General features: G+C 66.5%; 44 protein-coding genes. 29 read left to right on the plus strand and 15 right to left on the minus strand.

Annotation, left to right across the window (positions count from 1 at the left end; all coding sequences use genetic code 11):
• Together JO236_RS13525 and JO236_RS13535 are read right to left on the minus strand one after the other, a co-directional pair.
• Positions 1 to 179, minus strand: a 179-nt coding sequence (locus tag JO236_RS13525) for a PPE domain-containing protein (RefSeq protein ID WP_293330901.1), incomplete at its 3' end; no start/stop codon positions are given.
• Between the two features lie 219 nt (positions 180 to 398).
• A complete protein-coding gene (locus JO236_RS13535) occupies positions 399 to 1,307 on the minus strand; it encodes an oxygenase MpaB family protein (protein ID WP_293330904.1) in 909 nt (302 codons plus the stop codon).
• 95 nt (positions 1,308 to 1,402) lie between these two features.
• Between JO236_RS13535 and JO236_RS13540 the strand changes: the two genes are divergently transcribed.
• A complete protein-coding gene (locus JO236_RS13540; RefSeq protein ID WP_293330781.1) occupies positions 1,403 to 2,077 on the plus strand; it encodes a TetR/AcrR family transcriptional regulator in 675 nt (224 codons plus the stop codon).
• Here JO236_RS13540 and JO236_RS13545 read toward each other — a convergent pair.
• Positions 2,074 to 2,655 (minus strand): VOC family protein, encoded by a 582-nt coding sequence (locus tag JO236_RS13545; RefSeq protein WP_293330784.1) that lies wholly within the window; start codon positions 2,653 to 2,655, stop codon positions 2,074 to 2,076. The genes JO236_RS13540 and JO236_RS13545 overlap by 4 nt on opposite strands.
• A gap of 106 nt (positions 2,656 to 2,761) precedes the next feature.
• Between JO236_RS13545 and JO236_RS13550 the strand changes: the two genes are divergently transcribed.
• The 4 genes from JO236_RS13550 (at position 2,762) to JO236_RS13565 (ending at position 6,996) form a co-directional block, all read left to right on the plus strand.
• Positions 2,762 to 3,382, plus strand: a complete 621-nt coding sequence (locus tag JO236_RS13550; protein WP_293330786.1) for a TetR/AcrR family transcriptional regulator — start codon at positions 2,762 to 2,764, stop codon at positions 3,380 to 3,382.
• Position 3,383: 1 nt separating this feature from the next.
• On the plus strand, positions 3,384 to 4,517 hold the full coding sequence (locus JO236_RS13555) for an alpha/beta hydrolase (RefSeq protein WP_293330789.1): 1,134 nt from the start codon (positions 3,384 to 3,386) through the stop codon (positions 4,515 to 4,517).
• Between the two features lie 59 nt (positions 4,518 to 4,576).
• Positions 4,577 to 4,714 carry a hypothetical protein gene (locus JO236_RS13560; RefSeq protein WP_293330792.1) on the plus strand — a complete coding sequence of 46 codons (138 nt, stop codon included), beginning with the start codon at positions 4,577 to 4,579 and terminating at the stop codon, positions 4,712 to 4,714.
• Positions 4,715 to 4,812: 98 nt separating this feature from the next.
• Positions 4,813 to 6,996: an acyl-CoA dehydrogenase gene (locus tag JO236_RS13565; RefSeq protein ID WP_293330795.1), complete on the plus strand. Its 2,184-nt coding sequence runs from the start codon at positions 4,813 to 4,815 to the stop codon at positions 6,994 to 6,996.
• Between the two features lie 194 nt (positions 6,997 to 7,190).
• Here JO236_RS13565 and JO236_RS13570 read toward each other — a convergent pair whose 3' ends face one another.
• A complete protein-coding gene (locus JO236_RS13570) occupies positions 7,191 to 7,706 on the minus strand; it encodes a hypothetical protein (protein WP_293330798.1) in 516 nt (171 codons plus the stop codon).
• Between the two features lie 495 nt (positions 7,707 to 8,201).
• Here JO236_RS13570 and JO236_RS13575 point away from each other — a divergent pair, with 495 nt between their 5' ends.
• A complete protein-coding gene (locus JO236_RS13575; RefSeq protein WP_293330801.1) occupies positions 8,202 to 8,552 on the plus strand; it encodes an ATPase in 351 nt (116 codons plus the stop codon).
• Positions 8,553 to 8,559: 7 nt separating this feature from the next.
• On the opposite strand, the gene fadD2 is transcribed toward JO236_RS13575, so the two are convergent.
• Positions 8,560 to 10,236, minus strand: a complete 1,677-nt coding sequence (gene fadD2, locus JO236_RS13580) for a long-chain-fatty-acid--CoA ligase FadD2 (protein ID WP_293330804.1) — start codon at positions 10,234 to 10,236, stop codon at positions 8,560 to 8,562.
• Between the two features lie 67 nt (positions 10,237 to 10,303).
• Here fadD2 and ligD point away from each other — a divergent pair, with 67 nt between their 5' ends.
• The 9 genes from ligD to JO236_RS13625 all read left to right on the plus strand — a co-directional run bounded on the left by ligD (position 10,304) and on the right by JO236_RS13625 (position 17,880).
• Positions 10,304 to 11,545, plus strand: a complete 1,242-nt coding sequence (gene ligD, locus JO236_RS13585; RefSeq protein WP_293330807.1) for a non-homologous end-joining DNA ligase — start codon at positions 10,304 to 10,306, stop codon at positions 11,543 to 11,545.
• Between the two features lie 95 nt (positions 11,546 to 11,640).
• Complete coding sequence (locus JO236_RS13590) at positions 11,641 to 12,633, plus strand: ABC transporter substrate-binding protein (protein WP_293330810.1); 993 nt, start codon at positions 11,641 to 11,643, stop codon at positions 12,631 to 12,633.
• A 112-nt stretch (positions 12,634 to 12,745) separates the two neighbouring features.
• The gene (locus JO236_RS13595; protein ID WP_293330813.1) at positions 12,746 to 13,408 is read left to right on the plus strand and encodes a 5-oxoprolinase subunit B family protein; all 663 of its coding nucleotides are present in this window, start codon (positions 12,746 to 12,748) and stop codon (positions 13,406 to 13,408) included.
• 11 nt (positions 13,409 to 13,419) lie between these two features.
• On the plus strand, positions 13,420 to 14,340 hold the full coding sequence (locus JO236_RS13600) for a 5-oxoprolinase/urea amidolyase family protein (protein WP_293330816.1): 921 nt from the start codon (positions 13,420 to 13,422) through the stop codon (positions 14,338 to 14,340).
• Between the two features lie 28 nt (positions 14,341 to 14,368).
• Positions 14,369 to 14,917, plus strand: a complete 549-nt coding sequence (locus JO236_RS13605; protein WP_416362237.1) for a GNAT family N-acetyltransferase — start codon at positions 14,369 to 14,371, stop codon at positions 14,915 to 14,917.
• Between the two features lie 344 nt (positions 14,918 to 15,261).
• Positions 15,262 to 15,468: a hypothetical protein gene (locus JO236_RS13610; protein WP_293330822.1), complete on the plus strand. Its 207-nt coding sequence runs from the start codon at positions 15,262 to 15,264 to the stop codon at positions 15,466 to 15,468.
• 71 nt (positions 15,469 to 15,539) lie between these two features.
• Positions 15,540 to 16,682, plus strand: a complete 1,143-nt coding sequence (locus JO236_RS13615) for a uroporphyrinogen-III synthase (RefSeq protein WP_293330825.1) — start codon at positions 15,540 to 15,542, stop codon at positions 16,680 to 16,682.
• A complete protein-coding gene (locus tag JO236_RS13620; protein WP_293330828.1) occupies positions 16,679 to 17,434 on the plus strand; it encodes a sirohydrochlorin chelatase in 756 nt (251 codons plus the stop codon). Before JO236_RS13615 ends, JO236_RS13620 begins: the two co-directional genes overlap by 4 nt.
• The gene (locus JO236_RS13625) at positions 17,431 to 17,880 is read left to right on the plus strand and encodes a hypothetical protein (protein ID WP_293330831.1); all 450 of its coding nucleotides are present in this window, start codon (positions 17,431 to 17,433) and stop codon (positions 17,878 to 17,880) included. The genes JO236_RS13620 and JO236_RS13625 overlap by 4 nt, the downstream gene beginning before the upstream one ends.
• A 95-nt stretch (positions 17,881 to 17,975) precedes the next feature.
• On the opposite strand, the gene nirD is transcribed toward JO236_RS13625, so the two are convergent.
• The 3 genes from nirD to JO236_RS13640 form a co-directional block, all read right to left on the minus strand.
• Positions 17,976 to 18,323 carry a nitrite reductase small subunit NirD gene (gene nirD / locus JO236_RS13630; RefSeq protein WP_293330834.1) on the minus strand — a complete coding sequence of 116 codons (348 nt, stop codon included), beginning with the start codon at positions 18,321 to 18,323 and terminating at the stop codon, positions 17,976 to 17,978.
• Positions 18,320 to 20,878 (minus strand): nitrite reductase large subunit NirB, encoded by a 2,559-nt coding sequence (gene nirB / locus JO236_RS13635; protein ID WP_293330907.1) that lies wholly within the window; start codon positions 20,876 to 20,878, stop codon positions 18,320 to 18,322. Before nirB ends, nirD begins: the two co-directional genes overlap by 4 nt.
• Before the next feature lie 285 nt (positions 20,879 to 21,163).
• Complete coding sequence (locus JO236_RS13640) at positions 21,164 to 21,682, minus strand: DUF302 domain-containing protein (RefSeq protein ID WP_293330837.1); 519 nt, start codon at positions 21,680 to 21,682, stop codon at positions 21,164 to 21,166.
• 184 nt (positions 21,683 to 21,866) lie between these two features.
• Here JO236_RS13640 and JO236_RS13645 point away from each other — a divergent pair, with 184 nt between their 5' ends.
• From JO236_RS13645 to JO236_RS13670, 6 genes are all read left to right on the plus strand, one after another.
• Positions 21,867 to 22,364 (plus strand): winged helix-turn-helix transcriptional regulator, encoded by a 498-nt coding sequence (locus tag JO236_RS13645; RefSeq protein WP_293330840.1) that lies wholly within the window; start codon positions 21,867 to 21,869, stop codon positions 22,362 to 22,364.
• A 101-nt stretch (positions 22,365 to 22,465) separates the two neighbouring features.
• The gene (locus JO236_RS13650) at positions 22,466 to 22,762 is read left to right on the plus strand and encodes a hypothetical protein (protein WP_293330843.1); all 297 of its coding nucleotides are present in this window, start codon (positions 22,466 to 22,468) and stop codon (positions 22,760 to 22,762) included.
• Positions 22,763 to 22,839: 77 nt separating this feature from the next.
• Entirely contained in the window at positions 22,840 to 23,670 is an 831-nt protein-coding gene (locus tag JO236_RS13655; protein ID WP_293330846.1) for a hypothetical protein, read from the plus strand.
• Positions 23,671 to 23,709: 39 nt separating this feature from the next.
• Positions 23,710 to 25,638 (plus strand): fumarate reductase/succinate dehydrogenase flavoprotein subunit, encoded by a 1,929-nt coding sequence (locus JO236_RS13660; RefSeq protein ID WP_293330849.1) that lies wholly within the window; start codon positions 23,710 to 23,712, stop codon positions 25,636 to 25,638.
• Entirely contained in the window at positions 25,638 to 26,384 is a 747-nt protein-coding gene (locus JO236_RS13665) for a succinate dehydrogenase/fumarate reductase iron-sulfur subunit (protein ID WP_293330852.1), read from the plus strand. The genes JO236_RS13660 and JO236_RS13665 overlap by 1 nt, the downstream gene beginning before the upstream one ends.
• Before the next feature lie 41 nt (positions 26,385 to 26,425).
• Complete coding sequence (locus JO236_RS13670; RefSeq protein ID WP_293330855.1) at positions 26,426 to 26,581, plus strand: hypothetical protein; 156 nt, start codon at positions 26,426 to 26,428, stop codon at positions 26,579 to 26,581.
• Between the two features lie 26 nt (positions 26,582 to 26,607).
• Here the strand turns inward: JO236_RS13670 and JO236_RS13675 are convergent, their stop codons facing one another.
• Both JO236_RS13675 and JO236_RS13680 read right to left on the minus strand, forming a co-directional pair.
• On the minus strand, positions 26,608 to 27,096 hold the full coding sequence (locus JO236_RS13675) for a flavin reductase family protein (protein WP_293330858.1): 489 nt from the start codon (positions 27,094 to 27,096) through the stop codon (positions 26,608 to 26,610).
• A 6-nt stretch (positions 27,097 to 27,102) separates the two neighbouring features.
• Positions 27,103 to 28,152, minus strand: coding sequence for an isopenicillin N synthase family dioxygenase (locus JO236_RS13680; RefSeq protein WP_293330861.1), 1,050 nt, complete (start codon positions 28,150 to 28,152; stop codon positions 27,103 to 27,105).
• A gap of 189 nt (positions 28,153 to 28,341) precedes the next feature.
• On the opposite strand from JO236_RS13680, the gene JO236_RS13685 reads away from it, so the two are divergent.
• Positions 28,342 to 30,177 (plus strand): acyl-CoA dehydrogenase, encoded by a 1,836-nt coding sequence (locus tag JO236_RS13685; RefSeq protein WP_293330865.1) that lies wholly within the window; start codon positions 28,342 to 28,344, stop codon positions 30,175 to 30,177.
• A 282-nt stretch (positions 30,178 to 30,459) separates the two neighbouring features.
• On the opposite strand, the gene JO236_RS13690 is transcribed toward JO236_RS13685, so the two are convergent.
• On the minus strand, positions 30,460 to 31,785 hold the full coding sequence (locus tag JO236_RS13690; RefSeq protein ID WP_416362238.1) for an acetyl-CoA C-acetyltransferase: 1,326 nt from the start codon (positions 31,783 to 31,785) through the stop codon (positions 30,460 to 30,462).
• A gap of 139 nt (positions 31,786 to 31,924) precedes the next feature.
• Here JO236_RS13690 and JO236_RS13695 point away from each other — a divergent pair, with 139 nt between their 5' ends.
• Both JO236_RS13695 and JO236_RS13700 read left to right on the plus strand, forming a co-directional pair.
• Positions 31,925 to 33,289 (plus strand): 3-oxoacyl-ACP reductase, encoded by a 1,365-nt coding sequence (locus JO236_RS13695; RefSeq protein ID WP_293330871.1) that lies wholly within the window; start codon positions 31,925 to 31,927, stop codon positions 33,287 to 33,289.
• Between the two features lie 5 nt (positions 33,290 to 33,294).
• Positions 33,295 to 34,146, plus strand: coding sequence for a MaoC/PaaZ C-terminal domain-containing protein (locus JO236_RS13700; protein ID WP_293330874.1), 852 nt, complete (start codon positions 33,295 to 33,297; stop codon positions 34,144 to 34,146).
• On the opposite strand, the gene JO236_RS13705 is transcribed toward JO236_RS13700, so the two are convergent.
• The 3 genes from JO236_RS13705 to JO236_RS13715 are packed head-to-tail and all read right to left on the minus strand — an operon-like array spanning position 34,141 to position 37,215.
• The gene (locus tag JO236_RS13705) at positions 34,141 to 35,436 is read right to left on the minus strand and encodes a chloride channel protein (protein ID WP_293330877.1); all 1,296 of its coding nucleotides are present in this window, start codon (positions 35,434 to 35,436) and stop codon (positions 34,141 to 34,143) included. The genes JO236_RS13700 and JO236_RS13705 overlap by 6 nt on opposite strands.
• Positions 35,408 to 36,043, minus strand: coding sequence for a TetR/AcrR family transcriptional regulator (locus tag JO236_RS13710; protein ID WP_293330880.1), 636 nt, complete (start codon positions 36,041 to 36,043; stop codon positions 35,408 to 35,410). Before JO236_RS13710 ends, JO236_RS13705 begins: the two co-directional genes overlap by 29 nt.
• 29 nt (positions 36,044 to 36,072) lie before the next feature.
• A complete protein-coding gene (locus JO236_RS13715) occupies positions 36,073 to 37,215 on the minus strand; it encodes a glycoside hydrolase family 3 N-terminal domain-containing protein (protein WP_293330883.1) in 1,143 nt (380 codons plus the stop codon).
• A gap of 80 nt (positions 37,216 to 37,295) precedes the next feature.
• Here JO236_RS13715 and JO236_RS13720 point away from each other — a divergent pair, with 80 nt between their 5' ends.
• The 4 genes from JO236_RS13720 to JO236_RS13735 all read left to right on the plus strand — a co-directional run bounded on the left by JO236_RS13720 (position 37,296) and on the right by JO236_RS13735 (position 43,942).
• Positions 37,296 to 37,469 (plus strand): DUF2613 domain-containing protein, encoded by a 174-nt coding sequence (locus tag JO236_RS13720; protein ID WP_293330886.1) that lies wholly within the window; start codon positions 37,296 to 37,298, stop codon positions 37,467 to 37,469.
• Positions 37,470 to 37,488: 19 nt separating this feature from the next.
• Positions 37,489 to 41,667 (plus strand): alpha-(1->3)-arabinofuranosyltransferase, encoded by a 4,179-nt coding sequence (locus JO236_RS13725; RefSeq protein WP_293330910.1) that lies wholly within the window; start codon positions 37,489 to 37,491, stop codon positions 41,665 to 41,667.
• 33 nt (positions 41,668 to 41,700) lie between these two features.
• A complete protein-coding gene (locus JO236_RS13730) occupies positions 41,701 to 43,113 on the plus strand; it encodes a lipase maturation factor family protein (RefSeq protein WP_293330889.1) in 1,413 nt (470 codons plus the stop codon).
• A gap of 157 nt (positions 43,114 to 43,270) precedes the next feature.
• On the plus strand, positions 43,271 to 43,942 hold the full coding sequence (locus tag JO236_RS13735; RefSeq protein WP_293330892.1) for a phosphodiesterase: 672 nt from the start codon (positions 43,271 to 43,273) through the stop codon (positions 43,940 to 43,942).
• Positions 43,943 to 43,948: 6 nt separating this feature from the next.
• Here the strand turns inward: JO236_RS13735 and JO236_RS13740 are convergent, their stop codons facing one another.
• Positions 43,949 to 45,595, minus strand: a complete 1,647-nt coding sequence (locus JO236_RS13740; protein WP_293330895.1) for an acetolactate synthase large subunit — start codon at positions 45,593 to 45,595, stop codon at positions 43,949 to 43,951.
• A gap of 73 nt (positions 45,596 to 45,668) precedes the next feature.
• On the opposite strand from JO236_RS13740, the gene JO236_RS13745 reads away from it, so the two are divergent.
• Positions 45,669 to 46,945: NADP-dependent succinic semialdehyde dehydrogenase (locus JO236_RS13745; protein WP_293330898.1), on the plus strand; the 1,277-nt coding region annotated here is incomplete at its 3' end.

Genomic DNA, 46,945 nt, shown 5'->3' on the forward strand with positions numbered 1-46,945 from the left:
CACGCGCCGGCCTGCACCTGGCCCACCACGGCGGTGAGTTCGTTTGCGACGGAGGCATATTCGGCGCTCAGCGAGTCCCACGCCCCCGCCGCCGCCAGCAATGACCCCGGCCCCGGGCCGGCGCTGAGCAGGGCGGAGTGGACCTCGGGAGGCGAAGCCATCCAGATCGGTGCCGTCACAGCACTCCTACCCCGACGGTTTCACTGGGCTCAGAGCTTACTGGTGTTGATAATCATTTTCAATTCGAACCGCGAGTTTTGTCGTCATTCGCACCACCGTGTCCATTTCCGATGAGCTGCCCGCAGCCGCGAAGCGGCGCGCACGCGAACGAGGTCAAATCGCTGGGCTCGGTAATCGATGACGCGCTCGCCGCGAACTTGCGCCACCTGCGACCGTCGTCAGACCAAGGGCCGACCGGTCCTGATCCGCCGATCGAGATCCCACAGCATCAGGTTGAACGGGAACTGGCGCACGACGCGGGGCAGCATCCGGTTGGCCGTCCTCACTACGGCCATCAGTCGGTCGAAGCGGCGCTGCCGGACGGCGTCCCACGGCAGCCGCATCTCGTCGCGAAACCGTTGCGGCAGAAAGCCGGTAGTGATCATCAGCGCGATCCCCTCGGGCACCTTGCGCAGTGGCCGCGGCACGCGGATGCCCCGGATTCGGGACACGGCAATCGGATACAGGAATTCGCGGACGGCATCGTCGATGTGCACCCTGGCCAGCGATTCCTGCCAGTACCGGTCGAAAGCGGCCCGGTCGGCCGGCCACATTTCCGGCGGCACCTGCAACGTGGTAGCCAGCGTCATGCCTTCGCGGTAATGACGTTCGGCCTCCTCGCCGTCCAGATCGCCCACGAAGGTGCGGTAAATATCCAGCCCGCCCTTGTACAGGCAGGCCCCCACCCACAGCTGCAGGTCAACATCAAAAGCGTTATAAGGCACCGCACTTTCGGGCATCGAATAGACCTGCGCGTGCGCCCCGTTCACCGCGCGGCGGAAAGCCGCCTTCTGCTCATCGCTGCCGGCGGCGGCAACCGCGAGATAGGTGAACGTGGTGCGCGCCCTTTTGATCGGATGACGGTCGATGCGGCCGCTTTCGACCCGACTCTCCATCACGCCGTAGCCCACGCCGGGCCGCGCCAGTTGCATGATCACGTTGGCCGGACCGGCAAGCAGCGCCACGCCCATCAGGCCGTCTGCAAACTTGGCCGGCGGGCGCCGCCCAGAGCGCCGCGGTCTCGGCGGGTCCGCCGTCGGGCGCTCGACGTGCGGGACGGGCTTGTTAAGGGCGTTTCGAATCGCCATCACACGTCCTCTCGCCTGCCGGCCGCAAATTGTGCGAACGCCTGTTTCCTGATATTGTCGTCGAGTTGCTCTGCTGTCAAGGTGGATCAAAGGTGGTGAGTTCGAGCGTGCGGCCATACCGAGGGGTTGAGGCCGCCGATCGACTCGCCGAGCGCCGCCGAAGGTTATTGGCCGCCGGATTGGATCTGCTGGGAGCCGAGCGACAAGATCTTTCCGTGCTGACCGTCCGCGGCGTATGTCAACGCGCCGGGCTGGCCGCCCGCTACTTCTACGAAAGCTTCTCCGACAGAGACGAATTCGTCGGCAACGTATTCGATTGGGTGGTCGCCGAGTTGGCCACCACCACCCAGGCCGCGGTAGCGGCCGCGCCCGCCCGTGAACGGCCCCGAGCCGGGCTGGCCAATATCGTGCGGACAATCTCCAACGACACCCGCATCGGGCGCCTGTTGTTCAGTACGCAACTCGCCGACGCCATCATCATGCGTAAGCGCGCGGAGTCCAGCGCGCTGTTCGCCATCCTGTCCGGCCACTACGCGGTGGGCGCGCTGCGGAGGCCGGCAAACGACCGCCTCAAGGCGGGGACGCACTTCGCTGTGGGTGGTGTCGGACAGGCCATCAGCGCCTGGTTGGCGGGTGATGTGCGGCTCGAGCCGGATCAACTTGTCGATCAGTTGGCGTCGTTGCTCAACAAACTCGCGGACCCGAACCTGTACGGCCTCACGGGAAAAGCGGCAGCCGCCACAGCCATACCCCGGGATCCAGGCGTCTAGCGATCCGCAGTCACCGGCGGTCGCCGCTGCGCCGCGGTCTTGGGTATCGCCGGTGTGTCCGTTGTGTCGAATTCCCTTACCCAACAGGCGAATTCCAGCATGATCCCGTCGGGATCGTAGAAATAAAACGAGCGGACGTACACCCCGGGATGCACGGTCGCGGACACCTGCATCGGACTCTCGTCGTGGTTGAGCACCGGCCCCACCCGCACACCCTTGTCCTTCAACCGCTGCCGGTAGGCGTCGAACTTCTCGGCCGGCACGTGAAACGCCAGATGATTCATACTGCTCACCGCGCTGGTGATGTCCCCGATGCCCGGGAGCGCGCCCGGCGACGAGATGCCCGGCACCGGGTCGGCCGCCCCGGCGAACCAGAAGAACGCCACGCAGTCACCGTTGCCCGCGTCGAAAAAGAAGTGCTGCCCGTGGCCGCCCGGCAGATCGAGCGACTTGACCAGCGGCATGCCAAGCACGTTGCTGTAGAAGTCCACGGTGCGCGCCATGTCCGAACACACCAGCGCGACATGGTTGATACCGCCGAGTTCGAATTCGGTGTTGGTGTTGTGCGGCTTGATCATCTTGCGGCTCCCGTCGGGCCCGGTGGGTCTCGCGGGGCCCAGAGCTGGCCAAGGCTCGAATCTGAATCTAACATCAGGTTCAGTTTCGATCCAGAGGGAGAGCATGGTGTCGACTGGTCAAGCCCCGACCTTCCCGACGCACCGCGGTCGGCAGACCCAGGCCGCTATCGATGCCGCCGCACGAAAGGTCGTCGCACGCAAGGGAATTCTTGCGACCACCATCGCCGACATCGCCGCCGAGGCCGGCCGCTCGGCGGCATCGTTCTACAACTACTACGACTCCAAAGAAGCGATGATCCGGCAGTGGGCCCTGCGGTTCCGCGACGAGGCCAACGAACGGGCGCTTTCGGTGACCCGACACGGTCTGTCCAATCGCGAACGGGCGCAGGAGGCCGCCGCCGCCCATTGGCATACGTACCGCCACCGCCTCGCCGAGGTGATCAGCGTCTCGCAACTGGCGATGATCAACGACGACTTCGCACAGTACTGGGCCGAGATGTGCGCGGGGCCGATCTCGTTTATCGCCGAATCGGTCAGGCGTGCTCAGGCCGACGGCTATTGCGCCGGAGACGACCCGCAACTGATCGCCGAGGCGATCGTGGCCATGCTTAACCAGTTCTGCTACATCCAGCTCGGCCAAGGGGCCGAAGCACCCGACGACGAGGCGTGCATCCGAACACTGGCCAACATCTACTACCGGGCCATCTACAGCAAGGGGGATCGCTGAATTGGCCGGACACAGCGGGACTCCCGGCGTCGTCCGCGAGTTCGTGGGACTGCCGTCGCGCACCGCGGGACGCGCAGGGGCCGGCGGCCACCCGTGCCAGGGGCTGTACCACCGCGGCATAGGCCGCAAGCCGAAGGTCGCGATGATCGCCACCCACTACCAGATCGATTTCGCCGAGCACTACATCGCCGAATACCTTGCCAAAAGGGGTATCGGGTTTTTGGGCTGGAACACCAGGTTTCGCGGCTTTGAGACCAGCTTTGTCCTGGATCATGCGCTGGTCGACATCGGCGTGGGGGTGCGCTGGCTGCGTGAGGTGCAGGGCGTGGAAACTGTCGTCCTGCTGGGGAATTCGGGAGGCGGTTCGCTGATGGCCGCCTATCAATCGCAGGCGGTCGAGCCGAATGTGACCCCACTGGACGGGATGCGCCCGGCGGCCGGGCTGACCGACTTGTTGCCCGCCGACGGCTACGTCGCCACCGCTGCACACCCCGGGCGCCCCGATGTGCTGACCGCCTGGATGGACGCCGCTGTTGTGGACGAAAACGACCCGGTCGCAACCGATCCCGAACTCGATCTGTTCAACGAAGGCAACGGGCCACCCTATTCGGTGGAGTTCCTCGACCGCTACCGGTCGGCGCAGATCGCGCGCAACCACGCGATCACCGACTGGGTCGAGGCGGAACTCAAGCGCATTCGTGCCGCCGGGTTTTCGGATCGTCCGTTCGCCGTGTGTCGGACCTGGGCCGATCCACGCATGGTCGATCCCACTATCGAACCCACCAAACGCCAACCAAATTCGTGCTATGCGGGTGTGCCGGCCAAGGCGAACCGCTCGGCCTACGGGATCGCCGCCGCGACCACGCTGCGCAACTGGTTGGGCATGTGGAGCCTGCGGGTGTCGCAAACGCGGGCGGAGCCACACCTGGGCCGCATCACCTGCCCCGCGCTGGTGATCAACGCGGAGGCGGACACGGGCGTGTTCCCGTCGGACGCCCAGCGCATCTACGACGCGCTGGCGAGCGCCGACAAGACGCATACCTCGATCGTGACCGATCACTACTTCACCACCCCTGGCGCGCGCAGCGAACAGGCCGACACCATCGCCAAGTGGATCCACAAGCGGTGGCGCTGAGGGTATTGGGACGGTACTCAGTCCCACGGATCGACCAGGCCGACGCCTGTCGTCTCGAAATGTCGGGTATTCCGCGTGGCAAGGACGGCCCGGCGGGCAGTAGCGATACCGGCAATCTGCACGTCGCGTATCTCGACCGGCTGGCCGGCACCCCGAGCAGCCGCCGCAATGGTTCCTGCGGCGAGCGACAGCAGTAACGCTGCCGCCCGTCGCACAGACCAATGTCGGCGGCCAACCGACCGGTTGTTAGCTTGGAAGATGCCTGGCCCCAATCGGATGAGGGAATACCGGAAAAATGCCGATCGCGATCACCCCCGAACATCAAGACCTTGCCGACTCGGTGCGATCCCTGGTAACGCGCGTCGCGCCGTCGGAGGCGCTGCACGAAGCCATGGAGACGCCGCTCGAAAACCCGCCTCCGTACTGGCAGGCGGCGGCCGACCAGGGCCTGCAGGGCGTGCACCTCGCCGAATCCGTTGGCGGGCAGGGCTACGGCATCCTCGAACTGGCGATCGTGCTGGCGGAGTTCGGCTACGGCGCGGTGCCGGGGCCGTTCGTGCCGTCCGCGATCGCCAGCGCGCTGATCAACGCCCACGACCCCGACGCCAAGGTGCTCGCGGAGCTCGCATCGGGCGCGGCCATCGCCGCCTACGCGCTGGATTCCGCGCTGACCGCCACCAGGCATGGTGATGTGCTGGTGATCCGGGGCGAGGTCCGGGCGGTCCCCGCCGCGGCGCAGGCCTCCGTGCTGGTGCTTCCGGTTGCGATCGACAGCGGCGAGGAGTGGGTGGTGCTGCGCGCCGACCAACTCGAGATCGAGCCCGTCAAGAGCATCGACCCGCTGCGGCCCATCGCGCATGTCCGGGCCAACGCCGTCGAGGTCGGCGACGACGTCGTGCTGAGCAACCTGAGCATGGCAACCGCACACGCGCTGATGACCACGCTACTGTCCGCCGAGGCCATCGGCGTCGCGCGCTGGGCGACGGACACCGCGTCGGCCTACGCCAAGATCCGCGAGCAGTTCGGCCGGCCCATCGGGCAGTTCCAGGCCATCAAGCACAGGTGCGCGGAGATGATCGCCGACACCGAGCGCGCCACCGCCGCGGTGTGGGACGCCGCGCGGGCCCTAGACGGACCCGACGAGGCCAGCGAGCATGTCGAGTTCGCGGCGGCCGTGGCGGCGACGCTGGCACCGGCGGCGGCCCAGCGCTGCACGCAGGACTGCATTCAGGTGCACGGCGGCATCGGCTTCACCTGGGAGCACGACGCAAACGTCTACTACCGCCGGGCGCTGTTGCTGGCCGCCAGCTTCGGCCGGGCCTCGGAATACCCACAGAAGGTCGTGGACACCGCAACCACGACCGGTTTGCGGCCCGTGGACATCGACCTGGACCCAGACACCGAAAAGCTCAGGGCCGAAATCCGTTACGAGGTGGCCGCGCTCAAGGAAATGGACCGCCAGTCGCGCAGGGTCGCGATCGCCGAGGGCGGGTGGGTGTTGCCGTATCTGCCCAAGCCGTGGGGGCGCGCGTCGAGTCCGGTCGAACAGATCATCATCGCGCAGGAGTTCACCAACGGGCGGGTGAAGCGGCCGCAGGTGGGCATCGCGGCGTGGGTCATTCCGTCGATCGTCGCGTTCGGGACCGAGGAGCAAAAGCAGCGGTTCCTGCCGCCTACCTTCCGCGGCGAAATGGTTTGGTGCCAGCTGTTTTCCGAGCCGGGCGCCGGATCCGACCTGGCCGGACTCTCGACCAAGGCCACCCGGGTCGACGGCGGCTGGCGCATCACCGGCCAGAAGATCTGGACGACGGCCGCACAGTTCTCGCAGTGCGGTGCGCTGCTGGCCCGCACGGACCCGTCGGCGCCGAAACATAATGGCATCACGTACTTTTTGCTGAACATGAAAAGCGAAGGCGTCACGGTCAAACCGCTACGTGAGCTCACCGGTGAGGAGTTTTTCAACACTGTCTACATCGACGACGTGTTTGTGCCGGACGAGAATGTGCTTGGCGAAGTGAACCGAGGCTGGGAGGTAAGTCGTAATACCCTTACGGCGGAACGGGTTTCGATCGGTGGCAGCGACGCGAACTTCTTGGCCACCCTGCCGGAGTTCGTCGAGTTCGTGCGTGACGGCCAGTTCGATCAGGTCGCCCAACACCGCGCCGGACAGCTGATCGCCGAGGGACATGCCGCCAAGGTGCTCAACTTGCGCTCCACGCTGTTGACGCTGGCCGGCGGTGACGCCATGCCGTCGGCGGCGATCTCCAAGCTGCTGTCGATGCGCACCGGCCAGGGCTATGCCGAATTCGCGGTGTCATCCTTCGGCGCCGACGCCGCGATCGGCGACCCCGACCAACCGGCGGGCAAGTGGGGCGACAACCTGCTGGGCAGCCGGGCCACCACCATCTATGGCGGCACATCCGAGGTACAGCTCAACATCATCGCCGAGCGGCTGCTCGGACTCCCCCGCGACCCGTAACGCATCGCGCCGCGCAGTCGCAAAAGCCCCCGATCCGGAAGGAATGCGGCACTTTTGCGACTCGCCCAAAAGGTCCATGCCGACCTGACTGTTGCCAGGTCGGCATGGATTCCCCCCCATGGGAGCGCGGGCGGCCAGCCTAGTTAGCTACGGCAGCCAAAAGCCGGCGCAGCCCGCGCGGGTGATGGTGAACCTCACCACCACCAGTTCCACCAGTGCCGGTGCCAGAGGAAGCCACCCGGGCCACCGCCCCAGCCCCAGCCGCGACCCAAGCCCCAGCCCGGTCCCCAGCCGCCGCCGCCCCAGCCGCCACGGCCAAGGCCACCGCCCCAGCCGCCGCGACCCCAGCCACCACGGCCCAGGCCGCCGCGACCCCAGCCGCCGCCGGGACCGCCCCAACCGCGGCCCAGTCCGCCGCCATGACCCCAGCCCCCGCCGCGGCCGAAGCCGCCGGGGCCGCCGACGCCGTGACCACCGTGACCACCGTGGCCACCGCCGCCACCCCATCCGCCGCCACCCCCGGGGCGGGTCGGGAGGCCAGGGTCGCCGTGCGGCCCGAATGTCGCAAAGCTCGTACCGGGAGCGGACGGGGCCGCCTGGGCGTCGGCCGCGCCAGCAAGCACACCACCGAACAGCAACGCTCCGGTCAGTGCGCCGGCGCCCACTGCACCGGCGGCCGAACGCCGGACCGATCGCAGTGAAATCTTCATCGAGGGGCTCCTTCCCAACGCCTTTGACGACAACTGTACGTTACCCAGAAATGGCTGAGCAAATCGTACTAAATAGCTTATATGACGCTGTCAATTTCGTCATCATGTTTTTCGTTGCGCTGGCCAGTCGTCAGTGTATGTGGTTTTAAGGACTGCCGCAGATACTGCATTCAGTATGCCGCTTGCAGCGCTGACGCAGGTGATCAGGTGCGTTTTACTGATCTACTGAGGCGCGTTGGTCAGTGGCTCAGTAGTTAATGAATTACTTATTGTGGAAAGGAGGTCGCATTGCTATTCGATTAACGGCAGGAATCAATCAGGCCACCCGCCATCTATTCTCACGGCTAATTCGTGGTTCTCCTCGGAACCGCGTCGAACCCAGTCCCGCTGAGCCCGCGAAACCCCCAGCGGTTTCCCAGACAAAGATCCCTCGCGGCTTGTATACTGAAATACTGATTTACTGATCATCACCAGCGAGGGGGTTAACCCGTGAACATGGAATCGCGCCCGGGGTCGTTCCGCCCCCGCGCGTCGTCGCGCCTGCCCGACGAGCCCACAGAGCGCCTCGCCAAGCTCGGACAACCCCGCGGCCAGCGGGCGCTCGACCAGCCAGGCATCGACCAAAGGGCCCGCGAACAACCAGCCCGAGCTCAACGAACACGGCGAACTGTCGACCTGTCGGCCAGCACGCATCGAGCTCTGGACATCTGGCAGCGGGAGGCCGCCGACCGGTTGGGCGTGGCCCGCGTGACCGGGCAGGAGGTCATCACCGCGCTCATCGACCAGCTGCTGGTCGACCCCAAGCTCACGGATCAGGTCACGCGGGCCATCCACGCACGGCGCTAACGCGCGACTAAATCTCCATCTCGCGCAGCTCGCGCTTGAGGACCTTGCCGGTGGGGTTGCGTGGCAGTTCGTCGAGGAAGACGACCTCCCGGGGCACCTTGTAGCGAGCCAGGTGGTCACGCACATAGTGCTTGACGGCGTCCTCGTCAAGGTCGGCGCTCTCCTTCTTCACCACGAACGCGCGCAGCCGATGGCCCCACTCCTTGTCCTCGACGCCGATCGCGGTGGCCTCCACCACGTCCGGATGTCCGGTGATGAGGTCCTCGACTTCGGCCGGAAACACGTTTTCACCACCGGAGACGATCATCTCGTCGTCACGCCCGCTGATGTACAGCAGATTGTTTTCATCGAAGTAGCCCACATCGCCGGAGGACAGCAGCCCGTCGATGACCTGCTTCTTACCGCCGCCGGTGTAGCCCTCGAACGGGAACGCGTTGCCAACGAAGATCCGCCCGACCTCGCCCTGCGGCAATTCCTTGCCGTTGTCGTCGAAGATCTTGACCTTCACGCCCTTGACGACCGGCCCAACGGTTGACGAATTGAATTCCAGATGCTTGGGCTCCGCGATGGTGGCGAAGGCGATCTCGGTCGAGCCGTACATGTTGTAGATCACCGGGCCCAAGTCCTTGAGCGCCCGTTCAGCCAGGTCGGCTCCCAGGGCGGAGCCGGACACGAACACGATCTTCAGGCTGGACAGATCGGGCTTCTTGTCCATTTTTTCGACCGCCTCGAGAATCCGTGACAGCATCACCGGCACGACGACCATCGCGGTCGCCTTGTACTTCTCGATGTCTTGCAGGATCAACGGCGGCTTGAACTTACGGCGCAACACCAGCGTCGACCCGAGGAACATCGCCAGGGTGCCGTGCAGATAGCCCAGCGCGTGGAACATCGGCGCGGGCAGCGAGGTCACCTCGTTGGCCTTGAATGGAACGTGCGACAGGATGCCCCCGACCGGCGCCAGGGTGGGCGGGGTGCTGCGGTTGGCCCCCTTCGGGGTGCCGGTGGTCCCGCTGGTCAGGATGATGATCGACGCGTGTTTGCTGACCTTGGGGGCGGGGTCCTTGCTGCTGCGTTCGATCAGGTCGGCGAGGGTTTCGTCCTTACTGCCCGACGGCTTGTCGCTATCCGGGTCGACGCCGAGCGCACGGAGCTTGCCCAGCTCCGGCTCTGCTTTGCTGACCGCCTTGGTGTATTCGTCGTCGTAGATGATCAGCTTCGCGCCTTCGCGCTCCGATACCTCTTTGATCTGCGGGCCGGAGAATTCGCTGTTGAGCAGAATGATGCGGGCGCCGGCCCGGGCGGCGCCGTAATTGGCGATCAAAAACCAGCGATGATTGCGGGCCAGGATGGCGACGCCGTCACCGCCGTTGACGCCCTTCTCAATCAGCCCGTTGGCCACCGCGTGGGCGGCTTCGTCGAGCTCCTTGTAGCTGAACTCCCCATCTTCATCGATGCACGCTGCGCGGTCAGGACTGCGCCTGGCATTCAGCGACGGCAGCATGCCGAACTCGCCCCACTTATAGATGTCGGCTGCCGTCGCCGCGTAGTTCTGCGGCGGCTCGATCCGGAACGCGCCCGCTTCGAAGATCTTGCGCACGTAGTGCAGTTCCGCCGAGCCGCGTTCGAGGTACTGCTGAACTTTGGACACAGCCTGGCCGGGCAGGTCTATCGGGTTGGGCATAACTTCACCATATGTGACGTCCGTCGCAATGCGGTCAGAAATTCTTGCCTAATTACCATGGACTCCCATGACCGGGCCGGTGTCGCTGGAGGTGGCCGGACACGAGGTCACCATCACCCATCCGGACAAGCTCATTTTCCCCGAATGCGGCCATACCAAGCTCGACCTGGTCCGCTATTACCTGAGCGTCGCGGACGGAGCGCTGCGCGGCGTGGCCGGGCGGCCGATGATGCTGAAGCGGTTCGTCAAGGGCATCTCCGCCGAGGCGGTGTTCCAGAAGCGCGCCCCGGCGAATCGGCCGGACTTCGTTGATGTCGCCGAATTACGTTACGCCTCAGGCACTTCCGCCGCCGAGGCCGTCATCCATGACGCCGCCGGCCTGGCGTGGGCGATCAACCTGGGCTGCATTGACCTCAACCCGCACCCGGTGCTCGCCGACGACCTGGATCGTCCCGACGAACTGCGGGTCGACCTGGACCCCATGCCGGGCGTCGAGTGGCCGCGAATCGTGGAGGTGGCGCTGGTGGCCCGCGAGGTGCTCGAAGAGCACGGCCTGGTCGCATGGCCGAAGACGTCGGGCTCGCGGGGCTTTCACGTCTATGCGCGGATCGCCCCGCGCTGGTCATTCCGCCAGGTGCGACTGGCCGCCCAGACCGTCGCGCGCGAGGTCGAGCGACGCGTCCCCGACCTGGCGACCAGTCGGTGGTGGAAGGAGGAACGCGAGGGCGTGTTCGTCGACTTCAACCAGAACGCCAAGGACCGCACGGTGGCGTCGGCCTATTCCGTGCGCGCGACCCCTGACGCCCGCGTGTCGACGCCGTTGCACTGGCACGAGGTCGCCGACTGCCGGCCCGAGGCGTTCACCCTTGCCAGCGTGCCGGCACGGTTCGCAGAGCTGGGCGACCCATGGGTGGGTATGGACTCCGGCAACAAGGTAGCCGTCGGTGGACTCGACCAACTGCTGACGCTGGCCGAGGAACTCGGTCCGCCGGAGAAGCCGCCCAAGGGGACCGGCAGGCGACAGTCGACCATGCCGCTCATCGAGATCGCCCGCACCAGAACGAAGGACGAAGCGACGGCCGCGCTGGACACCTGGCGCCGGCGCCACCCCGCGGCCGCCGGTCTGTTGCTGCCGGCCGATGTCCTGGTCGACGGCATGCGCGGACCGAGTTCGATCTGGTACCGGATCCGGATCAATCTGCAGCACGTGCCGGCCGACCAGCGGCCGCCGCAGGAGGAGCTGATCGCCGACTACAGCCCTTGGGTAAGGGCAGAGAGGTCTAAGCCCGAAGGGAGGGCCTCCTCGTGACGGTCGGTGACCAGCCCGTGGGTTTACGGGAGCGCAAGAAAATCAAGACCGGCCAGGCACCGGCGCGGGCGCCCGGGACGCGATAATCTCACGCGATGCAGCAGGCATGGAGTCGCCGGGGATTCTTGCAGGTCGCTGGGGCCGCGGGAGTGCTCGCCGCTGGGGTCTCGGGATGCTCATCGCCCAAACCCGCACCGGGCACGCCCGGCGGCGGAGCGGTGACGATCACCCACCTCTTCGGTCAAACCATCGTCAGGGAACCACCGAAGCGGGTAGTCAGCGCCGGTTACACCGAACAGGACGACCTGCTGGCCGTCGGCGTGGTGCCCATCGCGGTGACCAATTGGTTCGGCGACGAGCCGTCCGCGGTGTGGCCGTGGGCCCAGTCCAAGCTCGGCGGGGCGCAGCCGGTGGTGCTCAGCCTCGACAACGGAATTCCGGTCGACCAGATCGCCGGACTCAAGCCCGACCTGATCGTGGCCATCAACGCCGGTGTGGACGCCGATACCTACCAGAGGCTGTCGGCGATCGCCCCGACCATCCCGCAGTCGGACGGCGACGCCTTCTTCGAGCCGTGGAAGGACCAGGCCACCGCGATCGGCCAAGCGGTGTTCCAGGTCGCCCAGATGAAGTCACTGATCGACGCCGTCGACAAGAGTTTCACCGACGTCGCACAGAAGAATCCGGGCTGGAAAAACAGGAAGGTGCTGTGGCTGCAGGGCACCCTTTGGCAAGGCAGTGTGGTCGCAACCATGCCGGGCTGGCGGACCGACTTTCTGACTGACATGGGACTGGTCATCCCCGACAGCATCACGCCATACGGCAAGGGGCACAGCGCCGTCATTCCCCGCGATCACATCAAAGAGGTGCTTGACTCCGCCGATGTTCTGATCTGGTCGACGGAAAGCCCCGAAGAGCAGCAGGCGCTGCTGGCCGATTCCGAGATCGCCGGCTCGCAGGCGACCGCGCAGAACCACCACATCTTCACCACCAAGGACCAGGCCGGCGCGATCGCATTCTCGTCGGTGCTGAGCTACCCGGTGGTCGCCGATCAACTGCCCCCGCTGATCGGCAAGATCCTGGATTAGGTCCGCGCCGGGATCCGGCCTGTTTGAGCGTTTGCTAAGGCACCTCTGGCAGTGCTCGAAAATCCCTGGGCATCCCCTCGCCGGGTCCCGGTCGCGGGGTTACCGTCGAGTAATGAGCGTGATGGATGTGTCCCGGGACCTCTCAACGGACGACGTGGCCAGCACCATTCTCGACTACGGCGACCAAGCGCTGATGCTGCAATGCGGCAGTACCGCGCAGGTATTGGCGGTGACGGAGGCGCTGCGGGCGGCGGCGCTGCCCGGTGTGGTCGACCTCGTCCCGGCCGCCCGCACGGTGCTGGTGAAGCTCGCCGGGCCTTGCTACCAGGGGGTCACCCGGCAACGGGTGCGCAAGTTGCGGCTGTCCCCCGACGCGGTCGCCGCCGCCGAAAATGGCGCCGAGGTCGTGATCGACGTGGTCTACGACGGACCGGACCTCGCCGAGGTCGCCAGTCGCACCGGGCTCAGCACGGCACAAGTCATCAACGCGCACACCGCCACCCGGTGGCGGGTGGGCTTCAGCGGTTTCGCGCCCGGTTTCGCCTACCTGGTCGACGGAGATCCGCGCTTGCGGGTACCGCGACGAGCGGAACCGCGGACCGCGGTGCCGGCCGGCTCGGTCGGCCTGGCCGGCGAATTCAGCGCGATCTATCCGCGTCGGTCGCCCGGCGGTTGGCAGCTCATCGGCCACACCGACGCCGTTCTGTGGGATATCGAGCGACGCGATCCGGCGCTGCTGACGCAGGGCGTGTGGGTCCGGTTTCGAGCGGCATAAAGGAGCCGGCCATGACCACCCTGGAAATCCTGCGCACCGGACCGCTGGCGGTCGTCGAGGATCTCGGTCGAACCGGGCTGGCCCATCTCGGCGTCGGCCGGTCCGGCGCCGCCGATCGCCGTTCGCACACGCTGGCTAACCGGCTGGTCGCCAATCCCGACGACCGCGCCACCGTCGAGGTGACCTTCGGCGGTTTCTCGGCCCGGGTCCGCGGAGGCCACGTCGACATTGCGGTCACGGGTGCCGACACCAACCCGACGGTAAACGGAATCATGTTCGGCACCAACAGCATTCACCGTGTGCGAGCCGGTCAGGTGATCTCGCTGGGCACCCCGCGGGCCGGACTGCGGAGTTATCTGGCTGTGCGCGGCGGCATTTGCGTCAAGCCGGTGCTGGGTTCGCGTAGCTACGACGTCATGTCGGCGATCGGCCCGTCGCCGCTTCAGCCCGGCGACGAACTGCAAATCGGCGAGCACACCGATGACTACCCCGAGCTCGACCAGGCCCCGGTGGCGGCCATCACCGGCAATCCCGTTGAGCTGCTGGTGATTCCCGGGCCGCGCGATGATTGGTTTGTCAACCCCGACGTCCTGGTGCACACCGAGTGGGTGGCATCCGACCGCAGCGATCGGGTGGGCATGCGGTTGGTCGGGCGCCCGCTGGAGCACCGCTATCCGGACCGCCAGTTGCCGAGCGAAGGCACCACCCGCGGCGCGATCCAGGTGCCACCCAACGGATTGCCCGTCATCCTCGGGCCCGATCACCCGGTCACCGGCGGTTACCCGGTCGTGGGCGTGGTGATCGACGACGACATCGACAAAATCGCTCAGGTCCGGCCCGGGCAACGGGTGCGGCTGCACTGGGCGCGACCGCGGTCTGCGCAGGGGGCGCAGTTGACCTCGGCTGCACCTGTTTTCCCAGCTTGGCCATGAACCCTTAACAAAAGCCTGGTAAGCAAGGATGGTGCACACCCAGGTACACACCGCCCGCCTGGTTCATACCGCCGACCTCGACGCTGAGGCCCGCGAGCGTGTCCGCCGAATGGTCGCCGACGCGTACGCCGGCAATTTCACCGAGGCCGACTGGGAGCATTCGCTGGGCGGAATGCATGCGCTGATCTGCCGGCACGGCGCCATCATCGCGCACGCCGCGGTGGTGCAGCGGCGGCTGTTCTACCGGGGCAACGCGCTGCGCTGCGGCTACGTCGAGGGCGTCGCGGTTCGCGAGGACTGGCGGGGCCAGGGGCTGGTGCGGGCGCTGCTGGACGGCGTCGAACAGGTGACGCGCGGTGCCTACCAACTCGGCGCGCTGAGTTCCTCGGCCCGGGCCCGCCGGTTGTACGCGGCGCGCGGCTGGGTGCCCTGGCACGGCCCGACGTCCGTGCTGGCCCCCAGCGGTCCGACCCGCACTCCCGAAGACGACGGATCGATCTTCGTCTTGCCGGTCGGCGTCAACCTGGACACCTCCGCCGAGCTGATGTGCGACTGGCGTGCGGGTGACGTCTGGTAAGGCTGCCGCACGGCCACCCGCCAAAGCCACGGCATCACAATCAGAAATCAGCGTGACGCACACCACTCGGATTAACCAGGCCGAAATATCCGCCGCCCAAACGTATTTGCACCCTCAGCGAGCTACCAGATAACTGGGATTCAACTTTCAGGCGATATCGGCCAGCCTGAGTTGACGGAGTTGAAGACCAAGTGTGAGTATCGAAACATACGGCAGCACATGTCCCTTCGCATTGGGGACGTCTTGAGGTACCCACACCGCGCATCGGACGCTACTTCCGCTCGCGGCCAAGCAGTTTCATCGCTGGGTCTTCTCACGAACACCGTCGAGAAAGGGAAGCCCGCATGGGTCGTAACCGTCGCATTACGGACTCGAAACCGCAGAACACGGTGACGTGGGACGCGGACAACAAGAGCCTCGGCAGGCGCAACCTGTGCACGGTGGCCGGTGACCATGTCGGGTTTTCGATCTGGAACCTGCCGTCGGTGGGGTCGCTGGCATGGATCTGGCGGCAGGCAGCCCGAACTCGAACCGGCCTGGGTGTGACGTAATCCGAGCGCGGGCAATGGGTCAGCAATTGCGCGGTAACGCGACAGAAACGTCTTTGGCATACACAGGTTATATGGCCCAGCACGAGACTGCGCCGCTGACTGGCTATCGCATCGCGGTCACGTCAGCCAACCGCGCCGAGGAGTTGTGCGCCTTGTTGCGCCGCAATGGCGCCGTGGTCTGCAGCGCCCCGGCGATCAACATGATCGCGTTGCCCGAAGACGATGAATTGCAACGCAATACCGAGGCCGTCATCGCAGCGCCGCCGGACATTCTGGTCGCCCACACCGGCATCGGCTTCCGCGGCTGGGTCGCGGCAGCCGACGGCTGGGGGTTGGCCCCGCAGCTCATCGACTCCCTGTCCAGCGCCCGGATAGTGGCCCGAGGGCCCAAGGCAACCGGGGCGTTGCGCGCGGTTGGACTTCGCGAAGAATGGTCGCCGGCCTCCGAATCGTCACGCGAGGTGCTGGAATACCTACTCGAATCGGGTGTCTCGGGTCTGCGCGTCGCCGTCCAGCTGCACGGCGCCGCCGCGGGATGGGACCCGTTCCCGGATTTTCTGGACGAATTGAGCGCCGCGGGAGCCGCCGTGGTACCCATTCACGTATACCGTTGGAAGCCAACGCCAGTCGGCGGTGACTTCGATCAGCTGGTCAGCCTGGTCGCCAAGCGGCAGGTCGACGCAGTCAGCTTCACATCGGCACCGGCGGCCGCGGCGATGCTGGAGCGCGGCCGCGAGCTGGATATCGAGGACCAGCTGCTGGATGCGCTGCGCACTGACGTGCACGCGATGTGTGTGGGACCGGTCACCGCTCAGCCGCTGACCCGGATCGGGGTGCCGACCTCATCGCCGGACCGAATGCGATTGGGAGCGTTGGCCCGCCACATCACCGAAGTCCTACCGCCGCTGCGCTCCAGCACCTTCGTCGCCGCCGGCCACACCATCGAGGTCCGGGGAAACTGTGTGCTGGTAGACGGTTCAGTCAAGGCGCTGTCCGGCGCCGGCATGGCGACCATGCGCGCGCTGGCCAAAAATCCCGGCGCCGTCGTCGCCCGCGGCGAGTTGTTACGGGTGCTGCCGGGCAACAGCGACGACACCCACGCTGTGGACACCGCCGTGCTGCGGCTGCGAACAGCCCTGGGCGACAAGAACATTGTCCTGACGGTGGTCAAACGCGGGTACCGGCTCGCTATCGACGAACCCCTGGCCTCATGAGCATGATCCTGGTGGCACACGGCACCCGCAGACCGGCGGGGGTCGCGATGATCGGAGACCTCGCCGCTCAGGTGAGGGTGCTGATCGACCAGCCCGTGCAGGTCGCGTTCGTCGACGTGCTGGGGCCCACGCCCAGCGAGGTGCTCAGAACGCTGTCCCCGGGTCGGCCAGCCGTCATCGTGCCGGCCTTCCTGTGCCGCGGATATCACGTCCGCGCCGACCTGCCGGCTCACGTAGCTGCCAGCGGACACCCGAATGTTGTCGTGACCCCCGCGCTGGGCCCGAACCGCGAGATCGCACGGATGGTTGCCCAACAGTTACGGCAATCCGGCTGGCGTCCTAACGATTCGGTCATCCTCGCGGCGGCGGGCACCTCGGATCCGACGGCACGCGCCGACTTGCACGCCGCCACGGCGCTGCTTTCCTCGCTAATCCGATCACGGGTGGACCTGGCTTTCGCCGCCACCGGTCAGCCCGACGTTGGCACGGCGGTTGCCGACGCACGCCGGCGTGGCGCCCGTCGCGTCGCGGTCGCCTCATATCTGCTGGCCGACGGCCTGTTTCAGGATCGGCTGCGTACCTGTGGCGCCGACGTGGTCACCGAACCGCTGGGCACCAATCCTGGCCTGGCAAAAGCGATCGCGAATCGATTCCGTAGGGCCATCACTCCGGTCACAGCCGAATTCCATGTCGGACACCGACGCCAGCAAAGCTTGATCTTTGATCGTATCCGGACCATCCTGACACCATGAGCCGTCGCGGAGAACCATCGCGTGGGCTCCTCGATCCCGTCGCCAAGATGCTTCGCTTGCCATTCGGCACACCGGAGTTCATCGACCGTATCGTCACCGGCAGCGTGAACCAGGTCGGCCGCCGCACCCTGCGCGTGCTGATCACTACGTGGGACGCCGCCGGTGGCGGCCCGTTTGCCGCCAGCGCCATCGCATCCACCGGACTGGCCAAAACGGCCGAGATCGTGCAGAGCATGTTCATCGGGCCGGTGTTCAACCCCGTGCTCAAAATGCTGGGGGCCGACAAGGTCGCCGTCCGCGCGTCCTTATGCGCGTCCCAGCTGGTGGGCCTGGGCATCATGCGCTACGGGGTGCGTTCCGAACCGCTGCATTCAATGTCGGTGGACGCGCTGGTCGATGCCATCGGACCGACGATGCAGCGTTACCTGGTCGGTGATATCGACTAGCGCACTTCGGTCGCGTGCCGCATTGCGGTAGCCTGCTTGATTTTTCGCAGTGGAGCTGGGCTGGTGGACTGATGCGAAGGGTCAGACCGTCGCGACTAGCGCCCGATCTGGATTCGGCCCTCGGGCGTGACGCGCGCCGGGTACACCGGTACCGACACTCGTGGATCGTCAAGGCAGCAACCGTCTTCGAGAGCGAAGGCCTGCTTCATGATCGGCGACTGAACGGTGGCGCGACCTCCGCGGTCGCCGACGATCCCCCGCGAGATGACCGCCGCTCCGGAAAACGGGTCGATGTTGCCGACCGCGTGCACCGACCCATCGTCCAACCGGAACAGCGCCGCCTGACTCCCGTCGTCGAGCAGCACACCGACGCCACGGCCCGGAATGAGGTGGTCGTAGTCGCAGGCGGTCGTCCACACCTGAATGTCGTTGAGTACCGTCACGATGCCTCCTCTGAGCGATCCCTTGGAATACTCGGAATACCAATGGGGACAGGAACTTTGCGTCCCGCACGTTCGGTAAACGTCACAGTGGAGTCGACGGCATCAGGTGCGTTGACGAAGGACACGAACCGCGACAGCTTGTCCGGGTCCTCCAGCACGCCTTTCCACTCACACTGGTAGTTCTGCACGTGCCGCTCGATCGCGGCCTCGAATTCCTCGGCGAGCCCGAGCGAGTCGTCACACACCACCTCGCGCACATGGTCCAATCCGCCCGGCAGCGATTCGACCCAGGGCGCGGTGCGCTGCAGGCGTTCGGCGGTTCGGATGTAATACATCAGGAACCGGTCGACGTACCGCACCAACGTCTCGGTGTCGAGGTCGCCGGCGAGCAACTGGGCATGCCTTGGCGTCATCCCGCCGTTTCCGCCGACGTAGAGGTTCCAGCCCTTTTCGGTGGCGATGACGCCCACATCCTTGCTGCGCGCCTCCGCGCACTCCCGCGCGCAACCCGAGACGCCCAGCTTGATCTTGTGCGGTGCCCGCAGTCCGCGATAGCGCAGCTCCAGGTCGATGGCCAACTGCACCGAATCCTGTTGTCCGTAGCGACACCAGTCGCTGCCCACGCAGCTCTTCACGGTGCGTAACGCCTTGCCGTAGGCGTGGCCGGATTCCATGCCGCCGTCGACCAATCGCCTCCAGATCTGCGGCAGCTGGTCCACGCGGGCACCGAACAGGTCGATCCGCTGGCCGCCGGTGATCTTGGTGTACAGCCCGAAGTCCTGCGCGATCTGGCCGATCAAGATCAGATGCTCCGGCTTGATGTCCCCACCTGGGACCCGCGGCACCACCGAATAGCTGCCGTTCTTCTGGATGTTGGCCAGGAAGTGGTCGTTGGAGTCCTGCAGCGACGCCTGTTCGCCGTCCAGGATGTGCTCCGAACCGGTGGAAGCCAGGATCGACGCGACCACGGGTTTGCAGATGTCGCAACCCTTTCCGCGGCCGAAACGCGCGAGCAGCCCGGAGAATGTCCTGATTTCGGTGGCAGAGACGATCTCGAAGAGTTCCGCCCGCGACTGGCTGAAGTGCTCGCACAGCGCCTTGGACTGTTCGACACCCTCGGCTTCCAGGAGCTGTTTGAGCAGGGGCACGCAGGACCCGCACGACGTGCCGGCCGCGGTACACGATTTGAGCGCGGGCACGTCGCCGCAGCCACCGGCGATCGCGCCCTTCAGATCACCCTTGGTGACGTTGTTGCACGAACAGATCTGCGCTGAATCGGGCAGCGCCCCAATACCCAGACCCGTAGCGCCGTCGCCGGATTGGGCCGGAGCGATCAGAGCCAGCGGATCCCCGGGTAGCTCGCTGCCCACCATGGGGCGCAGCACCCCGTACGACGAGGCGTCGCCGACAAGTACCCCACCGAGCAGAGTCTTTGCGTCATCGGAGAGCACAAGTTTGGCGTAGGTTTGCTTTACCGCGTCGTTGATCGCGACCTCGAGGCAGTTCTCGGTGCTGCCCATCGCGTCGCCGAAGCTGGCCACGTCGACACCGAGCAATTTGAGCTTGGTCGACAGGTCGGCCTCGCCGAACTGTGCGGCGCCACCCAGCAATCGGTCGGCCACCACCTCGGCGCTGGTGTACCCGGGCCCGACCAGGCCGTAGCACCGCCCCTCGATCGCCGCGACTTCGCCGACGGCGAAGATCTCGGGATCGCTTGTCTGACAAGATAAGTCGGTCATAACGCCGCCACGGTCGGCGACGGTCAGGCCCGCCGACCGGGCCAACTCGTCGCGCGGCCGGACCCCGGCGGCGAAGATCACCACACCGGCCTCGATCACATCGCCGTTGGTCAGGCGCACCCGAGCACCCGAATCCCCGTCGGTTTCGATCGATTCGGTGCCCACGCCGACATGCACGGCGATCCCGAGGTCGCTGATCATCCTGGCCAGCAGCGCCCCGCCGGCCTCGTCGATCTGCTGGGCCATCAACCGCGGCATCATCTCGACGACATGCGTCTGTAACCCGAACTGGCGCAGCGCGTTAGCGGCTTCCAAACCCAACAGACCACCGCCGATTACCACCCCCGTGGTGGAGCGCTTGGCATCGGCGCGGATGGCGTCCAGGTCGTCCAGCGTGCGGTAAACGTGGCACACGGGCAGGTCGTGCCCGGGCACCGGCGGGACGAAGGCATAAGACCCGGTGGCCAGCACCAGGGCGTCGTACTCGTGGCGCTGGCCGCCGGCGACAACCACCGATTTTGTCGCGCGGTCGATTTCGACGACGCGCGTGCCCAGCACCAACCGGACCCGATCGTCGCCGGCGTAGTCGTTCCCTGGCAGGGCCAACAGCTCGCGATCCCAGGTGTCGGTGTAGGCGGTCAGGCCGACGCGGTCATACGCCGCGTCGGCTTCCTCGGCCAGCACGGTGACCCGCCACGACCCCTCAGCGTCGCGGGCACGCAGCGCCTCCACCAGCCGATGGCCCACCATGCCGTGCCCGACCACGACGACGTGGCGGCACGCATCGTGGGCGCGCGAATTCTCGGCTGCTGCCATCGCCATGGGAGTCAGGTTAGGGGCGGGAAATTAACCTAACTTCACCCAATGTGACACCCCCATGACGTCGTGCTCACAGCTGCCAGTCGCCTGTGTGAAAGCGTTCGGCCCAAGCGAACAACCTGGTGGAACCTAAGTGTCATCGGCTCAAGTGTGTCCAAGTAGCCGACCGGTCAGCCGCCGGTCACAGCTAACTCACACCCACAAAACAGGAAGCAAACCAAAGCCAACGGGAGAAATTCAGCGCATCACGATGACGAAGTGGCTCCCCCGGGATCGATCTGTCTACACCCCGAAAGCCTTGCCGGCGTCCACCCCGATGAGACGCAACAAGTTGACCACCTTGCGGTCCAACCCCTCGCCGACCGCGGTCACCTCCGCGATACCCAGGCTGCCGAACGCCGCGCTGGGCTGGTCCATCGAGAACATCGCGTTGCCGCCGGCGTCGCTGTAGATCAGCAGCCGCAACGGGGCATACAGCAGCGCCCTGGGATCGTGGCGAAACATGCTCTCGGCGATCACGTGGTTACCCACAAGGTACTCAACGGCTTTCGTCTGGTGGCCGGCCACGGCGAACAGCGGGGCCGCGTCGATGGCGGCGTACACCATCAGTTCGTTGGGCGCGTTCACCGCCACCGCGGCCCGGACGTCGTCCCAGCTGCCGCCGTCGGCGACGATCCGCTCCGCCGCCGCTCGATCGAACGGCGGCGCCGCCTTCTCGAAGGCAGCCCGAAACTCGTCGAAGAATATACCGGTGGAGATGTCGATGCGGTTCATGGTGTGCGGCAGCACTGTAGCAGTCATGGCAGTCCTCAAGATTCAGCCGTTGGGTTCCGGAACATCCAGATACTCAAGCACTTCCGGGCCACGGAGGCCGTCATGACGGACGACCCTGATGGCGGCTCGCACCCAATGGTTCGGTGAACGAACTTACAGCACCGAAGTCTACGGTTCGGTGAACGAACCTGCAACGGGTAATGTTCAAAAGGTGGCTCTGCCCCGCGAATACCCCGCCGAAAGCTGCCCCATCGCGCGATCGCTGGAGATCGTCGGCGAACGGTGGACGCTGCTGATAGTGCGCGACGCTTTCTACGGTGTGCGACGGTTCAGCGACTTCCGCACTCACCTCGAGATCCCCAAAGCGGTGCTGGCCGAGCGGCTGACGCTGCTGGTGGACGAGGGGGTGTTGAACAAGGTTGCCGGTGGATATGAGTTGACCGCCAAGGGCCGCCGGTTGTGGCCGCTCATCTGGTCGTTGATCGGTTGGGGTAACGAGAACTACGTGGCGAAACCCGCCCGACGCAGCTTCCGGCACGCCGAATGCGGCGGCGCAATCGATTACGGGCGGGTCTGCCAGCGCTGCGGAGAGCTGCCCGACGCCGCAGACCTCGTCCTGCATCCGCCGCGCCGGCCCGCCAATCCGGGTCGCGACGACCCGGTCAGCAGGGCCCTGCGGCAACCGCACCGGCTACTCGAGCGGATCTAGCCCAGGCCGGGTGCACCGTGACCTGCCTCACGTCCGGCCCGCGCCGAGGATAGTATCGAGACGTACTGTGATCCGTAACACCATCAGCCCAGGGAGATCGGTTGTCCACCAGCACTGAACTCGCCGAACTGCACGACCTTATCGGCGGTCTGCGGCGGTGCGTGAACTCGTTGAAGTCCCGATACGGCGACAGTCCCGCGATGCGTCGCATCGTCATCGACGCCGAGCGCATCCTTTCCGACGTGCAATTGCTCGATACCGACGTCGCGGAATTGGACCTGGCCCGCGCGACCCAGCAGCATTCTGGCGAAAAGATCACCATCCCCGACACCCAGTACGACAGCGATTTCTGGCGCGATGTCGACGACGAGGGTGTCGGAGGTCACAACCGGTCCTGACAACCAAGCCCCCCGGTTATTCGGGGGGTCTGTCTGTGTACCCTTCGACCAACAGCCCGTTCGAAGAGGAACACCAGATGAGCGCACCCACGGCGAGCCGTGCTGAGTCCGGCGTCTTTTCACCCACCCGCGCCCGAATAGCGCAAAAGACGCTCCGCACCGACAAGTGGTGGCTGCCGCCGCTGATCACCGACCTCGGCCTGTCCGCGTTCATCCTGTACGCGGGCACCCGATCGCTGTTGCAGAGCAACTACTGGGTGGACAAATACCACTACCTGACACCCTTCTACTCGCCATGCGTCAGCGAGTCGTGCGTGCCCGGCTCCAGTCACTTCGGTCAGTGGTTGCCCCACTTTCCGTGGTGGATTCCCTTGGGAGGGCTGGTTTTACCGTTCCTGCTCGGGTTCCGGCTGACCTGCTACTACTATCGCAAGGCCTACTACCGGTCCGTGTGGCAGTCGCCGAGTGCCTGTGCCGTGGCCGAACCGCGGGTCCACTACACCGGAGAAACCCGACTCCCGCTGATCCTGCAGAACAGTCACCGGTACTTCTTCTACGTCGCACTGGTGGTCTCGCTGATCAACACTTACGACGCAATCATGGCGTTTCACTCCGACACCGGCCCGCACGGCTTCGGATTCGGTTTGGGCAACCTGATTTTGACCACCAACGTCGTGCTGTTGTGGGCCTACACCCTGTCATGCCACTCCTGCCGGCACGTCACCGGTGGACGGCTCAAGCACTTCTCCAAACACCCGGTGCGGTACTGGATCTGGACCCAGGTGAGCAAGCTGAACACCCGGCACATGCTCTTCGCGTGGGTGACGCTGGGGACGCTGGCGCTCACCGACCTCTACGTTGCGCTGGTTTCTAGCGGCGCCATCACTGACCCGAGATTTGTTGGCTGACAAGCCGTTTCAGTAATAGAAAAAGTTGAGTGAGGTTTCATGGCTGAGGTCGAGCGGCGCTCCTACGACGTAGTAGTGATCGGTGCCGGCGGCGCGGGGTTACGTGCGGTCATCGAAGCGCGCGAACGCGGTCTCAAGGTCGCGGTGGTGTGCAAATCCCTGTTCGGCAAGGCCCATACGGTGATGGCCGAGGGCGGCTGCGCGGCCTCGATGGGCAACACCAACCCGAAGGACAACTGGAAAACCCACTTCGGCGACACGATGCGCGGTGGGAAATTTCTGAATAACTGGCGGATGGCCGAACTGCACGCCAAGGAAGCTCCGGACCGGGTGTGGGAACTGGAGACCTACGGCGCGCTGTTCGACCGCACCAAAGACGGCAAGATCAGCCAGCGCAACTTCGGTGGCCACACCTACCCCCGGCTGGCGCACGTCGGTGACCGCACCGGCCTGGAGCTGATCCGCACGATGCAGCAGAAGATCGTCTCGCTGCAGCAGGAGGACTTCGCCGAACTCGGCGATTACGAGGCGCGGATCAAGGTGTTCGCCGAATGCACCATCACCGAGCTGCTCAAGGACGGCTCCGGAAACGAGGGACGGATCGCGGGAGCCTTCGGCTACTGGCGGGAAAGCGGACGGTTCATCCTGTTCGAGGCCCCCGCAGTGGTGCTGGCCACCGGGGGCATCGGCAAATCGTTCAAAGTCACGTCGAACTCCTGGGAGTACACCGGCGACGGGCACGCGTTGGCGCTGCGGGCCGGCGCGACGTTGATCAACATGGAGTTCGTCCAGTTCCACCCGACGGGCATGGTCTGGCCGCCCAGCGTGAAAGGGATCCTGGTCACCGAGGGTGTGCGCGGTGACGGCGGAGTGCTGAAGAACTCCGACGACACCCGATTCATGTTCGGCTACATCCCGGCGGTGTTCAAAGGCCAGTACGCCGAGACGGAGCAAGAGGCCGACCAGTGGCTCAAGGACAACGACTCGGCCCGTCGCACCCCGGACCTGTTGCCCCGCGACGAGGTCGCGCGCGCGATCAACTCCGAGGTCAAGGCCGGTCGCGGCACCCCACACGGCGGGGTCTACCTCGACATCGCGTCCCGGCTGACACCCGAGGAGATCAAACGGCGCCTGCCGTCCATGCACCACCAGTTCATGGAGCTGGCGGGGGTGGACATCACCAAGGAGCCCATGGAAGTCGGACCCACCTGCCACTACGTGATGGGCGGCGTCGAGGTCGACGCGGATACCGGCGCCGCCACCGTGCCGGGACTCTTCGCGGCCGGCGAATGCTCCGGGGGCATGCACGGCTCCAACCGGCTCGGCGGCAATTCGCTGTCCGACCTACTGGTCTTCGGCCGGCGCGCCGGTCTGGGCGCTGCCGACTACGTGCGCGCACTCAGCAGCCGCCCGGCGGTCTCGGAAGAAGCCGTCGACGCCGCCGCCAAGCAGGCGGTCAAGCCGTTCGAAGGACCGACCGACGGCTCGGCGCCGGAGAACCCGTACGCGCTGCAGATCGACTTGCAGCACGTGATGAACGACCTGGTCGGCATCATCCGTAAAGAGGAAGAGATCACCCGGGCGCTGAAGCTGCTGGACGAACTTTGGGCCCGCTACCAGCACGTGCAGGTCGAGGGGCAGCGCCCGTACAACCCTGGCTGGAACCTGGCCATCGACTTGCGCAACATGCTGCTGGTCAGCGAATGCGTGGCCAGAGCCGCGCTGGAGCGCACCGAGAGTCGCGGCGGCCACACCCGCGACGATCACCCCGGCATGGACCCCAATTGGCGCAACACCCTGTTGGTGTGCCGCGTCAACGACGGTGGGGCGGGCGGTCCGCACATCAACCTGACCCGCCAGCAACAGGTGCCGATGAGGCAAGACCTGCTCGAAGTGTTCGAGATCTCCGAGCTGGAGAAGTACTACACCGACGAAGAGCTGGCCAATCACCCAGGACGGAGCGCCTAATGGGCTACAACGCAAGCTTGCGAGTCTGGCGCGGCGACGACGACGGTGGGGCGCTCGCGGACTTCAACGTCGAGGTCAACGAGGGTGAGGTGGTACTCGACGTCATCCATCGTCTGCAGCAGACCCAGACGCCCGACCTGGCGGTGCGGTGGAACTGCAAGGCCGGCAAGTGCGGATCCTGCTCGGCGGAGATCAACGGCCAGCCGCGTCTGATGTGCATGACCCGGATGTCCACGTTCGCCGAGGACGAGGTCGTGACCGTGACGCCGCTGCGGACCTTCCCCGTGATCCGCGACCTGGTCACCGACGTCTCGTTCAACTACGAGAAGGCACGCGAGATCCCGTCTTTCGCGCCGCCCAAGGAACTGCAACCCGGCGAATACCGGATGGCGCAAGTGGACGTCCAGCGCTCGCAGGAGTTCCGCAAGTGCATCGAGTGCTTTCTGTGCCAGAACGTCTGCCATGTGGTCCGCGACCACGAGGAGAACAAGAAGGCGTTCGCCGGGCCACGTTTCCTGATGCGCATCGCCGAGCTGGAAATGCACCCGCTGGACACGCTGGACCGGCGCGACCAGGCGCAGGAAGAGCACGGCCTGGGCTACTGCAACATCACCAAGTGCTGCACCGAGGTCTGCCCCGAGCACATCAAGATCACCGACAACGCGCTGATCCCGATGAAAGAGCGGGTCGCCGATCGCAAATACGATCCCGTTGTGTGGCTGGGTAACAAGCTCTTCCGGCGCTAAGGCACCCGTTAGACAACTGTCGCATCGGGTACCCGACGCTCATGCGAGAACCAATCAGCATCAACGACATTCGTACCGCGATCCGGGAATTATCGGCCCGCGCCGAACTCGCACATAAAGAAGGCCGTCACGACGACGCCGCCGAAATCGAACGCCGCATCCAGCACTATCGAGTGGAACTCGGCGCTCGGCCCTAAGTAGGAGACCGGATCGGCCGGTCGGTTCAGACGCCAAGCCGACGGAACGCGCTGCGGTGGAACACGATCGGCGCCACCCCGGCGTCCACCGTGACCTCGCTGACCCGCAGCACGACGATCGTGTGGTCGCCGGCCGGGATCATCTGCTCGATGGCGCTCTCCAACCACAGCCCGGTGCCCTTGATGAAGACCGCGCCGGTCTCGCGGGACACCGTCTCCAACCCGGCGAACCGGTCCCCTGTCTTGGCGGCCAGGGTGCGCGCGGCCTCGTCGTGGGCCTCGCCGAGCACGCTGATGCCGAGCTTGGGCACGTCTTTGAGTTTGGGCCAGGTCGTCGAAGTGTTCTGCACGCAGAACGACACCAGCGGCGGCTCCAGCGAGACGGGCACAAACGTGCTGGCCGCCAAGCCTTCCCGGACTCCCGCGATTTCGGCCGCGATGGCTACCACGCCGGACGGGAAATGGCCGAACGCCTCACGCAGCGATGACGGTGTCAGATTGTTGTTCGGGTTCACCGGACTTCATTCGCCCCTCGGGCCGAGGACGGACATCTCGGAGCCGACCCTACTCGCCGAATATCCGTGCGCTGAAGCCACATCCGGATGAGCGCGCAATCTGCTTTTCCAGGCGTTGCGCCCGTACACGGCGAAGATCGGATTGGCCGGGTCTGGGCGCATTCCGGCCCGTGCCGCCAACTCGTCGGGCAACGCCAGCATCGGTATCTGCGCGTCCAGCCGCGGATTGAAAAAGTACGGCACCGAAATGCGGTCGGCCGGCTGCTCGTGCAGGTTCACCCGGTGCTCGGTGGCCCGCAGGTAGCCGCCGGTGGCGACCTCGAGCAACTCGCCGATGTTGACGACGAACGCGCCATCCACCGGCGGCACGTCGATCCACCCGTCCTCGCCGACCGAGGCCCCACCCGGCCGCCGCACTTGCAGGCCCCGGCTGCCCGGCTCGGGCAATAGCAGGGTGAGCACGCCGGAGTCCTTGTGCGCGCCCACGCCCTGCGGCGAGGCCGCGCGCCGCGGGTACCGCACGATCTTGATCAGCGTGGCGGGCGCGTCGCTGAAGGCGGCGTCGAACACGTCCGGCGGGCTGCCCAGCGAGGCGGCCCAATGCCGGAGCAGGGTGCGGGCCACTCGCGACAGGGCGGCGTCCCATTCGTCGATGAGCCCGGGCAGCTCGGGCAGCGCGGGCGGCCACTGGTTGGGACCCTGCAACCACAGGTAGTCGGGTTGGCCGGGCCCACCGATCGGTGGGCGTTCGGGTCCGATGTCGATCTGCTCGCGCCAATCCACCTCGCCTTGGGTCAGCTCGCCGCCGAGCCGGGTGTAGCCGCGAAAATGCGGGCTGCGCACCATGGCGACGGCGTCTTTGTCCTGTTGCGGGAGCTCGAAGAGTCGTCGGGCCACCTCGAGCAGCCTCGCGATCAGTGTCGCCGGGACGTCGTGACCTGTCAGGTAGAAGAATCCGACTTCGTGGGCCGCTTCGCGGAGGCTGTTACGCAGCTGCCCGCGGTCGGCCCGCAGGTCCACCATCGGCAACGCCGTGACGTGTCGCACATCCGCCATTGTTCACCATCGCCGCAGGTCGAACGCAAATCGGGTCGGCTCCCAACCGGTTGGTTACTTAGCCAGTGCAATTTAGCTCACACTGTGTTGCGCTTAAGTTACTGATCGGTATAGGTTGGGCCTGTTACTGGTGGGTAACTTAGCCCTAGTACCCAACCACAAGTGGCATTCTCAACGAGGAGGAAAGTAGTGAGCCACTACAAGAGCAACGTCCGGGACCAGGAATTCAACCTGTTCGAGGTGCTGGGTGTGGAAAAGGCTCTCGGTCAAGGCGACTACGCCGACTTGGACGTCGATACCGTCCGCGAAATGCTTACCGAGATGAGCCGACTGGCCGAGGGGCCGGTCGCCGAGTCTTTTGTGGAGGGTGACCGTAACCCGCCGGTGTTCGACCCGAAGACCCACTCGGTGGCGCTGCCCGAGTCCTTCAAGAAATCAGTCAACGCGGTGATCGAGGCCGGCTGGGACAAGGCCGGTATCGACGAGGCGCTCGGCGGCATGCCGATGCCCAAAGCGCTGGTGTGGGCCCTGCACGAGCACCTGCTCGGCGCCAACCCGGCCGTGTGGATGTACGGCGGCGGCGCAGGCTTCGCCAACATCTTCTACAAGCTAGGCACCGAAGAGCAGAAGAAGTGGGCGATCATGGCCGCCGAGCGCGGCTGGGGCGCCACCATGGTGCTCACCGAGCCGGACGCCGGCTCCGACGTCGGCGCGGGCCGGACCAAGGCGATCAAACAGGAGGACGGCTCCTGGCACATCGACGGCGTCAAGCGGTTCATTACCTCGGGTGACTCCGACGACATGTTCGAGAACATCTTCCACCTGGTGCTGGCCCGTCCGGAGGGCGCAGGCCCCGGCACCAAGGGACTGTCACTGTTCTTCGTGCCCAAGTTCCTGTTCGACTTCGAGACCGGTGAGCTGGGCGAGCGTAACGGCGTCTTCGTCACCAACGTCGAGCACAAGATGGGCCTTAAGGTCTCGGCGACTTGTGAGCTGTCCTTCGGCCAGCACGACGTACCCGCCAAGGGCTGGTTGATCGGCGAAGTACACAACGGCATCGCGCAGATGTTCGATGTCATCGAGCAGGCCCGCATGATGGTCGGCACCAAGGCGATCGCGACCCTGTCGACCGGCTACCTCAACGCACTCGAGTACGCCAAGTCCCGGGTGCAGGGTGCCGATCTGACCCAAATGACCGACAAGACCGCCCCGCGGGTGACCATCACGCACCACCCCGACGTGCGGCGGTCGCTGATGACCCAGAAGGCCTACGCCGAGGGGCTGCGCGCGCTCTACCTCTACACCGCGACCTTCCAGGACGCGGTCGTCGCCGAGGCGGTGCACGGCGTGGACGCCAAGCTGGCGGTCAAGATCAACGACCTGATGCTGCCCGTGGTCAAGGGGGTCGGCTCCGAGCAGGCCTACGCGAAGCTCACCGAGAGCCTGCAGACCTTTGGTGGTTCCGGCTTCTTGCAGGACTACCCGATCGAGCAGTACATCCGGGACGCCAAAATCGACTCGCTGTACGAAGGCACCACCGCCATCCAGGCGCAAGACTTCTTCTTCCGCAAGATCGTCCGCGACAAGGGTGTTGCCCTGGCCCACGTGTCGGGTGAGATACAGAAGTTTGTCGACAGCGAGTCCGGGAACGGCCGGCTGAAGTCCGAGCGGGCGCTGCTGGGCAAGGCCCTGGAAGACGTTCAGGCGATGGCCGCCACACTGACCGGCTACCTGATGGCCGCTCAGCAGGACGTGTCCAGCCTCTACAAGGTGGGCTTGGGCTCGGTGCGCTTCCTGATGAGCGTCGGCGACCTGGTCATCGGCTGGCTGCTGCAGCGTCAGGCCGCGGTGGCCCTCGAGGCCCTCGACGCGGGTGCCACCGGGACCGAGCGGTCCTTCTACGAGGGCAAGATCGCGGTGGCATCGTTCTTCGCGAAGAACTTCCTGCCGCTGTTGACCAGCACCCGCGAGGTGATCGACACGCTGGACAACGACATCATGGAACTCGACGAGGCTGCCTTCTAAAGGCATTAAACACAGGATCCCCGCTCCGCATGGAACGGGGATCTTGCGTTTCGGCGGTTTTTAGACCACCGTGTCAAAAAGACCGCCGCTGGATCCCCTCACTCCAGCGGCGGCCCTCTTCGCACGCCGTCATCCCCCTGCTTTGAACGGCGGGCCGATCCAGGGATGCCCCGTGTTGCCGTCGGGGTCGGGGGGTCAGACCACAACACGGGGCTATCCGAGGCAGTGGGTACCCAACCGGTTACGTTCTAACCCTCACAAAAACAAAAAAATCTGCGGGTGTCAGGCCTCCAGAATCGCGGCCACACCCTGACCGCCGGCGGCACAGATCGAGATCAGCGCGCGGACCGTGCCCTTGCTGCCCTTGTCCGTCTTCTTCTCGGCCAGCTGCTTGGCCGCCTGCGCCAGGATCCGGCCACCGGTGGCCGCGAAGGGATGGCCCGCCGCCAGCGACGAGCCGTTGACGTTGAGCTTGGACCGGTCGATAGAACCCAGCGCCGCGTTCAGGCCGAGGCGCTGCTTGCAGTACTCCTCGGATTCCCAGGCCTGCAGGTGTGCCAGCACCACCGAGGCGAACGCCTCGTGGATTTCGTAGAAGTCGAAATCCTGCAGGCTAAGCCCGTTTCGGGCCAGCAGCCGGGGCACCGCGTAGGTCGGTGCCATGAGCAGGCCGTCGTTTCCGTTCACGTAATCGACGGCGGCGGTCTCGGCGTCCACGAAGTAGGCCAGCGGCGACAACGAATGGTCGGCGGCCCACTGCTCGGTGGCCAGCAACGCGACCGAAGCGCCATCGGTCAGCGGGGTGGAATTGCCCGCCGTCATCGTGGCGTCACCGGCCTTCACGCCGAACACCGGGCGAAGCGTGGCCAACTTCTCGACGCTGGAGTTGGCCCGCAGATTGTCGTCGCGATACAGCCCGAGGAACGGCGTGACCAGGTCGTCGAAGAAGCCGCGGTCGTAGGCGTCGGCCATGTTGCGGTGGCTGGCGACGGCCAGTTCGTCCTGGTCGACGCGTTTGATCCCCAGCTGCTTGGCCGTGATGGCAGCGTGCTCCCCCATCGACAGCCCGGTGCGCGGCTCGCTGTTGGCGGGGATCTCCACCCCGAGACTGGCGGGCAGCGCGCCCACCAGCTTCAACCGCTGCACGTTGGACTTGGATCTGCGCAGCCTGAGCAGGTTGCGACGCAGGTCGTCACCGAAGCCGATGGGTGGGTCGGAGGTGGTGTCCACCCCGCCGGCCGCGGCGGCGTCATAGCGGCCCGCGGCGATGCCGTCGGCCGCGGCGATCGCCGCCTGCAACCCGGTGCCGCACGCTTGTTGCACGTCGAAAGCGGGTGTGTACGGCGACAACTCGGAGCCCAGCACGCACTCGCGCATCAGGTTGAAGTCGCGGCTGTGCTTGAGCACGGCACCGCCGACCACCATGCCGAGCCGTTCGCCGGCAAGCCCGAAACGGTCCACCAATCCGCCCAGAGCCGCGGTGAACATGTCTTGGTTGGATGCCTCCGCGTAGGGGCCATCCGATCTGGCGAACGGGATGCGATTGCCGCCCAGCACGGCGACGCGGCGCTTGGTCTCGGAACTTGTAGTGGCCACGTTTGTCTCCATACGTCGATTTTGGGAGGTTTGGGGATTCGGCCGGCGAGGGCCATACTACCCACTGATCTTACTCTGAAGTAAGTTCGTCTTTCGATACGGTTGGTCTATTGGCAGACACCCGACCCAGAAAGAAACGGAAGGCAGCTCAGTGGCTCCCAAAGGCTCGTCCGACCTGTACTCACAGGTCGTCAATTCCGGCCCCGGCTCGTTTTTGGCCAAACGACTCGGGGTCCCCCAACCCGAGACCCTTCGCCGCTACCGCCCGGGTGAGCCGCCCCTGTCCGGAGCGTTGCTGATCGGCGGCGAGGGCCGAGTGGTGGAGCCGCTGCGCAGCGCCTTGGACGGCGACTACGACCTGGTGGGCAACAACCTAGGCGGCCGCTGGGCCGACTCGTTCGGCGGGCTGGTCTACGACGCCACCGGGATCACGACGCCGGCCGGACTCAAAGGGTTGCACGAGTTCTTCACCCCGCTGCTGCGCAACCTGGGCCGCTGCGCGCGCGTGGTGGTCGTCGGCACCACGCCGGAGGCGGCCGCCGGCGCCGACGAACGGATCGCGCAGCGCGCGCTGGAGGGCTTCACCCGCTCGCTGGGCAAGGAGGTGCGCCGCGGCGCCACCGTGGCGCTGGTGTACCTGTCGCCGGACGCCAAACCGGCCGCGACGGGCCTGGAGTCCACTTTGCGGTTCCTGCTGTCGGGGAAGTCGGCCTACGTCGACGGCCAGGTTTTCTACGTGGGTGCGGCCGACTCCACGCCGCCGGCCGACTGGGACCGGCCGCTGGACGGCAAGGTCGCAATCGTGACCGGCGCCGCGCGGGGCATCGGCGCGACCATCGCCGAGGTGTTCGCGCGCGACGGCGCCCGAGTGGTCTCGATCGACATGGAATCCGCGGCCGAGGCGCTGGCCGAGACGGCCAGCAAGGTCGGCGGCACCCCGCTGTGGCTGGACGTCACGGCCGACGATGCCGTCGAGAAGATCACCGAGCACCTGCGCGATCACCACGGCGGACGGGCCGACATTTTGGTCAACAACGCCGGTATCACGCGCGACAAGCTGCTCGCCAACATGGACGACGCCCGCTGGGACGCTGTGCTGGCGGTTAATCTGCTTGCCCCCCAACGGCTTACCGAGGGGCTGGTCGGCAACGGCACGATCGGCGAAGGCGGCCGGGTGATCGGCCTGTCGTCGATGGCCGGCATCGCGGGCAACCGCGGGCAGACCAACTACGCCACCACCAAGGCAGGGATGATCGGCCTCACGCAGGCGCTGGCGCCGGAACTGGCCGACAAAGGCATCACGATCAACGCCGTCGCGCCGGGATTCATCGAAACCCAGATGACGGCCGCGATCCCGTTGGCCACCCGCGAGGTGGGGCGCCGGCTCAACTCTCTGCTGCAAGGCGGCCAGCCCGTCGACGTGGCCGAGACTATCGCCTACTTCGCCAGCCCGGCTTCAAACGCCGTGACCGGCAACGTCATTCGCGTCTGCGGCCAGGCGATGCTGGGAGCATGACGATCATGAACCAACCGAGTGGCTTGCGAAACATGCTGCGCGCGGCGGCCGGCGCGCTGCCCGTGGTGCCCCGCGGCAACCAACTGCCCGACCGCACGGTGAGCGTCGAGGAGCTGGCGATCGACCGCACCAACGTGGCCGCCTATGCGGCGGTCACCGGTCTGCGCTACGGCAACAACGTTCCGCTCACCTACCCCTTCGCGTTGACGTTCCCGTCGGTGATGTCCCTGGTAACCGGGTTCGACTTCCCGTTCGCGGCAATGGGTGCGGTGCACACCGAGAACCGCATCACGCAATACCGACCGATCGCGGTCACCGACACGGTCAGCGTCCGGGTGCACGCGGAGAACCTGCGCGAGCATCGGAAGGGTCTGCTGGTGGATCTGGTGACCGACGTCAGCGTCGGCAACGAGACCGCCTGGAGCCAGGTGACCACGTTCCTGCACCAACAACGCACCAGCTTGTCCGACGAACCCAAGCCGCCGCCGCAGAAACAGGCCAAGTTGCCGCCGCCCGGGATCTTGCTGCGCGTCTCACCCGGCCAGATTCGTCGCTACGCCGCCGTCGGCGGTGACCACAACCCGATACACACCAACCCGATCGCGGCCAAGTTGTTCGGCTTTCCCACCGTCATCGCGCACGGAATGTTCAGCGCCGCATCGGTATTGGCCAACATCGAGGCGCGGCTTCCCGACGCGGTGCGGTATTCGGTGCGGTTCGGCAAGCCGCTGATCCTGCCGGGCACCGCGGGGCTCTATATCGAGGAGGCCGACAAGGGTCCGCGGGGCTGGGATCTCGCGTTGCGCAATGTCGCCAAGGGATACCCCTACCTGACCGGCAAGGTCGAGTCCCTATAGCACCTTCTTCAGTCCGTAAGCACCGACTGAGGTGGTCAGGAAGATACCGAGCAGCCACCACGGCGGGTGTGCGAGTTCCCAGACGAAGATCGCGGCCCAGATCGGTGAGTCCTGGGTGACCGCGAGCACCCCGGCGGCGCCGGCCAGCGAGGTGGACGGCAGCTGCAGGTATGTGCCGGTGGCCCAGTTGAGCGTCAGCACCAGCAGCGAACCGGCCGCGGCACCGGTGGCCAGTGCGGGCGTGAGCATCCCGCCGGCTGCGCCAGCGCGCAGAAACAAAGCGGTCAACAGCGGTTTCAACAGTAGGATCGCTGCCGCCGACGCCAAAGTCATTCCGCCGGCGAGGCTGACGGTCAGGATGCTCCTGCCGTTGCCGGGCAACTCGGGCCACCATTGCGAGCAGAGGCCCATGACCAGCCCAGCCCCAGCGAGCGCGGGAACCAGCACCCACGACTTCTGCATGCGTGCCGGCCGCGCCGCGGCCATGAGGCGGTTGAACGCCAACCCGACCACCAATGTCAGCGGCGCCAGCGTCAGTGCGTGCGCGGTCAGCAGGTACGACGACTGCGCGCTGGGCCAGGTCAGATTCGGCTGGTCGTGGGTGGCCGCCGACCCGATCGCGACGGCCAGGCTGGACGTGAGCAGGGCTGCGCCCAGCGCGCGCGGATGCCAGGTCTTGAGGATGATGCGCACCGCGAACAGCGCTCCGGCGAGCGGGACGGCGTAGACCGCGCCGAGCCCGGCCCCGGCGGCGCAGGCCAGCAGGATCTCACGGTCCCGCTTCGTCAACCGGTTCAGCCAGCTCGTGCCCACATCGCTTAGGGCAGCTGCGAATTGGCGAGGAGCTCCTTCCCGGCCAAGGGACGCCCCGGAGCCGACGAGCAACACCTGCAACACGGCGTCGATGCTCCACACCAGCCGCGGGATCCGGTCACCGCGGGTGATCGTGCGCTCGAGCGGGGGCACCTGCGCTCTGCGGCGCAGCATCCACCAGCCGAGCCCCGCCAGCGCTCCGCCGGCCACCGGTCCCACGGCACGGCGGACCGGACTGCTGCCGGTGATCCCGTCGAGCAGCGTGCCGAACGTGTAGGCGTAGGTGACGTGCTGGACGAAGCGCAGCACATGCGTTGTCGCCAAACCGGCGATCCCGGCCAGCAGGCCGACAATGATTACGGCGCAGAAGAAGTCGACGTTGCGGCGCCTGCGCTGCGGACCAGCCGGTGGCCTACCCGGTGACTGACCCGGTCGCCTACCCGGTGGCTTACCCGGTGGCGAGGTTGGGGCCGACATGATTATCCACGGTCCCCGTCGGGCGCCCCTTGAGTCCGCGCCAGAACAATTCGATCATCAGCCCGGCCGCCTCGTCGACTTCGGTGTCGCCGGTGCTCAGCCGATTGGCGATTGCCTCGCCCGCACCCACCAGGGCCACGGCCATCGTGTCGATTTCGGCGTCCGCCCGTGGGCTGCGCGTACCCGACCGCACCAACCCGGCCACCAGTTCGATGATCTGCTCGCGTCCCTCCCGCACCTTGTGGGCGAAGGCCTGCGAGCTGGTGGCCTGGGTGTACATCACGATCCACGAGGCGCGGTTGGCGTCGATGTAGCGCAGGAACGAAACAATGGTGTTGCGCAACATGTCTTTCGGGCTCTGCTTGAAGTCGATGTCGGCGCGCACCGCGTCGATGAACCGGCTCATCTCGCGATCCAGGCAGGCTCCGAACAGGTCCTCCTTGGAGCCGTAGTACAGGTACAACATCGGTTTGGAGATCTGCGCCTCGGCGGCGATGGCATCCATCGAAGTCTCGTGGTAGCCGTTGACCGAGAACATCTGCACGGCGGCGTCGAGCATCTGCTGCTCGCGGACAGCACGCGGCAACCTCTTGGTACCACCTGCCATTGCTCAACCCCTTTATCCCGGACTCAAGCCTAAGGGCTAGGACCGCACTTCGGGCTGTGGCCCTTGAACCCGGCGACCCGCAGGACCGACGCGTTGATGTCGTCCATCTTGAGTTGGCCCGCGGCCAGCGCCTTGTCCAGCTTGTCCAGAACGGCGGGCACCTCATCGGTGGTGACCCAGAGCGCGACGTCGATACCGGCCTGCAGTGCTTTCAGCACCGCGTCCGAGACGCCGTACCGGTCGGAGATCGCGGCCATGCTGGACAGGTCGTCGCTGAACACCGGGCCGTCGAAGGGCGGGGCGTTGTAGCCGGTGCCGGTGCGCAGCAGGTCTACCGCGGCCTTGCTCAGGCTGGCCGGGTCGTTGCCGGTCAGGTCGGGGACCTGCAGGTGCCCGACCATCACCGCGACCGGCCGTTGAGCCACCAGGGTCCGGTAGGGCACCAGGTCGTTCGTTTGCAGCTGGCTCAGCGACGGCGTGGTGACGAATCCGGTGTGCGAATCCCCCGAGCCGTGGCCGTGGCCGGGGAAGTGCTTGAGCACGGGCAGCACCGCGGCGTCCCGCAGACCGCGCGCGTACGCCTCCGCGTATCTGGTGACCGTCGCCGGGTCGGAGCCGAACGACCGGTCGCCGATTACCGCGTCGTCCGGCTCGTCGGTGACGTCGACCACCGGGGCGAAGTCGACGGTGATGCCCAGGTTCTTCATGGCCTGGCCGCGCTGCCGCGCCAAGTCGTAGACCTGGTCGGGTGTCTGGGTCTGGGCCAGCTGTTTGGGCGACGGCGCGGTACCGATCCGCGATTTGAGTCGCGACACGCGTCCGCCCTCTTCGTCGACGCTGACCGCCAGCGGCAGCAGCCCGGGGTTGGCCGTGATCTCTTTCAGCGGCCCGTCGAAAATCGACAGGTCCGTCCAGCTGCCGATGAAGATGCCCCCGACGTGGTAGTTCGCGACGACGGCGCGGGCGTCGTCGGCGTTCTTGACGCCAACCATCAGCAGTTGCGCGAGTTTGTCGCGGGTTGCCAGTGTGGTCGGGTCGCCGCAGTTCGGCGTCGGGGGCACGGCCGTCGGCGCGGTGACGTTGGCGGCGTTGGGCTTTGCAGCGTGCTGGCTGCAGCCGGCCAGCAGGGCCGATACGGCGGCAAGCACGGCGAGTGTGCGCGCAACAGCCATCGGGCCATGGTGTCATGGCCCGTTTCGTCCGCGGCGCAGCAGGGCGAGCCCGCGGGTGCCCTTCTGCTAGGTTGTCGCATATGAACCGGATCATCGCGCCTGCCGCCGCCAGTGTGGTGGTCGGTCTGTTGCTGGGCGCGGTGGCGATCTTCGGGATCACCCTGATGGTGCAGCAGGACACGAAACCGCCACTGCCCGGGGGCGATCCGTCCTCGTCGGTGCTCAACCGGGTCGAGTACGGCAACCGCAGCTAGCCCGTCGGCAGCGCCAGCGCTGCGGCGTCGCTGGTTGCTGCTGGTCGGGGCGACCGCACTCGCCCTGACGTTCGCGCAATCCCCGGGACAAGTCTCACCCGACACCAAACTCGACCTCACCGCCAACCCGCTGCGCTTCCTAGTCCGCGCCACCAACCTGTGGAACAGTGAGCTGCCCTTCGGCCAGGCGCAGAACCAGGCCTACGGCTACCTGTTTCCGCACGGCACCTTCTTCCTGCTCGGCCACGCGCTCGGAATGCCCGGATGGGTCACCCAACGGCTGTGGTGGGCGCTGCTGCTGACGGTCGGCTTCTGGGGGCTGTTGCGGGTTGCCGAGGCGTTGGAGATCGGTAGCCCGACGTCACGCGTGCTCGGCGCGGCGGCGTTCGCGCTGTCGCCGCGGGTGTTGACCACGCTCGGGTCGCTCTCGTCGGAAACCCTGCCGATGATGCTGGCACCGTGGGTGTTGTTGCCCACAATCCTGGCCCTGCGTGGGTCTCCGGGTCGTTCGGTCCGGGCGCTGGCGGGCCAGGCCGGCCTCGCGGTAGCGCTGATGGGCGCGGTGAACGCGATCGCGACCCTGGCCGGGTGTCTGCCCGCGGTGATTTGGTGGGCCTGCCACCGACCGAATCGGCTGTGGTGGCGCTACACCGCGTGGTGGCTGGTGTCGCTGGTCTTGGCGATGTCGTGGTGGGTGGTTGCGATCGTGCAGCTGCGCCGCATCAGCCCGCCGTTTTTGGACTTCATCGAATCCTCCGGGGTCACGACGCAATGGTCGTCGCTGGTGGAGATGCTGCGTGGCACCGACAGCTGGACCCCGTTCGTGGCGCCGACCGCCACCGCGGGCGCACCGCTGGTCACCGGGTCGGCGGCCATTCTCGCGACGTGTCTGGTCGCCGCGGTCGGACTGGCCGGCCTGGCCGGCTCGGGTATGCCGGCACGGGGACGGCTGGTGACGATGCTGCTGGTCGGTGTGGTGTTGCTGGCCCTCGGCTACAGCGGCGGCCTGGGTTCGCCGGTGGCCCACCAGGTGCAGGCTTTCCTGGACGCCGGGGGCACTCCGCTGCGCAACGTGCACAAGCTGGGGCCGGTGATCCGGATCCCGCTGGTGCTGGGCTTTGCGCAGGTGCTGGGCCGGATACCGCTACCCGGCAGCGCGCCCAGGTCGCAGTGGCTGGGCGCCCTCGCCCATCCGGAACGCGACAAACGGGTGGCCGTCGGACTCGTCGCGCTGACCGCGCTGATGGTGAGCACTTCGCTTGCGTGGACCGGTCGGCTCACCCCACCCGGTGCGTTCAGCGCCATACCCGACTACTGGCATGAGGCCGCCGGCTGGCTCGACCAACACAACACCGGGTCTCCGGTTCCCGGCCGCGTGTTGGTGGTTCCCGGCGCGCCGTTCGCCACCCAGGTGTGGGGAGCCAGTCACGACGAGCCGCTGCAGGTACTCGGCAGCAGTCCGTGGGGCGTGCGCGACTCCATCCCGCTCACGCCGCCCCAGACCATCCGCGCGCTGGATTCGGTGCAACGCCTGTTCGCCGCCGGGCGCCCCTCCATGGGTCTGGCCGATACCCTTGCCCGCCAAGGCATCTCGTATCTGGTGCTGCGCAACGACCTGGATCCCGACACGTCGCGCTCGGCGCGCCCGATCCTGGTTCATCGCGTCATCGCGGGGTCACCGGGGCTGGTCAAGGTGGCCGAGTTCGGTGCGGCCGTGGGGCCCGGCATGCTGGCCGGCTTTGTCACCGACAGCGGACTGCGGCCGCGCTACCCGGCGTTGGAGATCTACCGCGTGGGCACCGGTGATCCCGGCGCGCCGTACCTCGTCGACACCGACGCGCTGGCCCGCGTCGACGGCGGACCCGAGGTGCTGCTGCGCCTCGACGAACGGCGCCGACTGCTGGGTCAGCCCGCGTTGGGTCCGGTGCTGATGACGGCCGACGCCAGCGGCGCCGGGCTTGCGACGCCCCTGGTGACCGTGACCGACACCCCGCTCGCCAGGGAGACCGACTACGGCCGGGTGGATCAGCACTCGTCGGCCATCCGGGCTCCCGGCGACGCCCGGCGTACCTACAACCGTGTCCCTGACTACCCGGTCCCGGGCGCCGAGACGGTATTCGGCGGGTGGAACGGCGGCCGGGTCACGGTGTCGAGCGCGTCGTCGGATTCCACCGCGATGCCCGACGTGGCGCCCGCCACCTCGGCCGCCGCGGCGATCGACGGCGACCCCGCCACCGCGTGGGTGTCCAACGCCCTGCAGTCCGCGGTCGGACAGTGGCTGCAGGTGGATTTCGATCACCCGGTCAGCAACGCGGCCATCACCCTGACCCCCAGCGCGACCGCCGTCGGCGCCCAGGTCCGCCGCATCCAGATCGAGACCACGACGGGTACCACCACACTGCGATTCGAGGAGGCGGGCAAGCCGCTCACCGCGGCCCTGCCCTACGGCGAATCCCCGTGGGTGCGGATCACCGCGGTTGGCACCGACGACGGTTCCGCCGGCGTGCAGTTCGGCATCACCGACCTGGCGATCACCCAGTACGACGCGTCCGGATTCGCCCACCCGATTCCCTTGCACCACACCGTTTTTGTTCCCGGACCGCCGCAAGGGGCCGCGATCGCCGGGTGGGACCTGGGATCCGAACTGCTCGGCAGACCCGGTTGCGCCCAGGCGCCCGACGGCATGCGTTGCGCGTCGTCGATGGCACTGGCACCCGAGGAACCGGTCAATTTCAGCCGCACGCTGACCGTGCCCAGTCCGGTCTCGGTAACGCCGACCGTATGGGTGCGGCCCCGCCAGGGCCCCAAGCTGGCCGACCTGATCGCCGAACCCGGCACCACCCAGGCCCACGGCGATTCCGACGCGCTCGAGGTGCTGGGCTCTGCTTACGCCGCCACGGACGGCGACCCCGCCACCGCGTGGACGGCGCCGCAGCGGGTGGTGCAATACAAGACCCCTCCGACAATCACCCTCACGCTGCCGCATCCCACCGAGGTCAGCGGCCTGCGGGTGACGCCCGGCCAATCGACGCTGCCCGCCCACCCCACCATGGTCGCCGTCGACCTCGGCGACGGGCCGCAAGCACGCGAGTTGCGTGACGGGGTGCAGACCCTGTCGTTACAGCCACGGGTGACCGACACCGTCGTCGTCAGCCTGCTCGGCTGGCGGGACATCATCGACCGCAACGCGCTGGGCTTCGACCAGCTCAAGCCGCCGGGGCTGGCCGAAATCGCGGTGCTCGGCGCCGACGGCAACCCCATCGCGCCCGCCGACGCCGCCCGCAACCGGGCGCGTTCGGTCACTGTCGACTGCGACCAGGGGCCGGTGATCGCGGTCGCCGGCAGGTTCGTGCACACCTCGGTCCGCACCACGGTGGGTGCGCTGCTGGACGGCGAGCCCGTCGCGGCGACGCCGTGTGACCGCGAACCGATCGCGCTGCCGGCCGGGCAGCAGGAGTTGCTGATCAGCCCCGGCGCGACGTTCGTGGTGGACGGAGCCAGGTTGTCGGTGCTGGGGGCACCCGAGTTTGCCAGCGCGACAACCACTTCCGTCGGCACCGGGGCTTGGGGTCCGGCTCGCCGCGAAGTGCGTGTGGCGCCGTCGAGCATCTCGCGGGTGCTGGTTATCCCGGAGAGCATCAACCCCGGCTGGGTGGCTCGCACCGGGACCGGGGTCCGCTTTACGCCGGTCGCCGTCAACGGATGGCAGCAGGGCTGGGTGGTGCCCGCGGGCGATCCCGGAACCATCACGCTGACCTTCGCGTCCAATTCGCTGTACCGGGCCGGGCTGGCGGTGGGGTTGGCGTTGCTGCCGCTGCTGGTCGTGCTCGCGCTGTGCAGACGCAGGCGTGCCGCTTCGGCGGTGGCGGCACGGCCGTGGGCGCCTGGGCCGTGGGCGGCGGTCGCGGTGTTGGGGGCCGGGGCGGTGATCGCCGGTGTGGCCGGGTTCGTCATCGTCGGTTCAGCGTTGGGTCTGCGATATCTGTTGCGGCAACGGGAGCGGTTGTGCTTTCGCTTGACCGTCGGGCTCAGCGCGGGCGGGTTGATCCTGGCCGGCGCGGTGCTGTCCCGGCATCCCTGGCGGTCCGTTGACGGCTACGCCGGGCATTCGGCGAACGTGCAACTGCTGGCTCTGATTTCGGTCGCCATGGTGGCGGCGTCGGCGGTGCGGTTGCCCGGTGGACCACGGGACGGATAATCTGGTCGACGGGATACGCGGGTTGGTGTGAGCGTGGCATGGTTTTCGGCGCCCGAATACTGGCTGGGCAGAACGGTGCTCGAGCGGGGTGCCGCCGCGGTCTATCTGATCGCGTTCGTCGCGGCGGCAAGGCAATTCCGCGCACTGCTCGGTGAACACGGGATCTTGCCGGTGCCGGCGTTTTTGGCGGCGCAGTCCTTCTGGAGCGCCCCGAGCCTTTTTCACTTTCGCTATTCCGATCGGCTGTTCGCGGGTGTCTCCTGGTTCGGTGCTGCGCTATCGGCGGTGATCGTCTTGGGTCTTGCGGACCTGGCGCCACTATGGGCGGCGATGCTGATGTGGCTGACGCTGTGGGTGCTCTACCTGTCGATCGTGAATGTCGGACAGACGTGGTACGGGTTCGGTTGGGAATCATTGCTGCTGGAGACCGGGTTCCTGATGATCTTTCTGGGCAACGACCGGGTGGCGCCGCCGGTGCTGACGCTGTGGCTGGTGCGTTGGCTGCTGTTCCGGGTCGAATTCGGCGCCGGCCTGATCAAGATGCGTGGCGACCCGTGCTGGCGCGATCTGACATGTCTGTACTACCACCACGAGACACAGCCGATGCCGGGACCGTTGAGTTGGTTCTTCCATCACCTGCCCAAGCGGCTGCACCGGATCGAGGTGGCGGGCAACCATTTTGCCCAACTGGTGGTGCCGTTCGGGCTGTTTGCACCGCAGCCGGTGGCCGGCGTGGCCGCGGCGATCATCATCGTCACCCAGCTGTGGCTGGTGCTGTCGGGCAACTTCGCGTGGCTTAACTGGGTGACGATCCTGTTGGCGTGCAGCGCGATTGCCGTGCCCGGACCTCCTGCGATGGCCGCGCCGCCAGGCTGGTTCGTCATCCTCGTCGTCGCGTTCGCCGCGGCGGAACTGTTCCTCAGCTACTGGCCGGCCCGGAACATGCTGTCGTCAGGTCAGCGAATGAACATGTCGTTCAACCACTTTCACTTGGTCAACACCTATGGAGCCTTCGGCAGCATCGGCCGCGTCCGCCGCGAGGTGGTGATCGAAGGGACCGGCGAGGCGCTGATCACCTTGCAGACGGTATGGCAGGAGTACGACTTCAAGGGCAAGCCCGGTGCGTTGCGACGATTGCCGCGGCAATGGGCGCCTTACCATCTGCGGCTGGACTGGATGATGTGGTTTGCCGCCATCTCGCCGGGCTACGCACACCAGTGGATGCGTCCGCTGCTGGAACGGCTGCTGCGCAACGACGCGGCGACGCTGCGGCTGTTGCGGCACAACCCTTTTCCGAACACACCGCCCCGGTACGTGCGGGCGCAGTTGTACGAATACCGGTTCACCACCCCGGCCGAGCTGCGACGTTATCACGCCTGGTGGTGTCGAACGTTGTTGAGCGGCTACGTGCTACCGATGTCGCTGCAGAAGATCAGGCAGGGTTGAGCGCTCGAGTCACGTCTGCCCCCGGTGCCCCGGGAAGGGGAGGGCAGGCTTGTCCGCGAGCCAGACGAAGTGGATCCCATTGACCGCGGCAAGGGTCTAACCATCGCGGTAGATACGAAGGCCGTTTGCGTCGCCGCGGGATGGGAACCCGGCTGCGATGGAAACTTCGAATTTGGTTGCCTCGGTATTCAAGGTCGGCTCTGCGGTGCGGCGGCGGCGGATCTTCCACCCGGTGGGCGTGCATGCGACAGGATCGATCGAGCGCGTCGCGCCGGCCAGCGAGGGGCTACCGATACCGTCGTCGGGTGTTGTCGCGCGGCTGTCCAAGGCCGTCGGCACACCCGGCGCGTGGCCCGACGCGATCGGCCTGGCCGTCAGGGTCACAACGCACGACGCCGCGGCGTGGGACATCCTGCTCGTGTCCGCGGGCTCCGGCGTCTTGACCCGCGCCATCGGGCTGCGACCGGTCACCTCGTGGACGGACCACGCGCTGACGACGTTGATGCCGCTGCGTTACCGCGGAGAAAACTGGTGGCTGCGGGCACGAATCAGCACCGCCATCGGCGGCTCCGGTTTGGCGGTGGACAACCTGCGCGAGCACATCGCTGGGCAACCCATCGACGTCGTTGTTGATCAAGCGTGCGGCGCTTCACCTTTCAGCCCGTTGGCTCGACTGACGTTGACGGAGGCGGTCGATCCCCGACCCGGCGACCTATCGTTCGATCCCACGCTCAATACGGCAGCGGGGGTGGAGCTGTACCCGAGGTGGCTCACGCGCCTGCGTTCAAGCGCCTACGACGGCAGCCGCGAGGGCAGGCCGCCCAACTGACCGTAACTACAGCGTCTCGTCCAGCTCACCGAGCCGGTCGGTCAGGCGCAGGTTCTCTGAGTAGTCGACCGGGCAAGCTATCACCGACACGCCGTCGTCGTCGAGCGCGGCGCGCAGCGTCGGCAGCAACTCTGTGGCGCTGGTGATCCGATACCCCTTGGCGCCGAAGCTCTCCGCATATTTGACGACATCGGGATTACCGAACTTCACGTAGTAGTGCTCGCCGAGTTCGAGGTCCATCTTCCATTCGATGAGGCCGTATCCGCCGTCCTCCCAAATCAACACCACCAGCGGTATCTTTTCCCGAACCGCGGTCTCGATCTCCTGCGAGTTCATCAAGAAGGCGCCGTCGCCCACGACCGCGAGCACCTTCGACTCGGGCTGGGCAAGCTTGACCCCCAGTGCCCCCGGCAACGCGAAACCCATGGTGGACAACCCGTTTGACACGAGACAGGTGTTGGGCTCGTAGGTCGGATACAGGCGGGCCATCCACATCTTGGTGGCACCGGTGTCGACCAGCACGACGTCGCTACGGCCCAGTGCCGCCCGGGTGTCGGCGACTATTCGCTGCGGCGCCAGCGGATAACGTGAATCTTGTTGCCCCCGAGCGTATTCCTCGGCCAGCAATCCCGATCCGGGTACATCGGTGTCGTTGTCGAACCGCTGGCCGTTCAGCGCGCCGGCGACCGCATCGAGGGAGGCACTGATGTCGCCGATGATCCCGACGTCAACCGAATAGTGTGTGTCGACCTCGGCCGGGAAGCGGTGGATGTGGATGATGCTCTTGTCGGCCTGCGGGTTGATCCGCACCGGGTCGAACTCCTGCAACTCGTACCCAACCGCAACGACGACGTCGGCGTTGTCGAATCCGAAGTTGACGTAGTCGTGCCGCATGAACCCAAGGGTTCCGAGGCTGTTCGGGTGGTCGTCAGGCATGACGCCCTTGCCGTGGAAGGTGTTGGCCACCTGGACTCCGAGCTGCTCGGCAAAGCGGATCAGCGCCGCGGTCGCATGGGAACGGGCGGCGCCGTGCCCGGCAAGGACCACCGGCCGCTTAGCCCCGCGCAGGATGTCGACGGCGCGTTCCACCTGGCCGGGCGCCGGCGCGTCGGCGCGAACCACGTTGCGCGGCAAGGGGTTCAGGTCGTAGTCGGTGTCGTCTCCGTCTATGTGTTCGGGCACGGCCAGATACACCGCGGCCGGGCGTTCGGTTTCGGCGAGCTTGAACGCCTTGCGGAAGATCTCCGGGATGGCGCGAGCGGTGGGGATGCCGTCGGACCAGCGGGTGATCGGCGCGAACATCCGGACCAGGTCGACGTACTGGTGCGACTCCTTGTACTGGCGATCCTGACCGACCTGCGCGGAGATCGCGACCACGGGTGTGCTGTTGGTGCTCGCGTCGGCGACGCCGAGCTGCATGTTGATCGCGCCAGGTCCCAGCGTGGCGGAAACCACCCCGGCCCGGCCGGTGACGCGGCCATACATCTCGGCCATGAACGCGGCCCCCTGCTCATGCCGGGTGAGCACGTAGCGGATCTCCGAGCCGGCCAGCGCCTGCACGAAGCGGATGTTCTCCTCGCCCGGCAGTCCGAACACGACAGAAACGCCCTCGTTTTCCAGGCACTTAACAATCAGCTCGGCGGCTGTGGTCATCCGGCACCTCCCTGTGGCCACGATAGTGGCAGGCTAGATAGCGGAAGTTCCCACAACCCCGAAGGACGTCACCGTGCCCATCGCCACGATCAACCCGGCCACCGGCGAGACAGTCAAGACCTTCACTCCCGCAACCGACGACGAAGTCGACGCCGCGATCGCGCGCGCCCACGAGCGATTCCTCGACTACCGCCACAACACCACCTTCGCGCAGCGCGCCGAATGGGCGAACGCCACGGCAGACCTGCTGGAGAAGGAGGCCGACGAAACCGCGGCGATGATGACCCTCGAAATGGGCAAGACGCTGAAATCGGCCAAGGCGGAAGCGCTCAAGTGCGCCAAGGGTTTTCGCTATTACGCCGAGAACGCCGAGAAGCTGCTGGCGGACGAGCCGGCAGAGGCGTCAAAGGTCGGCGCGAAGCAGGCATACACCCGCTACCAACCGCTCGGCGTGGTGTTGGCCGTCATGCCGTGGAACTTTCCACTTTGGCAGGCCGTCCGCTTCGCCGCGCCGGCGCTGATGGCCGGCAACGTCGGCCTGCTCAAGCACGCGTCCAACGTGCCGCAGTCCGCGCTCTATCTCTCCGACGTCATTGCCCGCGGCGGCTTCCCGGACGGCTGCTTCCAGACGCTGCTGGTGTCCTCCAGCGCGGTCGAGCGCATCCTGCGCGATCCCCGTGTCGTAGCGGCGACCCTCACCGGCAGCGAACCGGCCGGCCAGTCGGTCGCCGCCATTTGCGGCGACGAGATCAAACCCACCGTACTAGAGCTTGGCGGCAGTGACCCGTTCATCGTGATGCCATCCGCCGAGTTAGACGAGGCGGTCAAGACGGCTGTCACCAGCCGCGTGCAGAACAACGGCCAGTCCTGCATCGCCGCAAAGCGATTCATCGTTCACGCCGACATCTACGACGCCTTCGTCGACAAGTTCGTCGAGCGCGTGCAAGCACTCAACGTCGGCGATCCGACCGACCCGGACACCGACGTGGGTCCGTTGGCCACCGAGTCTGGCCGTGACGAAATCGCGAAGCAGGTCGACGACGCCGTCGCGGCAGGCGCGAAGGTCCGTTGCGGCGGCAAGACGCCCGATGGGCCGGGCTGGTTCTACCCGCCGACGGTGATCACCGACATCAGCAAGGACATGGCGCTGTACACCGAGGAGGTCTTCGGTCCGGTTGCGTCGATGTACCGGGCCGCCGGCATCGACGAAGCCATCGAGATCGCCAACGCCACGACTTTCGGCCTGGGGTCGAATGCCTGGACCAATGACGAGGCCGAGCAGCAGCGCTTCATCGACGACATCGAGGCCGGCCAGGTCTTCATCAACGGGATGGTCGTGTCCTACCCGGA

It is taken from the genome of Mycobacterium sp., from assembly GCF_019247635.1.
GTDB lineage: Bacteria > Actinomycetota > Actinomycetes > Mycobacteriales > Mycobacteriaceae > Mycobacterium.

Coding starts and splice junctions, on each gene's coding strand:
- JO236_RS13720 (WP_293330886.1), top strand. CDS start 37,296: ATGAACCGGATCATCGCGCCTGCCGCCGCCAGTGTGGTGGTCGGTCTG.
- ligD (WP_293330807.1), top strand. CDS start 10,304: ATGACCGGGCCGGTGTCGCTGGAGGTGGCCGGACACGAGGTCACCATC.
- JO236_RS13535 (WP_293330904.1), bottom strand. CDS start 1,307: ATGGCGATTCGAAACGCCCTTAACAAGCCCGTCCCGCACGTCGAGCGC.
- JO236_RS13625 (WP_293330831.1), top strand. CDS start 17,431: ATGAGCCGTCGCGGAGAACCATCGCGTGGGCTCCTCGATCCCGTCGCC.
- JO236_RS13680 (WP_293330861.1), bottom strand. CDS start 28,152: ATGGCGGATGTGCGACACGTCACGGCGTTGCCGATGGTGGACCTGCGG.
- JO236_RS13670 (WP_293330855.1), top strand. CDS start 26,426: ATGCGAGAACCAATCAGCATCAACGACATTCGTACCGCGATCCGGGAA.
- JO236_RS13705 (WP_293330877.1), bottom strand. CDS start 35,436: ATGTCGGCCCCAACCTCGCCACCGGGTAAGCCACCGGGTAGGCGACCG.
- JO236_RS13570 (WP_293330798.1), bottom strand. CDS start 7,706: ATGAAGATTTCACTGCGATCGGTCCGGCGTTCGGCCGCCGGTGCAGTG.
- JO236_RS13655 (WP_293330846.1), top strand. CDS start 22,840: ATGAGCGCACCCACGGCGAGCCGTGCTGAGTCCGGCGTCTTTTCACCC.
- JO236_RS13560 (WP_293330792.1), top strand. CDS start 4,577: ATGTCGGGTATTCCGCGTGGCAAGGACGGCCCGGCGGGCAGTAGCGAT.
- fadD2 (WP_293330804.1), bottom strand. CDS start 10,236: ATGCCCAACCCGATAGACCTGCCCGGCCAGGCTGTGTCCAAAGTTCAG.
- JO236_RS13600 (WP_293330816.1), top strand. CDS start 13,420: ATGACCACCCTGGAAATCCTGCGCACCGGACCGCTGGCGGTCGTCGAG.
- JO236_RS13665 (WP_293330852.1), top strand. CDS start 25,638: ATGGGCTACAACGCAAGCTTGCGAGTCTGGCGCGGCGACGACGACGGT.
- JO236_RS13615 (WP_293330825.1), top strand. CDS start 15,540: ATGGCCCAGCACGAGACTGCGCCGCTGACTGGCTATCGCATCGCGGTC.
- JO236_RS13545 (WP_293330784.1), bottom strand. CDS start 2,655: ATGATCAAGCCGCACAACACCAACACCGAATTCGAACTCGGCGGTATC.
- JO236_RS13620 (WP_293330828.1), top strand. CDS start 16,679: ATGAGCATGATCCTGGTGGCACACGGCACCCGCAGACCGGCGGGGGTC.
- JO236_RS13735 (WP_293330892.1), top strand. CDS start 43,271: ATGGAAACTTCGAATTTGGTTGCCTCGGTATTCAAGGTCGGCTCTGCG.
- JO236_RS13660 (WP_293330849.1), top strand. CDS start 23,710: ATGGCTGAGGTCGAGCGGCGCTCCTACGACGTAGTAGTGATCGGTGCC.
- JO236_RS13610 (WP_293330822.1), top strand. CDS start 15,262: ATGGGTCGTAACCGTCGCATTACGGACTCGAAACCGCAGAACACGGTG.
- JO236_RS13740 (WP_293330895.1), bottom strand. CDS start 45,595: ATGACCACAGCCGCCGAGCTGATTGTTAAGTGCCTGGAAAACGAGGGC.
- JO236_RS13640 (WP_293330837.1), bottom strand. CDS start 21,682: ATGACTGCTACAGTGCTGCCGCACACCATGAACCGCATCGACATCTCC.
- JO236_RS13605 (WP_416362237.1), top strand. CDS start 14,369: ATGGTGCACACCCAGGTACACACCGCCCGCCTGGTTCATACCGCCGAC.
- nirB (WP_293330907.1), bottom strand. CDS start 20,878: ATGGCAGCAGCCGAGAATTCGCGCGCCCACGATGCGTGCCGCCACGTC.
- JO236_RS13715 (WP_293330883.1), bottom strand. CDS start 37,215: ATGGCTGTTGCGCGCACACTCGCCGTGCTTGCCGCCGTATCGGCCCTG.
- JO236_RS13590 (WP_293330810.1), top strand. CDS start 11,641: ATGCAGCAGGCATGGAGTCGCCGGGGATTCTTGCAGGTCGCTGGGGCC.
- JO236_RS13595 (WP_293330813.1), top strand. CDS start 12,746: ATGAGCGTGATGGATGTGTCCCGGGACCTCTCAACGGACGACGTGGCC.
- JO236_RS13710 (WP_293330880.1), bottom strand. CDS start 36,043: ATGGCAGGTGGTACCAAGAGGTTGCCGCGTGCTGTCCGCGAGCAGCAG.
- JO236_RS13690 (WP_416362238.1), bottom strand. CDS start 31,785: ATGGAGACAAACGTGGCCACTACAAGTTCCGAGACCAAGCGCCGCGTC.
- JO236_RS13575 (WP_293330801.1), top strand. CDS start 8,202: ATGGAATCGCGCCCGGGGTCGTTCCGCCCCCGCGCGTCGTCGCGCCTG.
- JO236_RS13700 (WP_293330874.1), top strand. CDS start 33,295: ATGAACCAACCGAGTGGCTTGCGAAACATGCTGCGCGCGGCGGCCGGC.
- JO236_RS13565 (WP_293330795.1), top strand. CDS start 4,813: ATGCCGATCGCGATCACCCCCGAACATCAAGACCTTGCCGACTCGGTG.